This window comes from Allobosea sp. FW305-C-101 (assembly GCF_058783685.1).
The window spans coordinates 671,955-725,385 of record NZ_JBYSYT010000001.1; the positions used below are offsets into that span (position 1 = coordinate 671,955).

Annotated in this window: 63 protein-coding genes (2 of these 63 only partly in view); 22 read left to right on the plus strand and 41 right to left on the minus strand. The window is 66.1% G+C overall.

Annotation, left to right across the window (positions count from 1 at the left end):
• A protein-coding gene (locus AC3WMA_RS03160) for an NAD(P)-dependent oxidoreductase (protein WP_492283946.1) crosses the window boundary here: on the minus strand, positions 1–35 show its beginning. Its footprint begins 832 nt before the window's first position; the window shows 35 of its 867 coding nt (coding positions 1–35); the start codon lies at positions 33–35; the stop codon falls past the left edge of the window.
• Positions 36–168: 133 nt separating this feature from the next.
• Between AC3WMA_RS03160 and map the strand changes: the two genes are divergently transcribed.
• Positions 169–921, plus strand: a complete 753-nt coding sequence (gene map, locus AC3WMA_RS03165) for a type I methionyl aminopeptidase (RefSeq protein ID WP_492283947.1) — start codon at positions 169–171, stop codon at positions 919–921.
• A gap of 7 nt (positions 922–928) precedes the next feature.
• Here the strand turns inward: map and AC3WMA_RS03170 are convergent, their stop codons facing one another.
• The 4 genes from AC3WMA_RS03170 to AC3WMA_RS03185 all read right to left on the minus strand — a co-directional run bounded on the left by AC3WMA_RS03170 (position 929) and on the right by AC3WMA_RS03185 (position 4,605).
• On the minus strand, positions 929–1,645 hold the full coding sequence (locus AC3WMA_RS03170; RefSeq protein ID WP_492283948.1) for an ABC transporter permease: 717 nt from the start codon (positions 1,643–1,645) through the stop codon (positions 929–931).
• The gene (locus AC3WMA_RS03175; protein WP_492283949.1) at positions 1,642–2,352 is read right to left on the minus strand and encodes an ABC transporter permease; all 711 of its coding nucleotides are present in this window, start codon (positions 2,350–2,352) and stop codon (positions 1,642–1,644) included. Before AC3WMA_RS03175 ends, AC3WMA_RS03170 begins: the two co-directional genes overlap by 4 nt.
• Positions 2,353–2,420: 68 nt before the next feature.
• Positions 2,421–3,197: a transporter substrate-binding domain-containing protein gene (locus AC3WMA_RS03180; protein WP_492283950.1), complete on the minus strand. Its 777-nt coding sequence runs from the start codon at positions 3,195–3,197 to the stop codon at positions 2,421–2,423.
• A gap of 205 nt (positions 3,198–3,402) precedes the next feature.
• Positions 3,403–4,605 (minus strand): MFS transporter, encoded by a 1,203-nt coding sequence (locus AC3WMA_RS03185; RefSeq protein ID WP_492283951.1) that lies wholly within the window; start codon positions 4,603–4,605, stop codon positions 3,403–3,405.
• A gap of 178 nt (positions 4,606–4,783) precedes the next feature.
• On the opposite strand from AC3WMA_RS03185, the gene AC3WMA_RS03190 reads away from it, so the two are divergent.
• The gene (locus tag AC3WMA_RS03190) at positions 4,784–5,458 is read left to right on the plus strand and encodes a spermidine synthase (RefSeq protein WP_492283952.1); all 675 of its coding nucleotides are present in this window, start codon (positions 4,784–4,786) and stop codon (positions 5,456–5,458) included.
• A gap of 18 nt (positions 5,459–5,476) precedes the next feature.
• Here AC3WMA_RS03190 and AC3WMA_RS03195 read toward each other — a convergent pair whose 3' ends face one another.
• The 3 genes from AC3WMA_RS03195 to AC3WMA_RS03205 are packed head-to-tail and all read right to left on the minus strand — an operon-like array spanning position 5,477 to position 7,840.
• Positions 5,477–6,256 carry a hypothetical protein gene (locus AC3WMA_RS03195; RefSeq protein ID WP_492283953.1) on the minus strand — a complete coding sequence of 260 codons (780 nt, stop codon included), beginning with the start codon at positions 6,254–6,256 and terminating at the stop codon, positions 5,477–5,479.
• Positions 6,253–7,305: an agmatinase gene (gene speB / locus AC3WMA_RS03200; RefSeq protein ID WP_492283954.1), complete on the minus strand. Its 1,053-nt coding sequence runs from the start codon at positions 7,303–7,305 to the stop codon at positions 6,253–6,255. The genes AC3WMA_RS03195 and speB overlap by 4 nt, the downstream gene beginning before the upstream one ends.
• 22 nt (positions 7,306–7,327) lie before the next feature.
• On the minus strand, positions 7,328–7,840 hold the full coding sequence (locus tag AC3WMA_RS03205; RefSeq protein WP_492283955.1) for a GNAT family N-acetyltransferase: 513 nt from the start codon (positions 7,838–7,840) through the stop codon (positions 7,328–7,330).
• Between the two features lie 188 nt (positions 7,841–8,028).
• Between AC3WMA_RS03205 and AC3WMA_RS03210 the strand changes: the two genes are divergently transcribed.
• The 3 genes from AC3WMA_RS03210 (at position 8,029) to AC3WMA_RS03220 (ending at position 10,985) form a co-directional block, all read left to right on the plus strand.
• The gene (locus tag AC3WMA_RS03210; RefSeq protein WP_492283956.1) at positions 8,029–9,114 is read left to right on the plus strand and encodes a TRAP transporter substrate-binding protein; all 1,086 of its coding nucleotides are present in this window, start codon (positions 8,029–8,031) and stop codon (positions 9,112–9,114) included.
• A 253-nt stretch (positions 9,115–9,367) separates the two neighbouring features.
• Positions 9,368–10,462, plus strand: a complete 1,095-nt coding sequence (locus AC3WMA_RS03215) for a TRAP transporter substrate-binding protein (RefSeq protein ID WP_492283957.1) — start codon at positions 9,368–9,370, stop codon at positions 10,460–10,462.
• A gap of 139 nt (positions 10,463–10,601) precedes the next feature.
• A complete protein-coding gene (locus tag AC3WMA_RS03220; protein WP_492283958.1) occupies positions 10,602–10,985 on the plus strand; it encodes a hypothetical protein in 384 nt (127 codons plus the stop codon).
• 9 nt (positions 10,986–10,994) lie between these two features.
• On the opposite strand, the gene AC3WMA_RS03225 is transcribed toward AC3WMA_RS03220, so the two are convergent.
• The 5 genes from AC3WMA_RS03225 to AC3WMA_RS03245 form a co-directional block, all read right to left on the minus strand.
• Positions 10,995–11,621: a uracil-DNA glycosylase family protein gene (locus AC3WMA_RS03225; RefSeq protein WP_492283959.1), complete on the minus strand. Its 627-nt coding sequence runs from the start codon at positions 11,619–11,621 to the stop codon at positions 10,995–10,997.
• Positions 11,618–12,085, minus strand: coding sequence for a hypothetical protein (locus AC3WMA_RS03230; protein ID WP_492283960.1), 468 nt, complete (start codon positions 12,083–12,085; stop codon positions 11,618–11,620). The genes AC3WMA_RS03225 and AC3WMA_RS03230 overlap by 4 nt, the downstream gene beginning before the upstream one ends.
• Complete coding sequence (locus AC3WMA_RS03235) at positions 12,085–12,552, minus strand: hypothetical protein (RefSeq protein WP_492283961.1); 468 nt, start codon at positions 12,550–12,552, stop codon at positions 12,085–12,087. The genes AC3WMA_RS03230 and AC3WMA_RS03235 overlap by 1 nt, the downstream gene beginning before the upstream one ends.
• Positions 12,552–13,163 (minus strand): glutathione S-transferase family protein, encoded by a 612-nt coding sequence (locus AC3WMA_RS03240; RefSeq protein WP_492283962.1) that lies wholly within the window; start codon positions 13,161–13,163, stop codon positions 12,552–12,554. Before AC3WMA_RS03240 ends, AC3WMA_RS03235 begins: the two co-directional genes overlap by 1 nt.
• A 96-nt stretch (positions 13,164–13,259) precedes the next feature.
• Complete coding sequence (locus tag AC3WMA_RS03245; protein WP_492283963.1) at positions 13,260–13,811, minus strand: thermonuclease family protein; 552 nt, start codon at positions 13,809–13,811, stop codon at positions 13,260–13,262.
• 87 nt (positions 13,812–13,898) lie between these two features.
• Between AC3WMA_RS03245 and AC3WMA_RS03250 the strand changes: the two genes are divergently transcribed.
• Both AC3WMA_RS03250 and AC3WMA_RS03255 read left to right on the plus strand, forming a co-directional pair.
• Positions 13,899–15,422: a sensor histidine kinase gene (locus AC3WMA_RS03250; protein WP_492284734.1), complete on the plus strand. Its 1,524-nt coding sequence runs from the start codon at positions 13,899–13,901 to the stop codon at positions 15,420–15,422.
• A 90-nt stretch (positions 15,423–15,512) separates the two neighbouring features.
• Positions 15,513–16,631 (plus strand): D-alanine--D-alanine ligase family protein, encoded by a 1,119-nt coding sequence (locus AC3WMA_RS03255; protein WP_492283964.1) that lies wholly within the window; start codon positions 15,513–15,515, stop codon positions 16,629–16,631.
• A gap of 20 nt (positions 16,632–16,651) precedes the next feature.
• Here the strand turns inward: AC3WMA_RS03255 and AC3WMA_RS03260 are convergent, their stop codons facing one another.
• On the minus strand, positions 16,652–17,257 hold the full coding sequence (locus tag AC3WMA_RS03260) for an NAD(P)H-dependent oxidoreductase (RefSeq protein WP_492283965.1): 606 nt from the start codon (positions 17,255–17,257) through the stop codon (positions 16,652–16,654).
• A gap of 74 nt (positions 17,258–17,331) precedes the next feature.
• On the opposite strand from AC3WMA_RS03260, the gene AC3WMA_RS03265 reads away from it, so the two are divergent.
• Positions 17,332–17,967 carry a TetR/AcrR family transcriptional regulator gene (locus tag AC3WMA_RS03265; protein ID WP_492283966.1) on the plus strand — a complete coding sequence of 212 codons (636 nt, stop codon included), beginning with the start codon at positions 17,332–17,334 and terminating at the stop codon, positions 17,965–17,967.
• Positions 17,968–17,997: 30 nt separating this feature from the next.
• Here the strand turns inward: AC3WMA_RS03265 and cobT are convergent, their stop codons facing one another.
• Positions 17,998–19,035, minus strand: coding sequence for a nicotinate-nucleotide--dimethylbenzimidazole phosphoribosyltransferase (gene cobT, locus AC3WMA_RS03270; RefSeq protein ID WP_492283967.1), 1,038 nt, complete (start codon positions 19,033–19,035; stop codon positions 17,998–18,000).
• 115 nt (positions 19,036–19,150) lie between these two features.
• On the opposite strand from cobT, the gene AC3WMA_RS03275 reads away from it, so the two are divergent.
• Together AC3WMA_RS03275 and AC3WMA_RS03280 are read left to right on the plus strand one after the other, a co-directional pair.
• The gene (locus tag AC3WMA_RS03275; RefSeq protein WP_492284735.1) at positions 19,151–19,996 is read left to right on the plus strand and encodes an adenosylcobinamide-GDP ribazoletransferase; all 846 of its coding nucleotides are present in this window, start codon (positions 19,151–19,153) and stop codon (positions 19,994–19,996) included.
• On the plus strand, positions 19,993–20,193 hold the full coding sequence (locus tag AC3WMA_RS03280; RefSeq protein WP_492283968.1) for a DUF1289 domain-containing protein: 201 nt from the start codon (positions 19,993–19,995) through the stop codon (positions 20,191–20,193). The genes AC3WMA_RS03275 and AC3WMA_RS03280 overlap by 4 nt, the downstream gene beginning before the upstream one ends.
• Positions 20,194–20,270: 77 nt before the next feature.
• Here AC3WMA_RS03280 and AC3WMA_RS03285 read toward each other — a convergent pair whose 3' ends face one another.
• The 6 genes from AC3WMA_RS03285 to AC3WMA_RS03310 all read right to left on the minus strand — a co-directional run bounded on the left by AC3WMA_RS03285 (position 20,271) and on the right by AC3WMA_RS03310 (position 24,073).
• Positions 20,271–20,744 (minus strand): GNAT family N-acetyltransferase, encoded by a 474-nt coding sequence (locus AC3WMA_RS03285; RefSeq protein ID WP_492283969.1) that lies wholly within the window; start codon positions 20,742–20,744, stop codon positions 20,271–20,273.
• An 11-nt stretch (positions 20,745–20,755) separates the two neighbouring features.
• The gene (locus AC3WMA_RS03290) at positions 20,756–21,589 is read right to left on the minus strand and encodes a sulfite exporter TauE/SafE family protein (RefSeq protein ID WP_492283970.1); all 834 of its coding nucleotides are present in this window, start codon (positions 21,587–21,589) and stop codon (positions 20,756–20,758) included.
• Between the two features lie 101 nt (positions 21,590–21,690).
• Positions 21,691–22,413 (minus strand): DUF1428 domain-containing protein, encoded by a 723-nt coding sequence (locus AC3WMA_RS03295; protein ID WP_492283971.1) that lies wholly within the window; start codon positions 22,411–22,413, stop codon positions 21,691–21,693.
• A 93-nt stretch (positions 22,414–22,506) separates the two neighbouring features.
• The gene (locus AC3WMA_RS03300) at positions 22,507–23,259 is read right to left on the minus strand and encodes a DUF899 domain-containing protein (RefSeq protein ID WP_492283972.1); all 753 of its coding nucleotides are present in this window, start codon (positions 23,257–23,259) and stop codon (positions 22,507–22,509) included.
• 80 nt (positions 23,260–23,339) lie between these two features.
• Entirely contained in the window at positions 23,340–23,774 is a 435-nt protein-coding gene (locus tag AC3WMA_RS03305; protein ID WP_492283973.1) for an SRPBCC family protein, read from the minus strand.
• Positions 23,775–23,797: 23 nt separating this feature from the next.
• Positions 23,798–24,073 carry an ArsR/SmtB family transcription factor gene (locus AC3WMA_RS03310; RefSeq protein ID WP_492283974.1) on the minus strand — a complete coding sequence of 92 codons (276 nt, stop codon included), beginning with the start codon at positions 24,071–24,073 and terminating at the stop codon, positions 23,798–23,800.
• A gap of 1,243 nt (positions 24,074–25,316) precedes the next feature.
• On the opposite strand from AC3WMA_RS03310, the gene AC3WMA_RS03315 reads away from it, so the two are divergent.
• The 5 genes from AC3WMA_RS03315 (at position 25,317) to AC3WMA_RS03335 (ending at position 27,296) form a co-directional block, all read left to right on the plus strand.
• Complete coding sequence (locus tag AC3WMA_RS03315; protein WP_492283975.1) at positions 25,317–26,285, plus strand: beta-1,6-N-acetylglucosaminyltransferase; 969 nt, start codon at positions 25,317–25,319, stop codon at positions 26,283–26,285.
• Positions 26,286–26,322: 37 nt separating this feature from the next.
• Positions 26,323–26,586, plus strand: coding sequence for a DUF1488 family protein (locus AC3WMA_RS03320; protein ID WP_492283976.1), 264 nt, complete (start codon positions 26,323–26,325; stop codon positions 26,584–26,586).
• A 24-nt stretch (positions 26,587–26,610) separates the two neighbouring features.
• Entirely contained in the window at positions 26,611–26,823 is a 213-nt protein-coding gene (locus tag AC3WMA_RS03325; protein ID WP_492283977.1) for a hypothetical protein, read from the plus strand.
• A 10-nt stretch (positions 26,824–26,833) separates the two neighbouring features.
• A complete protein-coding gene (locus tag AC3WMA_RS03330) occupies positions 26,834–27,061 on the plus strand; it encodes a hypothetical protein (RefSeq protein WP_492283978.1) in 228 nt (75 codons plus the stop codon).
• Positions 27,062–27,164: 103 nt separating this feature from the next.
• Entirely contained in the window at positions 27,165–27,296 is a 132-nt protein-coding gene (locus AC3WMA_RS03335) for a hypothetical protein (RefSeq protein WP_492283979.1), read from the plus strand.
• 32 nt (positions 27,297–27,328) lie between these two features.
• Here AC3WMA_RS03335 and AC3WMA_RS03340 read toward each other — a convergent pair whose 3' ends face one another.
• The 12 genes from AC3WMA_RS03340 to rfbF all read right to left on the minus strand — a co-directional run bounded on the left by AC3WMA_RS03340 (position 27,329) and on the right by rfbF (position 39,274).
• Positions 27,329–28,144: a transglutaminase-like domain-containing protein gene (locus AC3WMA_RS03340; RefSeq protein ID WP_492283980.1), complete on the minus strand. Its 816-nt coding sequence runs from the start codon at positions 28,142–28,144 to the stop codon at positions 27,329–27,331.
• Between the two features lie 214 nt (positions 28,145–28,358).
• Complete coding sequence (locus AC3WMA_RS03345; RefSeq protein ID WP_492283981.1) at positions 28,359–29,081, minus strand: cytochrome c3 family protein; 723 nt, start codon at positions 29,079–29,081, stop codon at positions 28,359–28,361.
• A gap of 12 nt (positions 29,082–29,093) precedes the next feature.
• Positions 29,094–29,597, minus strand: coding sequence for a nitrate reductase cytochrome c-type subunit (locus AC3WMA_RS03350; protein WP_492283982.1), 504 nt, complete (start codon positions 29,595–29,597; stop codon positions 29,094–29,096).
• Positions 29,564–32,065: a periplasmic nitrate reductase subunit alpha gene (gene napA / locus AC3WMA_RS03355; protein ID WP_492283983.1), complete on the minus strand. Its 2,502-nt coding sequence runs from the start codon at positions 32,063–32,065 to the stop codon at positions 29,564–29,566. Before napA ends, AC3WMA_RS03350 begins: the two co-directional genes overlap by 34 nt.
• A complete protein-coding gene (locus tag AC3WMA_RS03360; protein ID WP_492283984.1) occupies positions 32,062–32,349 on the minus strand; it encodes a chaperone NapD in 288 nt (95 codons plus the stop codon). The genes napA and AC3WMA_RS03360 overlap by 4 nt, the downstream gene beginning before the upstream one ends.
• Positions 32,342–32,854 (minus strand): ferredoxin-type protein NapF, encoded by a 513-nt coding sequence (gene napF, locus AC3WMA_RS03365; protein ID WP_492283985.1) that lies wholly within the window; start codon positions 32,852–32,854, stop codon positions 32,342–32,344. The genes AC3WMA_RS03360 and napF overlap by 8 nt, the downstream gene beginning before the upstream one ends.
• Positions 32,855–32,864: 10 nt before the next feature.
• Positions 32,865–33,059, minus strand: a complete 195-nt coding sequence (napE, locus tag AC3WMA_RS03370) for a periplasmic nitrate reductase, NapE protein (protein WP_492283986.1) — start codon at positions 33,057–33,059, stop codon at positions 32,865–32,867.
• Positions 33,060–33,321: 262 nt separating this feature from the next.
• Positions 33,322–35,637: a glycosyltransferase family 2 protein gene (locus AC3WMA_RS03375; protein WP_492283987.1), complete on the minus strand. Its 2,316-nt coding sequence runs from the start codon at positions 35,635–35,637 to the stop codon at positions 33,322–33,324.
• Between the two features lie 28 nt (positions 35,638–35,665).
• Entirely contained in the window at positions 35,666–36,196 is a 531-nt protein-coding gene (rfbC, locus tag AC3WMA_RS03380; protein ID WP_492283988.1) for a dTDP-4-dehydrorhamnose 3,5-epimerase, read from the minus strand.
• Positions 36,193–37,428, minus strand: a complete 1,236-nt coding sequence (locus AC3WMA_RS03385; protein WP_492283989.1) for a methyltransferase domain-containing protein — start codon at positions 37,426–37,428, stop codon at positions 36,193–36,195. Before AC3WMA_RS03385 ends, rfbC begins: the two co-directional genes overlap by 4 nt.
• Positions 37,425–38,513 (minus strand): CDP-glucose 4,6-dehydratase, encoded by a 1,089-nt coding sequence (rfbG, locus tag AC3WMA_RS03390; RefSeq protein ID WP_492283990.1) that lies wholly within the window; start codon positions 38,511–38,513, stop codon positions 37,425–37,427. Before rfbG ends, AC3WMA_RS03385 begins: the two co-directional genes overlap by 4 nt.
• A complete protein-coding gene (gene rfbF, locus AC3WMA_RS03395) occupies positions 38,498–39,274 on the minus strand; it encodes a glucose-1-phosphate cytidylyltransferase (RefSeq protein WP_492283991.1) in 777 nt (258 codons plus the stop codon). Before rfbF ends, rfbG begins: the two co-directional genes overlap by 16 nt.
• 169 nt (positions 39,275–39,443) lie before the next feature.
• Here rfbF and AC3WMA_RS03400 point away from each other — a divergent pair, with 169 nt between their 5' ends.
• The 4 genes from AC3WMA_RS03400 to rfbD are packed head-to-tail and all read left to right on the plus strand — an operon-like array spanning position 39,444 to position 42,946.
• Entirely contained in the window at positions 39,444–40,277 is an 834-nt protein-coding gene (locus AC3WMA_RS03400; RefSeq protein WP_492283992.1) for an ABC transporter permease, read from the plus strand.
• A gap of 7 nt (positions 40,278–40,284) precedes the next feature.
• The gene (locus AC3WMA_RS03405; protein ID WP_492283993.1) at positions 40,285–41,049 is read left to right on the plus strand and encodes an ABC transporter ATP-binding protein; all 765 of its coding nucleotides are present in this window, start codon (positions 40,285–40,287) and stop codon (positions 41,047–41,049) included.
• Positions 41,046–42,047 carry a glycosyltransferase family protein gene (locus AC3WMA_RS03410; protein ID WP_492283994.1) on the plus strand — a complete coding sequence of 334 codons (1,002 nt, stop codon included), beginning with the start codon at positions 41,046–41,048 and terminating at the stop codon, positions 42,045–42,047. Before AC3WMA_RS03405 ends, AC3WMA_RS03410 begins: the two co-directional genes overlap by 4 nt.
• The gene (gene rfbD, locus AC3WMA_RS03415) at positions 42,044–42,946 is read left to right on the plus strand and encodes a dTDP-4-dehydrorhamnose reductase (RefSeq protein ID WP_492283995.1); all 903 of its coding nucleotides are present in this window, start codon (positions 42,044–42,046) and stop codon (positions 42,944–42,946) included. The genes AC3WMA_RS03410 and rfbD overlap by 4 nt, the downstream gene beginning before the upstream one ends.
• A 7-nt stretch (positions 42,947–42,953) precedes the next feature.
• Here the strand turns inward: rfbD and AC3WMA_RS03420 are convergent, their stop codons facing one another.
• A complete protein-coding gene (locus AC3WMA_RS03420) occupies positions 42,954–44,141 on the minus strand; it encodes a DUF5666 domain-containing protein (RefSeq protein WP_492283996.1) in 1,188 nt (395 codons plus the stop codon).
• Positions 44,138–44,980: a DUF6502 family protein gene (locus tag AC3WMA_RS03425; protein ID WP_492283997.1), complete on the minus strand. Its 843-nt coding sequence runs from the start codon at positions 44,978–44,980 to the stop codon at positions 44,138–44,140. The genes AC3WMA_RS03420 and AC3WMA_RS03425 overlap by 4 nt, the downstream gene beginning before the upstream one ends.
• Positions 44,981–45,101: 121 nt before the next feature.
• Here AC3WMA_RS03425 and AC3WMA_RS03430 point away from each other — a divergent pair, with 121 nt between their 5' ends.
• Together AC3WMA_RS03430 and AC3WMA_RS03435 are read left to right on the plus strand one after the other, a co-directional pair.
• Positions 45,102–45,257, plus strand: a complete 156-nt coding sequence (locus AC3WMA_RS03430; RefSeq protein ID WP_492283998.1) for a hypothetical protein — start codon at positions 45,102–45,104, stop codon at positions 45,255–45,257.
• Positions 45,254–45,508: a hypothetical protein gene (locus tag AC3WMA_RS03435; protein ID WP_492283999.1), complete on the plus strand. Its 255-nt coding sequence runs from the start codon at positions 45,254–45,256 to the stop codon at positions 45,506–45,508. Before AC3WMA_RS03430 ends, AC3WMA_RS03435 begins: the two co-directional genes overlap by 4 nt.
• 16 nt (positions 45,509–45,524) lie before the next feature.
• Here AC3WMA_RS03435 and AC3WMA_RS03440 read toward each other — a convergent pair whose 3' ends face one another.
• Positions 45,525–46,406: a PhzF family phenazine biosynthesis protein gene (locus tag AC3WMA_RS03440; RefSeq protein WP_492284000.1), complete on the minus strand. Its 882-nt coding sequence runs from the start codon at positions 46,404–46,406 to the stop codon at positions 45,525–45,527.
• Positions 46,407–46,503: 97 nt separating this feature from the next.
• Positions 46,504–47,517 (minus strand): tRNA dihydrouridine(20/20a) synthase DusA, encoded by a 1,014-nt coding sequence (gene dusA / locus AC3WMA_RS03445; protein WP_492284736.1) that lies wholly within the window; start codon positions 47,515–47,517, stop codon positions 46,504–46,506.
• Between the two features lie 286 nt (positions 47,518–47,803).
• Between dusA and AC3WMA_RS03450 the strand changes: the two genes are divergently transcribed.
• Positions 47,804–49,633, plus strand: coding sequence for an ABC transporter ATP-binding protein/permease (locus AC3WMA_RS03450; protein WP_492284001.1), 1,830 nt, complete (start codon positions 47,804–47,806; stop codon positions 49,631–49,633).
• Between the two features lie 33 nt (positions 49,634–49,666).
• Here the strand turns inward: AC3WMA_RS03450 and AC3WMA_RS03455 are convergent, their stop codons facing one another.
• From AC3WMA_RS03455 to AC3WMA_RS03470, 4 genes are all read right to left on the minus strand, one after another.
• Positions 49,667–50,497 carry an ABC transporter permease gene (locus tag AC3WMA_RS03455; RefSeq protein ID WP_492284002.1) on the minus strand — a complete coding sequence of 277 codons (831 nt, stop codon included), beginning with the start codon at positions 50,495–50,497 and terminating at the stop codon, positions 49,667–49,669.
• Positions 50,498–50,501: 4 nt separating this feature from the next.
• Positions 50,502–51,392 carry an ABC transporter permease gene (locus AC3WMA_RS03460; RefSeq protein WP_492284003.1) on the minus strand — a complete coding sequence of 297 codons (891 nt, stop codon included), beginning with the start codon at positions 51,390–51,392 and terminating at the stop codon, positions 50,502–50,504.
• Complete coding sequence (locus AC3WMA_RS03465) at positions 51,389–52,456, minus strand: ABC transporter ATP-binding protein (protein ID WP_492284737.1); 1,068 nt, start codon at positions 52,454–52,456, stop codon at positions 51,389–51,391. The genes AC3WMA_RS03460 and AC3WMA_RS03465 overlap by 4 nt, the downstream gene beginning before the upstream one ends.
• A gap of 91 nt (positions 52,457–52,547) precedes the next feature.
• A protein-coding gene (locus AC3WMA_RS03470; protein ID WP_492284004.1) for an extracellular solute-binding protein crosses the window boundary here: on the minus strand, positions 52,548–53,431 show its 3' portion. It continues 307 nt past the right edge of the window; 884 of the gene's 1,191 nt are visible here — the last part of the coding sequence; its start codon lies beyond the right edge, outside the window; the stop codon is at positions 52,548–52,550.

Sequence of the window (53,431 nt, forward strand, 5' to 3'; positions counted from 1 at the left end):
ATCACGCCGAGACCGATAAATGCGACTTTGGCCATGCCGAACTCCCGCTTTTCTCCGAAGATAGACCCGCTTTAGCGTGCACGCGCCGGACGGGGAAGGCGATTGCGCGCCATTCGCCCATGCGGCTTTTCCCTTGCGGCTTGCAGGGCCTCGGCTTAGCTCCGGCGCATGACCATATCCAACGACGACGAATTGCAGGCGCTGAAGGAGATCGGCGGCATCGTGGCCCGCGCGCTCGCGACCATGGGCAAGGCGATCGAGCCCGGCATGACCACGGCCGAACTCGACGCGATCGGCCGCAACTATCTCGAACGCCATGGCGCACGCCCTGCCCCGGAACTGGCCTATGAGTTCCCTGGCGCGACCTGCATCAGCGTCAACGAGGAGATCGCCCACGGCATTCCCGGCGCGCGGCGCATCCTCGCGGGCGATCTCGTCAATATCGACGTCTCCGCCGAGAAGAACGGCTTCTTCGGCGACACCGGCGCGTCCTTCGCCGTGCCGCCGGTCAGGCCGAAGCTGGACCGGCTCTGCCGTGACGGCCGTCGTGCGCTCTGGGCGGGCATCGGACAGGTCGGTGCCGGCAAGCCGCTGGCCGGGATCGGCAAGGCAGTCGGGCGCTTCGCCGACAAGAACGGCTATACGCTGGTGCGCAATCTCGCGAGCCACGGGGTCGGCCGCTCGCTCCACGAGGAGCCGACGGAGATCGCGACATGGCCGGACCGCAGCGAGCGCCGGACCATGACGAACGGGCTCGTCTTCACTGTCGAGCCCTTCCTATCGCTGGGTGCCGACTGGGCCGAGAATGCCGATGGCGATCGCTGGACGCTCTACAGCGACCCTTGCGCGCCCACCGTTCAGTACGAGCATACCGTCGTGGCGACGCCGCGTGGCGCGGTCGTGCTGACCCTGCCCGGCTGAGACCGGGTCAACGCAACGCCATGTGCCGGCTGAGCCTGATTTCGAGCCTGTCCCAGATGCGGCGGATGATCTCGACCAGCACCAGATAGATCAGCGCCGCATAGAGATAGATCGTGAGGTCGAAGGAGCGGGCGAAGGCGAGCCGTGTCGCGCCCATCAGGTCGAACAGCGTCACCAGCGAGACGATCGCGCTCGACTTGATCATCACGATCAATTCGTTGCCGAGCGGGCGCAGCGCCAGGATCATCGCCTGCGGCAATACGACGAGGCGCAAGGTCGCCCAGCGATGCAGGCCGAGCGAGAGCGCGCCCTCGAACTGCCCGCGCGGAATCGCCTGGATGGCGCCGCGCAGAATCTCGGCCTGATAGGCGGCGGTGTTGATGGTGAAGGTGAAGAGCGCGCAGAAGAACGGCTCGCGGAAGAACCACCACAGGCCGATGCCCTGCCAGAACTCGCGGAACTGACCGAGCCCGTAATAGACGAGGAAGAGCTGGCAGAGCAGCGGCGTGCCGCGCAGGAAGGTGGTGTAGCCGCTCACCGCCATCCGCGCCCAGCGCGGACCGTAGAGCCGGGCCACGGCAAGGCCCAGCGCCAGAAAGAAGCCGATGGCCACCGAAATCGCCACGAGCTCGAAGGTGACCCAGAGGCCGCTCGCCATGCGGCAACCGTAGTTCTGCAGGACCTCGCTGCCGACCGCGTAGCCGGGATACTCGCACCAGTTCATCGCGTGGCTCCGCCGAAGGCGGCCTGGCCGCGATTGGTGCGCTGTTCGAGCTTGTCGATGCCCCAGGCGGAGACCAGCGAGAAGAAGAAATAGAGCAGCATCGCCGTGCCGAAGAACAGGAACGGCTCCTTGGTCACGACATTGGCCCGCGTCGCGATGAACATGATGTCCTGCAGCGTGATCACGGAGATCAGCGAGGTCTCCTTCAGCAGCACCATCCAGTTATTGCCGAGGCCGGGCAGCGCCACGCGGATCAGTTGCGGGAAGACGACGAGGCGGAAGGCCTGCGCTTTCGACAGGCCAAGCGCGGCAGCAGCCTCGCGCTGGCCCTTCTGGATCGAGTTCAGCGCGCCGACCCAGACCTCGCTGGAGAAGGCGGCAAGCACCATGCCGAGCGCGACCATGCCGGCGCCGAAGGGCGGGATCGAGAAGCCCGACCAGACCTGCTGCACCAGGATCTGGATGCCGAAATAGATGATGTAGAGCGTCAGAAGCTCCGGCACGCCGCGGAACACGGTGGTGTAGATCGTCGCCAGCGCGCGCAGCAGGACGTTGTCGGAGCGCTTCAACAGAGCGATGACGAGGCCGAGCCCCAGGCCGAATGGCAGGGTTGCAAGCGCGACCGAGAGCGTCGTGGCGGCGCCCTGAAGCAGCGCCGGCCCCCAGCCGGAAGGGCCGAAGCCGAGCAATGCGAATTTTTCGAGCATGGGGTGCCGTGCAGGAGAGGATGCTCGCCGGCGCGAAGGCGCCGGCGAGAGTCAGGCGTTTGCAGGCGTCACTTGGCGAATTTCAGCCACTTGTCCTGGATCTTCTGGTTCGAGCCGTCGGCGATCGTCTCGGCGATCGCCTTGTCGAACATCGCCTTGAGCGCCGTGTCGGACTTGCGCAGGGCAGCGCCGACGCCGGGGCCGTGGATGGCATCATCGCGCTTCACCTCGGCGACGAACTTGCAGCAATCCTTGCCCTTGCCGGTCAGGAAGTCCGAGAGGGCGAGCCCATCGGCGACGATATAGTCGAGCCGGCCGTTGATCAGGTCGAGATTGGCTTCTTCCTGGGTCGGGTAGAGCCGGGGCGTCGAGTCCTTGTAGTACTTCTCGAGATAGTTGGCGTGGATGGTCGAACCCTGGGCGCCGATCGACTTGCCCTTCAGCGCAGCCGGCGAGATGTCGTCCGACTTGGTGCTCTTCGGGCCGATCATCCAGATCGGGGTCTTGTTGTAGGGCGTGGTGAAATCGACCTGCTTCTTGCGTTCATCGGTCGCGTTCATGCCGGCGATGATGACGTCGTATTTGTTGGCGAGCAGCGCCGGGATGATGCCGTCCCAGTCCTGCACGACCCAGGTGCATTTCACCTTCATCCGCTCGCAGAGCAGGTTGCCGTAATCGATCTCGAAGCCCTCGAGCTCCTTCTTGGCATTCAGGTTGTTGAAGGGCGGATAGGCGCCTTCCGTGCCGATCCGGATCTCCTTCCACTCCTTGGCCTGGGCGAGCGCCCCTGTCGCGCCGACGACCGTCAACGCCGCCGCCGCGATGAAACGAACGAAACTCTTCATGGGACCTCCGCAGTTCAGCCGGCCGGTCTTGCTGTTATCCCGGTCCGGTTCTGTGGCGACAGATTGGGCGCAGTTTCGCTTCGCTCGCAAGAGGGAGCGATGCAGCTTTTCGCAGCTTGCACGCCCAAACCGATGGCGGGCGCCCCAATGCGGCCAAGACCAAAGGCTTAGAGGTTCTATCCGAGGTGGAGGATCGGCGGCCGGCTCAGCGGCGAGCGTCGAGTACCGCGACGATCCAGATCGCGAGGCCGCCGAGCGCCAGCGCAGCGCCGACCCAGCCGGTCGAGGTCCAGCCGTAGCCGGCGGCGATCGCCATGCCGCCGAGCCAGGGACCGAGCGCATTGGCGGTGTTGAAGGCACTGTGGTTCAGCGCGGCAGCCAGCGTCTGCGCGTCGTCGGCGACGTCCATCAGACGGGTCTGGAGCATGGCACCGAGCCCGCCGCCGCTGCCGATCATGAAGATGACCAGCGAGACCGCCCAGATATTCCCGGCCGCGAAGGGAAAGGCCGCCAGCCAGAAAGCGCTACAGAGCAGCATCGCCGCCGTGGCCGGAACGAGCGCGCGATCGGCGGCCCAGCCGGCGACGAGGGTGCCCGCGGTCAGGCCCAGGCCGAAGATCGCGAGCACGACCGGGACGAAGGCGGGCGACACCTGCGTCACCGCCATCAGCGTCGAGGCGACATAGGTATAGACCGCGAAGAGGCCGCCGAAGCCGATCGCGCCCGTCGCCAGCGTCAGCCAGACCTGCCGACGCTTCAGCGCACCGAGCTCCCGCAACGGGCTTGCTCCCGGCTGGACGGTGTCGCGCGGCGCGAACAAGGCGATCAGGACAACGGTCAGCAGGGCGAGACCGGCGACGATGGCGAAGCCCGAGCGCCAGCCCAGCACCTGCCCCATCCAGCTCGCGACAGGTACACCGAGGATCGTCGCGACCGTCAGGCCGAGCATGACGCGCGCCACCGATTGCGCCCGACGATTCGGCGCCGAGAGCGAGGCCGCGACCAGCGCCGCGACGCCGAAATAGGCGCCATGCGGCAAGCCGCTCAGGAAGCGGAAGACCAGCATCCAGTGATAGGTCGGCGCGAGCGCGCTTAAGCCGTTGCCGAGCGCGAAGAGGCCCATCAGCCCGATCAGCAGCGTGCGCCGTGGAATGCGCGCTGCCAGCACGGCGATCAAGGGCGCGCCGACGACGACGCCGAGCGCATAGATGCTGATGACATGGCCCGCGGTCGGCTCGTCGATGCCGAGGCCCGCCGAGAAATAGGGCAGCAGGCTCATCGCCGCGAATTCGGTGGTTCCGATGGCGAAACCACCCATGGCGAGCGCGAACAGCACGAGCCCTGCCGAGACAGGCGCATGGGCGGACGCTGATGCGTCCAAGCTGCGATCATTCGCGGCGAGCGTCATAACAGGCTTTCGCGGAAAGGCAGCGGATTGCTGCGTCGCAACATGAAATAGCCATGCGCCACCGAACGATCAACGATGCTCGTGGCGATATTTCATGCAATCAGCGCATATCGTTTTGGCTTCAAAGCGTTTGCGCCGAATGCGCTATAAGGCAGCTTCCCAGACAGGCGAGAGCGACGTGATACCCTGGACGACCCTCGACACCGCAGCCTTGCCGGATGGCAGCGGCGACCTCCGGCTGAAGCAGCGCGGCAGCGAATTCTCGATCATGCTCGGCAGCAACGAGCTGATGAACAGCCGCCTCAGCGGATCGGAAGAGGCGCTGGCGACCCTGGTCTGCGAGCGCCTGGGGCAGCGCCGGCAGCCGAGCATCCTGATCGGCGGCCTGGGAATGGGATTCACGCTGCGGGCGGCGCTTGCCCATCTGCCTGACGATGCGCAGGTGGAGGTGGCCGAACTGATCCCCGCCGTCGTCGCCTGGGCGCGGGGGCCGATGGCCGCGGTTTTCACCGGCTGCCTCGACGACCCGCGAGCGCGCGTCACCGTAACCGACGTCGCCGCTGCGATTGCTGCCGGAAAGGCGCGTTACGACGCCATCCTGCTCGATGTCGACAACGGCCCGGAAGGGCTGACCGTCGCCGGCAATGACCAACTTTACGGGGCTGTAGGGTTGCAGGCCGCCAAGGCTGCGCTGCGGCCGGGCGGCATTCTGGCGGTCTGGTCCTCGGGACCGGACCACGGTTTCACGCGGCGACTGCGCCAGGCCGGCTTTGCCACGGAGGAAGTGACGGCGCGCGCCCGCCGCACAGGCGGCGGGGCTCGGCATGTGATCTGGCTGGCGACGCGGCCCTGAGCGCGGCGTAAATGCCGCTCAGTTGACCAGGCAGAAGCCCTCGCACGGCGCGGCCGCCACGGCCGTGGCGAAATCCGAGATCGCCTTCTGCGCCTCGGGCTTCAGGGACGGGCGAACCGCCTGGAGCGCCGAGACGAGCGCGTTGCGGTCCGGCGGAGCAAGCGCGGAAGCGATGCCGGCAGCGTTGTCGGCGAAAGCCTGCGCGATCAATTGTCGATTCGCATCGCGCAAACCGGGGCCGCGCAGCGCCAGCGCCGAGCCGACGACGATCTCCTGCAGGCCGAGCCGCATCTGCCGCAAACCCTGCGCCCGCGTCTCGGTCTTGTCGTCGTCCTTCAGCCTGGACGAGAAGTCGTTGATCGCGGACAGGGCGCCGCCCGCCGCCTGGAGCAGGAAGACGCGCGCGCGGGTCAGTTCGTCCTGGAACTCGACCGCATTCGCCGCCTGGTCAGCCTCCTTGCGGCCCGGCTGCGGCGAGAACAGCGCATAGACCTGCAGGATCCCCGCCTGTTTCTGGACGATATCGAGCAGCGTCGGGAGATCGTTGGCGCCATAGGGCGCCTTGCCGAGGATGGCCGGCGCGTTCCAGGCATCGGCCAGCACCTTGCCGTCGACCGGGTCCGACAGACGCGGCAGGGTCGGCTTGCCCTCGTAGAGCTTGAACAGCGATTCGACGGAAGCAAAGGCGGCGTCCAGATAGGCCTTTCCGTTCGCCGGCACCTCGGCGCGAGCCACGGACCCCAGCAGGCAGAGCCCGCTTATCGCGGCAACGCGTGCGATCGATCGAATCCGAATCATGGTCTTCCTTTTCCCGAAGCGCGCGCCTCAGCCAGCAGGCAGAGCTCGGTGAAGAGCACCTGCGCCGCGCACTGCGCCGTATTGCTGGTCGCGTCATATTGCGGCGCGACTTCTACGACATCCGCAGCGACGATGTCGCGTCCCTTGAGCGCCCGCAGGATCGCGAGCGCCTCGCGCGGGCTCAAGCCGCCGACTTCCGGCGTCCCCGTGCCCGGCGCAAAGCCCGGATCGAGCGAATCGACGTCGAAGGAAACATAGGTCGGCCCGTCGCCGATCACGGCCAACGCCTTGGCGATCACGGCATCGAGGCCGAGATCGTCGACCTCGTTGGCGTGGATCACGGTCATTCCGGATTCGTAGGAGAACTCCCAGAGATATTCGGCGCCACCACGGATGCCGATCTGGATCACGCGCTCGGGGTCGAGCACGCCGTCCAGCACCGCCTGTCGGAACGGGCCGCCATGATGGAACTTCGAGCCCTCATAGGGGCCGGAGGTGTCGCAATGGGCGTCGATATGGACCATGCCGACCGGCCGCTTCGCACCGACTGCTTTCAGGATCGAATAGGTGATCGAGTGGTCGCCGCCGACGGCCAGCGGCGAGACGCCGGCCTCGACGATCGTCCTGAAGGTCTCCTCGATATCCTCGTGGCAGCTCTCCAGCGAATAACGCGAGCGGAACGGGACATCGCCGATATCGGCGGCCTTGAGCATGGTGAAGGGCGCAGTCCCCAGCGCATGGTCCATCGGCCCCATGCGCTCGATCGCGCGGACGGCGCGCGGGCCGAGGCGGGCGCCGGCACGGTTGGTCACGCCAAGGTCCATCGGCACGCCGATGATCGCGACATCGAGGCCGCCAAGACCGGGCGTGGTCAGGGCATCCGGACGATATGGAGCGCCGACGAAGGTCGCGACATCGGCGAAGGGCCATTTGCGCTTGTCGCCGGTGAACTGGGCCGCCGCCACCTTGGCGAAATGCGGATCGTGAATATCGCCGCCTCCGGCCCCGGCATAACGTTGCCGCAGCTTCGCGAGCTTGTCCTGATCCATGCCGGCCTCCGCTTCACGCCATTCAGCCGGGGATGCGTTCGAGCATCACCACCGGCCCGTTCTGATACTCGACCTGTCCGAAGCTCTTGTAGCCGAGCTTGTGCGCCACGCGGAAGGAGGCAAGATTTTCGGGCGCGATGATGCAGACGCTGCGGCGCTCGCCATGGGTTGCGGCGAACCAGCGATGGGCGGCGGCCGCCGCCTCCCCCGCATAACCCTTGCCATGCGCCGCGCCCGCCAGAATCCAGCCGGCTTCCGGGGCGTTGTCGAACTCAGGAGACAGGCCCCGGAGGCCGTCGAATAACCCGACTTCGCCGACCAGCGCACCGCTGCTTTTCTCGACGACCGCGAACATGCCGTAGCCGCGCAAGGTCCAGTGACCGACGATGCGGGTCAAACGATGCCAGGCCTCCTCGCGATGGAGCGGACGGCCACCGAGGAAACGGACGACCTCGGGCTCGCTGCGCATCGCGTGGATCGCGTCGAGATCGTCGATGTCCGGGCGGCGCAGCAGCAGGTTTTCAGTCTCGATCATGGCCGCTTTAACCACCCGGGCAGAAGCGCGCCAAGCCGGGAGCGAAAACTAGCCGAAAGTCGCAAGAATCGACGATGAAATCCCTCGCGCTTCGAAAATCCATTCGCTACAACCCGAATCCGAACGCCGGGCGGCAGAACCTGTTTCGAAACGCCCGCATCCCCCAGACATCCGAGGAGAGTGCCTAGATGAAGCGCCGTCAGTTTATCCAGACCGCTGCGGCCGGTGCCGCCGCGACCGCCGTCGCCATGCCGGCCGTCGCCCAGTCGAACCCGGAGATCAAGTGGCGTCTCGCGTCGAGCTTCCCGAAGTCCCTCGACACGATCTATGCCGGCGCCGAGATCATGGCCAAGATGGTCTCCGAGCTGACCGACGGCAAGTTCCAGATCCAGGTCTTCGCGGCCGGCGAAATCGTCCCGGCGCTGCAGGCGGCCGACGCGGTCACCAACAACACCGTCGAGATGGCTCACACCGTCTCCTATTACTATGTCGGCAAGGACCCGACCTTCGCGGTCGCCGCCTCGGTGCCGTTCGGCCTCAATGCCCGCCAGCAGAACGCCTGGCTGTTCCAGAACGGCGGCAACGAGCTGTTCAACGAGTTCTACAAGAAGTTCAACATCTACGGCCTGCCCTGCGGCAATACCGGCGCGCAGATGGGCGGCTGGTTCCGCAAGGAGATCAAGTCGGTCGCCGACATCCAGGGCCTGAAGATGCGCATCGGCGGCATCGCCGGCTCGGTGCTGCAGAAGCTCGGCCTCGTGCCGCAGCAGCTCGGCGGCGGCGACATCTATCCGGCGCTCGAGAAGGGCACGATCGACGGCGCCGAATGGGTCGGCCCCTATGACGACGAGAAGCTCGGCTTCGCCAAGGTCGCGCCGTACTACTACTATCCGGGCTTCTGGGAGGGCGGGCCGACCGTCCATGCCTTCGTCAACCTGGAGAAGTGGAACTCGCTGCCGAAGACGTACCAGGCCGCGCTGACCGCCGCCTGCACCTATGCCAATACCCAGATGGGAGCCCGCTACGACGTGGTGAACCCGCCGGCGCTGAAGCGCCTGGTCGCGGCCGGCACGCAGCTGCGCCCGTTCCCGCAGGACGTGATGGAAGCAAGCCTGAAGGCCTCCAACGAGCTCTATGCCGAAATCTCGGCCAAGAACCCGGACTTCAAGAAGGCGATCGAGACCATGGCCGCCTTCCGCTCCGACCAGTATCTCTGGTGGCAGGTCGCCGAGCTCAGCTTCGACGTCTTCCAGGTCCGCACCCGCGCCCGCTGATCGCGAGAGCATCACGACCGCTGATCGATACAAGGCCCGGCTTTCGCCGGGCCTTGTTGCATTTCAGGGCTAGGCCAAGCCCCTGCTCTCACATGATCGATCTGTGAAAAACGAGCTTCGGCGCGGACTCATGACGAAATTGCATGATTGCCATGCAAATGGCTCTTGCGTCCGCGAACGGACTGCTTTCCTCTCAGACGTTCGCGACGACCGGAAAACCGGCGCGCATTGCCTTTGAGGGAGGGCAGATTTGATGAAGCGTCGTCACTTTTTGAAGGTTGCCGGGGCCGGGGCCGCAGCGGGGACAATAGCAAGCCCGGCAATCGCGCAATCAATGCCCGAAGTGAAGTGGCGCGTCACATCGTCCTTCCCGAAATCGCTCGACACGATCTACGGCGCGTCCGAAGTGCTGGCGAAGGCGGTCTCGGAGGCGACGGACGGCAAGTTCCAGATTCAGGTCTTCGCGGCCGGCGAGATCGTGCCGGCCTTGCAGGCCGCGGACGCGGTGACCAACGGCACGGTCGAGATGTGCCACACCGCCTCCTACTACTATGTCGGCAAGGACCCGACCTTCGCCTTCGGCACCGCCGTGCCCTTCGGGCTCAACGCCCGCCAGCAGAATGCCTGGTTCTACCATGGCGGCGGCAACGAGCTGCTGAACGAGTTCTACAAGAAGGCCAATATCTACGCGCTGCCGGGCGGCAATACCGGCTGCCAGATGGGCGGCTGGTTCCGCAAGGAACTCAAGACGGTCGCCGACCTGCAGGGCGTCAAGATGCGCATCGGCGGCTTCGCCGGGCAGGTGATGAGCAAGCTCGGCGTCGTGCCGCAGCAGATCGGCGGCGGCGACATCTATCCGGCGCTGGAAAAGGGCACGATCGACGCCGCCGAATGGGTCGGCCCGGCCGATGACGAGAAGCTCGGCTTCAACAAGGTCGCGCCCTATTACTACTATCCCGGTTGGTGGGAAGGCGGCGCCTCGCTGCATTTCTTCATCAACACGAAGAAATGGGACGAGCTGCCGAAGAGCTACAAGTCGCTGCTCACAACGGCGGCGGCCCAGGCCAATATCGACATGCAGGCGAAGTACGATGCGCGCAATCCCGCCGCGCTGAAGCGCCTCGTCGCCGGCGGCGCGCAATTGCGCCCGTTCTCGCCGGAAATCCTCGAAGCCTGCCTGAAAGCGTCGAAGGAGGTCTATGCCGAAACCTCCGCCAAGAATCCGGATTTCAAGAAGATCTACGATTCGATGTCCGCCTTCCGCGGCGATGCCTATCTCTGGTTCCAGATCGCCGAATACACCTTCGATAATTTCATGATCCGCTCGCGCATTTCGAATCAGCTCTGATCCAACGGAGCCCGTCGCGCGAGCGATACTCACCCCGGCGCAAGCCGGGGTTTTTCTATTGCAGCGGACACGACGCCGGACTTGCCACAACTGCGCCTTGCTGGCTCAGTAGCAAGGACCGCCGCCACGGAACCCAGTCATGCTCCGCATCGCCCTTGCCCTGCTTCTGACCGGCCTTGCGACGGCAGCGACAGCGCAGTCGATCGGCGAGCCGCTGCCGCGGAAATCCGCACCCTATGAATCCTCCACCAAGCCCGCTCCCAAGCCTGGCACGGCCGCCCGCCCCTGCCCGGAATACGGCGCGGGCTTCGTCCGGATGGAGGGCTCGGCATTCTGCGTGCGGCTCGGCGGCGGCGTCCGCGCCGAGTTCGGCAAGAGTTCACGCAACGGCTATGGCAGCCGGGCCGACGGGATGGTCCATCTGGAAAGCCGCGGCCAGACCACGCTCGGCCCGGTCCGTTCTGTGGTCAGCGTGCGCGGGCAGATGAATCGCGGACTCGATTCCGGCCCGTTCCGCTACTGAGCTTCCGCGTTACCGCAGCAGCCGCGCCACCTCGTCGCGCAGCACCGGCAGCAGTTCGGCCTCGAACCACGGATTGCGCTTGAGCCAGGCATTGTTGCGCCAGGATGGGTGCGGCAGCGGCAGGACGCGCGGGAAGACCGGTCGGGCAAGGATTTCGCGCCAGTTGGCAACCGTCACCGAGAGATTGGCGGCTTCCTTCCCACCGAGATGCCAGCTCTGGGCATAACGCCCGATCGCCAGCACAAGCTCGATGCGTGGCAGCGCCGCGAAGACGCGGGTTCGCCAGACCGGCGCGCATTCGCGCCGCGGCGGCTTGTCGCCGCCCTTCGCATCGAGGCCGGGAAAGCAATGGCCCATCGGCACGATCGCGACCTTCGCCGCGTCATAGAAGGCCGCCTCGTCGATGCCGAGCCAGTTGCGCAGGCGCACGCCCGAGGGATCGGTGAAGGGCCGGCCGCTGGCATGGACCCGCGTTCCCGGCGCCTGGCCGGCGATGCAGAGCCGGGCAGTGGCCGCCGCCTGGATGACCGGCCGGGGCTGGTGCGGCAAGGGCGGCAGGTAGAGCGGCGCGTCGCGGCAGATGCGACAGGCGCGCAACTCCGCCACAACTTCGTCCAGCGTCTCGGCGGCGCTCATCGCCGCGCCAGCTTCGACCGTCCCGGAGCCTGCGAGATCAGACCATCGCAGACCCAGTCGGACTGCTTCGCGGTATAATGATGCGGGTCGCCCTTCTCGACGCGGGCGAGACCGTTGATACGGCCGCTCGGGCGATTGCGGATGACGATGAGGTCGCCGCTGGTCTCGATCGCGAAGCAATAGGTGCGGCGCTTCTCCTGCGGCCCGTAATAGTAGCAGACGGAATCCTGTGTCGTCGTCCAGCAGGCATCGGTGTTCGTCAGATGGCGATTATGCCCGCTCGCCCGGCCGTCCGGGTGATGGTACTCGCTGAACGGCAGATTGCTGCCGGAATAGCGGCCCGAGACGGTGTTGCCCTCGAAAAGCTGCTTGATTTGATCGCCGGTCAACCGCTCGACCGCCGACGCCTGGCTCGCGGCAAGCAGGCCAAGCATGAGCATCGCGGTGCGTGCGAGCCGGATCATCAGCGCCGCGCCAACTTCCGGCTCATCGGGGCCTCGGGTGCCCGCGAGATCAGCCCGTCGCAATACCAGGGCGTGCCGTTGTCGGTATGGTTGCGCGGATTGGCGAGCTCGACCTTGGCCAGCGCGTTGACCATGCCGTTGCCGCTGTTGCGCAGGACGTAGAGATCGCCGCTCATCTCGACCGAGAAGCAATGCACCGTCCGGTCGTTCTGCGGGCCGTAATAGTAGCAGATGCGGTCCGGCTTGGTGATCCAGCAGGCATCGGTATTGGCCTGCCAACCGTTATGGCCAAGCGCCTGGCCGTTGGGGTCGTGATACTCGGTGAAGAAACCGCCATTGGTATAGCGGCCCGAGACCGTGTTGCCCCGGAAGGCACGCTCGATCGCCTCGCCGCTCAGCCGCTCAGCTGCTGGTGCAAGCGTTGGAGCCGCTAGAACGGCGAGCAGGGCCAGGACGAACCGGCGCATCAGACCTTCCAGCTCGGACGGCCGGACAATTCGCCATGCCAACGGCGGATATGGACGAAATCCTCGGGCAGCGGGATGCGCGACGGCTTCATGAAGTCGATGGCGATGCCCGCAGTGATATCGGCCACCGTCATGACCTCGCCGCAGATGAAGGGATTGGCGGCGAGCTGCAGCTCGAGCAGCCAAAGATGGTCGTCCATCTGGTCGCGATTGGCCTCTGCCCATTCCGGCACCTGCTCTTCCAGCTCCGCCATCGAAGGATGGCTGTGGCGGAAGACGGCGGCGACGCTGGCGAAGAGGCCGAGCTCGACGCGGCGGTTCCACATCTCGATGGTCGCCTGCTCCTTCGCGTCGCGGCCGAAGAGCGGGGGCTGCGGATGAAGCGCCTCGACATAGCGGCAGATCGCGATCGTCTCGGCCAGCGCCGTGCCATCGTCGAGTTCGAGGACCGGCAGGCGCTGCGCCGGATTGATCCGGGTGAAGGCCTCGCTCTTGTGCTCCTTCTTGGCGATGTCGACCGGCACGAGTTCCGGCAGGGCTACGCCCTTCTCCGCGAAGAAGATGCGGACCCGCCGTGGATTCGGCGCCCGCCCGCCGTCATAGAGCTTCATCAGATCATCTCCGTCTTCCGCCGTACCCGATCACGGCCCACGCCGGAAGGTCAACCGGATTGCCGGCGCTTCATGACGCGGTCATGGCGGAGAGCCTCAGCGGGCGTGGCTGCGGCGCCAGGCTTCGGGGCGCTCGAACTGCGTCGCCCAGATGCCACGGCCGGCCGCCCGCGCCTCGTCCTCCTCGGCACGATAGGCACCGTAGGAGACCGCATGGCCCTCGCGCACCAGCGCGGCGTTGATATCGGTCTCGCCCTGCCGGCAGCGCGCGAGCCCGCGGCCATAGCGATCGGCCTTGCCGATCTCGCACTGCGTCACGCCGCGCGCCAGCATCGTCTGAAGGGCGCGGCGCGCTTCGCGCCCGCAGGCGATCTGGCGTCCGTCGCGCGCGGTGCAGCTCTGGCGGTATTCGGGCGCGTCGATGCCCTCCAGCCGCAACTCCTCGCCGAGCAGCCGGACTGAATCGCCATCGATCGCCTGGGCCGCGCCCACGAGTTCCCGCGCCGGACCGAGCCGGTATTGCAGGATCGCACCAGCCAACCCGAGAAAGCCGAGCAGGCCGAGCGCCACGACGAAGTCGACCGGCCGGCCGACGCGGCGCCAGCCGAAGGGTCCATAGCGGGAGCGACCGAATCCGAAGGGTGCCATCAGGAAGAGCTTAACGATTTGGTGTCCATGATGGCGAGCCGGCCCCTGCATGTCGCAGCGGCCGAACGAGGATACACGCTCCCGATCATGGCGGAAGTGACGGCCGAACAGGTGCAGCGCGGGCGCGGGCCCGACCCCTCGGCCGTGGCGCGCCGGAAGCTGGTCACGCGCGAGGTCAGGTCGGCGCGCGAACGGCTGACCTCCTCCACCGGGCTGGAGCGTGCCTTCGACAACGAATTGCTGCGCGTCTTCGCGCAATACCGGATCTCCGGCTCAGCCGGCACGCTGGTCCTGGCGCTCGGCATCGCCGCAGCCGCCTGCCTCTGGCTGCCCACGCCGCTGGTCGCGGTCTGGAGCGGCATCGTGCTGCTGACGACGATGATCATCGTCCTGATGGCACGGCGCTTCCTCGCCAAGGCTCCCGATGAGATCCGGCTGAAGCTCTGGCGCCGGCTCTTCGCCTTCGCGGAGGGCATGCACGGCCTGGCATGGTCGCTGCTGCTGCTCCTTTTCGTCCAGGTCGATGCGCCTGGCGCCAAGGTCTTCGTCACCACCGCCTTGCTGGTCGTCAGCGCGCTCACCGTCATGCTCTCGGCCACGATCCCGCTCGCGGTCTATGCCGGGCTGACCCCGATCATCCTCGGGATCATGGTGTTCTTCTGGGACCGGCGCGACATGGACAGCGTCACCATGGCGCTGATGGCGGCCTCGGCCCAGCTCTTCTTCATCTTCCTCGCCAACCGGCTTTATGCGAGTTCGGTCGCCTCGATCGTGTTCAGGGCCGAGAAGGACGCGCTCATCGCGGAACTGGAGACCGCCAACGCCAATTCGGACGAAGCCCGGCGCAAGGCGGAAGAAGCCAATCTCGCCAAGTCGCGTTTCCTGGCAACGATGAGCCATGAATTGCGCACTCCGCTCAACGCCATCCTCGGCTTCTCCGAGGTGATGAAGAACGAGATCTTCGGCGGGCATGCCAATGCCGCCTACAAGGAATACTCGGCCGATATCCACGGCTCGGGCCAGCATCTGCTCAACCTGATCAACGAGATCCTCGACCTCTCGCGCATCGAGGCCGGCAAGTACGAGCTGAACGAGGAAGCGCTCTCCCTCCCCAGCATCGTCGACGAATGCCAGCACATGCTGGCGCTGCGCGCCAAGGCGAAGGGCCAGAGCATCCGCGCGCTGGCGGAGCCCAGCCTGCCACGCGTCTGGGCCGACGAGCGCGCCATCCGGCAGGCCGTGCTCAACGTGCTCTCGAACGCGATCAAGTTCACGCCCCAGGGCGGTGAGATCACGATCAAGGTCGGCTGGACCGCGACCGGCGGACAGTATGTCTCCGTCACCGATACCGGCCCGGGCATCCCCGAGAACGAGATTCCGATCGTGATGCAGAGCTTCGGGCGCGGCTCCCTGGCGATCAAGACGGCCGAGCAGGGCTCGGGGCTGGGCCTGCCGATCGTCAAGGGGCTGATCGACCTGCATGGCGGCGGCTTCCACCTGAAATCCAAGCCGCGCGCGGGCACTGAGGTCACGATCACGCTGCCAGCCGAGCGCGTGATGGACACGCTCGCAGCCTTGCCCGAACCGAAGGCGAAGCCGCGCGCCGCCTGATCCAGCCGCCCGAATCTCGCCTCATCGCTCGGCGACATCCTTTCCCAGCCTCGCTCAGGCATTTCCTCCAGCCTCTCGGACCATCGGACCATGAACCGGAAAACGCGCGTCGCCGTGCTCTATGGCGGAAAGTCGGGCGAGCATGAGGTGTCGTTGAAATCAGCGGCCTCCGTCCTGCGCTATATCGACCGCGAGCGCTTCGAGCCCGTGCCGATCAGCATCGACAAGCAGGGCCGCTGGCAATGCCATGACCTGCGCCGGATCGAAGGGGCCAACACCGAGAGCCTGCCGATTCCGGCGGATTCGCCGATAATCCGGCTGGAGCCGCAGGGCGAGCACACCGCCATCCTGCCGGCCGACAACGCGACACCGGCCATCGCGCCGGTCGATGTCGTGTTCCCGGTGATCCACGGCCCGCTCTGCGAGGACGGGGCGGTGCAGGGCCTGCTGGAGCTGGCCGGGGCGGCCTATGTCGGCTCGGGCGTGCTCGCCTCGGCTGTCGGCATGCACAAGGACATCGCCAAGCGGCTGGCGGCGCTCGCCGGCCTGCCGGTCGCGCCCAATCTCGCCCTGTCGCGGCGCGACTGGCGGCGCGATCCGGAAGGGTCAGCGAAGGCTGCTCAGGCAGCGCTCACCCTCCCCGTCTTCGTGAAGCCCTGCAACATGGGCTCCAGCGTCGGCGTGCATAAGGTGAAGAGCTGGGAGGCGCTTAGTGCCGCGCTCGACGACGCCTTCCAGTACGACACCAAGGTTCTGATCGAGCAGGGCATCGACGCCCGCGAGATCGAAGTCGCGGTGCTCGATGGCGATCCGCCGGTGGCGAGCGTCGCCAGCGAACTCAATGCCGGCCCGCAGCACGAGTTCTACTCCTACGAGGCCAAATATATCGACCAGGACGGCGCCAGCGTCGATCTGCCGGCCAAGCTCGATGCCGAGCAGATGGCGCGTGTGCGGCAGCTCGCGATCGACGCCTTCGTCGCGCTGGAATGCAGCGGTCTCGCGCGCGTCGACTTTTTCCTCGATCGCCAGAGCGGCGCCTTTTACTTCAACGAGATCAACACGCTGCCGGGCTTCACCGCGATCAGCATGTATCCGAAGATGATGGAGGCCTCCGGCCTGCCCTACCCCGCCCTCATCACCCGCCTGATCGAACTGGCGCAGGAGCGCCATGCCGAGCGGGCGGGCCTGAAGACGGATTACGCCTCCTGATCCGGCAGCGGCGGGCGAGTTCACGCCGCCTGTGCGGAAGGCAGCTGCGGGAAGATCGTGCGGCCGATGCGCTCACCCGCTTCGAGCATCTCGGCCGCATCCCGGGTCTCGCCCGGCACCAGCAATTCGGATCGGCGCACCGGCGCGCCGCAATAGCCGAAGATGCCGTGCTCGATCTGCGTCCGCATGGCGCCGAAATAGCCGTGGCGTGCATAGGTGCGCAAATCGGCACCGCCGATCGCGACGAGATGGATCGGCAGGTGACCGAGCTTCCGCACGATCTGGCCGTCCGCCATCTCCTCATAGGCCCAACCATTGATGAAGACGCGGTCGATCCAGCCCTTGAGCAAGGCCGGGAACGACCACCAATAGACCGGATAAACCAGCACCAGCGCATCGGCGCGCCCGATCCGCGCCTGCTCGGCTGCGACCGCGGGATCGACACGCCCCTGTTTCAGGTGCACCGCGACGTCATTGCTGGTGAAGCGCGGGTCGAACCCTTCAGCTGCGAGATCGGCGATCTCGAAGCTATGGCCGGCCTGCGCGAGCCCGGCGCCGACCTGCCGCGCGACCGCGGCCGTCAGCGATTCCGGCAGAGGATGGGAAATCACGATGAGGCTGTGCATGGCTGATGTCCTAATCGGTTGCGCGCCACCTGTCGACGCTATATACTTTTAGTAAGTTACTAATGGTATATTAAATGTCAAGCGAACCTCCCACTGCGGCGCATGAAAGTGCGGACGGCCGGCAGACCCGCCGGCGCCTCACCCGCGACGACCGTCATCGCCAATTGCTGGATACGGCCTGGAGCCTGGTGCGCCGCGAGGGCACGGATTCATTAAGCCTCGGCCGGCTCGCCGAGGAAGCCGGCGTGACCAAGCCCGTCGTCTACGATCATTTCGGGACGCGGGCCGGCCTGCTCGCCGCGCTCTACCGGGAATATGACGCGCGCCAGACGGCCTTGATGGATGAAGCGCTGGCGAAGGCTCCGCAGGAGCTTACGGCACGGGCTGGCGTGATCGCGGCCTGCTATCTCGACTGCGTGCTGACGCAGGGGCGCGAGATTCCCGGCGTCAGTGCGGCGCTTGCGGGTTCACCGGAGCTCGAGCAACTGAAGCGCGGCTACAACGCGGCCTTTATCGCAAAATGCCGCGCCACCTTTCAGCCCTTTGCCGCGACACTCGTTCCGGCAGCGGCGTTCTGGGGCGTGCTGGGCGCGGCAGAAGCCCTGTCCGGCGCAGCGGCAGCCGGCGACCTCACGCGCGAGAACGCTCAGACGGAACTGCTCGACATCATCGTGGCGGCCGTCGAACGGCACGCGGCCGCGGGGCGATAGCCGTTCGCGGCGGCGCGCCGAAGCTGCAGCTCAGTGCCGCGTCGTCTCGTCATCCTTCCGCGCGACCTGCGCCTGCTCGAAGGTCGCCATGCCCGAATGGACCGACGCCGCCGCCTTGACGAGACCAGCGGCAAGCGCCGCACCCGAACCCTCGCCGAGGCGCATGTCGAGCGCCAGCAGCGGCACCTTGCCGAGGCGGGCGAGCACGTCGGCATGGGCGCCTTCGGCCGAGAGATGGCCGGCGATGCAATGGTCGATGGTCGAAGGCTCGATCGCGTGCAGGATCGCAGCGGCGGCCGTCACGACATAGCCGTCCAGGATCACCGGGATGCGCTGCGAGCGAGCGGCGATGATGGCGCCGCAGATCGCCGCGACCTCGCGCCCGCCGAGCCGGCGCAGCACTTCGAGCGGGTCCTTGAGATGAGCGCGGTGCAGACTGAGCCCCGCCTCCACCGCCGCGACTTTGCGCTTCAGACCCTCGTCATCGACCCCGGTGCCGCGGCCGCACCAATGCGCGGCATCGCCGCCATAGAGTGCGGCATAGATCGCAGCCGCCGAGGTGGTGTTGCCGATGCCCATCTCGCCGAGGCAGAGCAGATCGGTGCCGCCGACGAGCGCTTCCATGCCGAAAGCCATGGTGGCGACGCAGGCACGCTCGTCGAGCGCATCGGTTTGCGTGAAATCACCGGTCGGCAGGTCGAGCGCGAGGTCGAAGACCTTGAAGCCGAGATCATATGCCGCGCAGATCTGGTTGATCGCCGCGCCGCCGGCGGCGAAATTCTCCAGCATCTGGCGCGTCACCGTCTGCGGATAAGCGGAGACGCCCTGCGCGACCACGCCGTGATTGCCGGCGAAGACGCAGACCAGCGGACGCCGTACCTCAGGCGGAGCCTTGCCCTGCCAGGCGGCGAGCCATTCGGCGATTTCCTCCAGGCGTCCGAGGCTGCCGGCCGGCTTGGTGAGGTTGGCGTCACGGGCGCGCACCACATTCGCCGCCGCCATGTCGGGGCCGGGCATCTGCGCGATGAGGTCGCGGATATCGTCGAAGGGCAATCCGGAGGCGGCCATGGCTGTTCCGTCTGGCAAGGGGGCTGCGGCCGGCGCGAGAGCGTGGCGGCAAAGTCTGCGCTGCTGCTATAGGGTCGGGAGCGTGAAGACAATCGAGCGAGACGACGCGGCAGGCATGGCAGAGGCGGAAACCACGAGCGAGACGCGCCCGCCGGACTGGCCGGGCTGGGGAATCGCGACCGCGATCTGCCTGCGCTTCTGGTCGCGCCTGCCGGTGCCGCTATTGCCGGGCGAAAGCGACGGCCATGGCATTCCGGATTTCCGGGAAGTGCCGCGCGCCCTGCCCTTCGCCGCGCTGGTCATCGCCGCGCCGGCCGCGCTCGTCGCGCTGGGCGCCGGGTTGGCGGGCCTCAGTGGGTTCGTCGTCGCGGCGCTTGCGCTGACCACGATGGCGCTGACGACCGGTGCCTTCCACGAGGACGGGCTCGCCGACACTGCCGACGGGCTGTTCGGCGGGCATACGGTCGAGCGGCGGCTGGAGATCATGAAGGACAGCCGCATCGGCTCCTATGGCGCGCTGGCGCTGGGGCTGGCGCTGCTGCTGCGGGCGAGCCTGATCGCGATGATCCTCGACCGCTCCGGTGCCTGGGCTGCGGCAGCCGCGGTGCTCGTCGCGGCGCCCTGGTCGCGCGCCGAGGCGCTCTTCATGCTGGCGACCCAGCCAGCCGCTCGCAGCAGTGGGGCTGCGGCGGCTGTCGGCCAGCCGACGGTGCTGACGGCGCGGATCGCGCTGGGCTTGAGCCTTTTCCTGGCAACCGGAATTGGATTGGCGGCGCAACTGCCGATCGCCGGCTTGCTGATCGGCTTCGCGCTGGCACATGGCGCGGCAGCGGTATTGTCGCGGATGGCGCGGCGCCTGATCGGCGGGCAGACCGGCGACATCCTCGGCGCGGCCCAGCAACTCGCCGAGATCGCGATCTATCTCGGCCTCGCGCTGGCACTCGGCTGGGCCGGGCGATGAGCCCCGCCTCGACGCCCTGCATCAAGGTCTGCGTCATCGACCCGGTCAGCAAGCTCTGCGAGGGCTGCGGCCGGACGCTCCCTGAGATCGCGCAATGGGGCCGATTGAGCGAGGCCGAGCGGCTGGAGATCATGGCCGTGCTGCCGAAGCGATTGGCCGGGAAGCCGCCCGAACCGCCACGTCATGCTCGGTCTTGACCCGAGCATCTCGGAAACCAGCGCTTTCTCGTCATGAGATTCTCGAGTCGAAGCTGCGCTTCGCCCGAGAATGACGGCTAGGATTTTGCCAGACCGATCAACGCATCGCCGGTCAGGCGATAGAACACCTTCTTCGGATAGGCCGCGGCACCGAGGCTGTCATAGAAGCGCAGCAGCGCCGCGTCGTCGGCATCGGCCGTCCAGTCGATGCGGCGGTGGCCGCGCTCCAGTGCCAGCTCGGCGAGCGCCGTCATGAGCTTCCGGCCGAGGCCGGCGCCGCGCGCCGCATCGGCGACATAGATTTCCTTGAGGAAAAAGCCCGTCTTCAGGCCTGGCCCCGGATAGAGATTGCAGGCGGAGGCGAAGCCCAACACCGCCTCCGCTTTCACGGCGACGAGGATATCGACGCCGGAAGGCAAGGCCGCGAGCCCGGCGAGGATGTCCTGCACCGGCGGGCACGGCACGCTGTAATGCCCCTGCATCTCGACCATCAGCGCCGCCAGCGACTGATGATCTGCGGTCTGGAGCAGCCGGATCACGGTCTCGCCCATCGCCATCCGCCTCAGTGGATGAGCGACCAGATGAAGCGGCCGGCGACGAAGAGCAGGAAGATGCCGAAGGCGACTTCGAGGCGCCGCTTCGAGAGCTTGTGCGCGAGGCTGGCCCCGATCGGGGCCGTCCAGATCGAGGTCGGGATGAACAGGATCATGCCGATCAGCGAGACATAGCCGAGCGAGAGCGGCGGCAGGATCGCCATCTTCGGCCAGCCGGCATAGATGAAGCCGAGCGCACCGGGGATCGAGATCAGCACGCCAAGCCCCGAGGAGGTTGCGACCGCCTGATGGATCGGCCGGCCGTAGAAGGTCATGAACAGGCTGGAGAGCTGGCCGCCGCCGATACCCATCAGGGCCGAGAGCACGCCGATAACGCCGCCATAGGCGACCATCAATGGCTTGCCGGGCATGTCCTCGCCGAACTTCCAGCGATCGGCGGCGAAGAGCAGGCGGATGGCCGAGATCAGCGCGACGATGACGAAGATGATCTTGAACAGGTCGGCCGGTGCATAGCGGGCGATCCAGCTGCCGAAGATCACGCCGATCACGACGGGCACGGCCCAGACCTTGAGGATCGAGAGATCGACCAGCCCCTTGGCCCGGTGCGCGTTGAAGGAGCGGATCGAGGTCGGGATGATGACGGCGAGCGAGGTGCCCACCGCAAGCGGCATGCGCACCTCGTCGGCGACGCCAATGACGCGGAAGACCTCGTAGAGCACAGGCACGATGACCGCACCGCCGCCGACGCCGAAGACGCCGGCCAGAAGCCCGGTGACGGCACCTGCCAGCACGAGCGAGACGGCGAGAAAGGCGAGATCGCCGAGGGGAATGCCAGCAAACATGACGAGAGATCCGGTGAAGCAACCCGATCTCTCGGCCATTTGGCCGGCGGGGGCAAGATGCCGCCCCCGCATGGCCGTTGCGTGTATGGAAGCCGCCCGCCTCAGCCGCGCGCGGTGTCCAGGATCGGCGCGAAGCCGCCATAGACGACGCGCTTGCCGTCGAAGGGCATTTCGAGCGCCGCCATGCGCGGGTCTTCCATCATCTTGCCCCAGGCGGCAGCGCGCACCTCCCGGGACGGCCATTCGACCCAGCTGAACACCACCGTCTCGCCGGTTTCGGCCTTCACCGCGCCCTTGAAGTCGGTGACCTTGCCGTCAGGCACGTCATCACCCCAGGCATCGACGACCCGGCGGGCGCCGTATTCCTTGAACAAGGCCGCATGGTTGGCCGAGAAATCGCGGTAATCCGCCTTGCGCTCGTCCGGCACGGCGACGAGGACGCCATCGAGATAGCCCATCGCGCCGCCCTCGCCTTCGTCGAGGATCGAGGCGAAGCCGCCATAGATCATGCGCTTGCCGTCGAAGGGCATGGTCTCGCCCCATTGCTTCATGCGCGGGTCGTTCATGATCTTCTGGTTGGCGGCGTCGCGCGTCGCCCGATCCGGATATTCGAACCAGGAGAAGACCACGACCTCGTCCGGCGTCGCCTTCACCGCGCCCTTGAAATCGGTCACCTTGCCGTCCGGGACGTCGTCGCCCCAGGCCTCGACATGGCGCCTGACGCCAAATTCCCGGAACAGCGGCGCCGCATCGGCAGCCATCTTGAGGTACTCTTCCTTGTTCGCGGCGGGCACCGCGACGACGAAACCATCGACATAGGCCATTGTGCTTCTCCCTGTTCGCGGCCGCCAGGCGCAGCCGCTTCGTCAAATGTTGATATCAACGCGATTAGCCCGGAATGGGTTCGTAAAATCGCGTCAATCGCAGCAGGAACTCACCGCGAGCTCGGGCTGGAAACTCGCCGCGCCGAGCGGCTTGCTCGGGTAGCGGTCGTGATGGCGGACCCAATCCATGATCCCGACCTCGTTGCGCCCCTTCGGGGTCATGTCGAGGAAGTTATAGGCGCCGATCAGGAGGTCGCCGCCGCGGGCATAGGTCGAATAGGTGTGGAAGATCCCGCCCGCGTCGTTGCGAAAGAAGACGCTGAAGCCCGGCATCTCGCCGCCCTGCCCGTCATGCATCGCATAATTGTACTCGAAGCGGCCGGCCGCCTGCTCCTCCGGGCTCGGCGAGACGTGGAAGTCGTAGTTGAAGTCGCTGTTGGCCGAGGACACCCAGGGGAAATCCCAGCCCATGCGGTGCCGGAAATGCTGGAACTCCGCGTAAGGCGCCCGCGAGACCACGACGAGGCTGACATCGTGATGCCTGAGGTGCCGGTTGGCGCCGTCGAAATGATCGGCGAGGAAGGAGCAGCTCGGGCAGCCCTCGCGGGCGCCGGGCCCGAACATGAAGTGATAGATGATCAACTGGCTGTTGCCGGCGAAAAGATCGCCCAGCGACAGCGCACCATCCCAACCTTCGAACGTGTAGCCTTTCTCGACCCTGACCCAGGGCAGCGCGCGCCGCTCGGCAGACAAGGCGTCGCGCCGGCGGGTCAGCTCCTTCTCGTTGGCGAGATGGACCTTGCGCGCGGCAAGCCACTCCTCACGGGATACGATCCTGTGTTCCATCGTCTCCTCTCCTCCAATGTCCGCTGGCGCGGAGCCGGCGGCTTCGGCGCGGCGCGGATGATGCCGCGGCGCGCGGTCGCTCAGGCGAAATAAGCCTCGAGCTTGACCATGGTGCCCGTCCAGCCATGGGTGTGGCCGCGGACGGCGGCATCGTCGGCGAGCTTCTCGTGCAGCAGCGTCAGGATCGTGCCCTCGCCATCCGGCTTGAGCGTGACGGTGACGCGCGACACGCGCTCCGGCGTCGTGATCCAGGACCAGCTGAAGACGAGGCGCTCGTTCTCCACCACATCCAGATAGCGGCCGAGAACCTCATGGCGCTCGCCGGTATTCTCGATCATGACGACCCGGTAGGCGCCATCGACACGCGGATCGATCTCCGCCTCCTGTGCCACGACATTCTCCGGGCCGAACCAGCGGACCAGCAATTCCGGGTTGGTCCAGGCCTCGTAGACCTCGGCGGGCGACGCATTGAGGCGGCGCTTCATCGTGAGGCTGGGTGTCACCGGCTGATGCATGTGCCTCTTCCCTATCCCGCCTTCTAGCCTTCGCCCTTGCGCCGCGCCTCGAGCAACGCCTCCAGCGCATCGAGCCGCTCGGTCCAGAACCGCTGATAACGCGCCAGCCAGCCCATCGCCTCCTCCATCGGCTCCGCATTCAGGTGGCAGGACACGGTGCGCCCCGCCTTGGTCCGCGTCAGCAAACCGGCATCCGAGAGGACGTCGAGATGCTTCATGATGGCTGGAAGCGAGACCGGAAAGGGCTTCGCCAGCTCGCTGACCGACAGCCCGTCCTCCCGCTCCAGACGCGCGAGCAAGGCCCTCCGCGTCGGGTCCGCCAGGGCGGAGAAAGTCCGGTCGAGCTGCCCATCTTGAAACTTAACCATTGAGTTAAGTGTAAGCATCGGCGACGACGCCTGTCAAGGCGGAACAATTCCACCCTGACGGCGCCTGTAGGGAAAACCGAAGTTTGCCGCCGTTTATGAAAACGACCGCAATACCTTTGCTGCGCGCCGGCATCTGTCCAACGTGGAACTCCTGTGGATTCACGCCGCGCGGGCGGTGGATTCACTATGGCGCTAGAGCAAGACTGCAGGCACTCCTTTCGTCGAATAATTCGAGCCCTACGATCGTCGTGGCTCATCACGCCCCCTTCCGGAGTGCTCGTTGTCAGTGCGGCATCCTCGGATGCCTGCCTGCTCTCCAGTTGGATGCGTTGCCGCGGATGTACCGGCCGCAACCGACAGGAGGGCAAAGCCAAATTCCCGGCGATGGCCGGATCCGCCTAGTCCTGACAGAAGTCAGAGGTCCGCCGCTTCCCAAGCGACGGACTTAATATTTGATACTTCGGCTCGCCAACGTCACAGCCTCGAAACCCGAAGCTGTGACCTCCATCGTGACCGCTGAAAATTTTGCAGCGTGGGCGGCCCGAAAGTGTGGATCATGGAATGTCTGCGGCATTTCCAATGCCAGCGTCGAGCCCGGCGCTATAGCCCACCTCAATCCGTCCAACAGTGGGTGCCCGGCGCCGTCCCGCAGCAACGGCCGTATCTGAAGCCAATAGCTGGCTCGCTGGAGCGCAGTCGAGATCCCGGCCAAGATCAGATCTCCTGTATTTCCAATGCCATCGCAACCGGGAGATCATCCCATTCATCCTTGATCCGCTTCGGGTCTTATCGGAGCTCAGGCAACTGGCCTCATCGACTTCCTTCGCCAATTCCACGGGCTCAGGTCACGGACGTTGCCTAGGATTGGGCGAGCCAGCCGGAACGAGCCCCCGAGTTCGGAAAAATCCCGCCTGGAAGTACCGTGGCGGGTTTTACATTTATTTTCGTGGCAGACTTACAAATAACGATTTCGTCCCCATGTTGAGAATCTTGATCGCCGAGAATGTACCGCTTAGCGGTTGATCGATTCCGGCTCGGTCGGCTTGAGAAAATTGGCAATTTTCCTGAAAAATTCGCGATTATCCTAAGCGTTGATTTACGAGGCACGCGGCGCATTCAGCGGCTATTTGAGATTCACCGCAATACTGTTCTTGATGTCCCATAATTCGGCATTTTGGTTTCGCTCGCCAATACGAATTTCAAGGATTTCACAAGGATCAGCGCGCTGATTGCTTATTTCATTTTGGTCCACCGCTACCCCGAACAGTTCAAGCGCCTGTTCAAATCGATTTACGATCCTGCCAACCATTACCTCGTCCATGTCGACAAAAGCTCCGGCTCGGAAATCGCTTCCGACATTCGTACGTTCCTCGCTGACTACCCCAATAGCGAGGTGTTGCCGGGCAAGAATGCGGTCTGGGGTGGCTATAGCCTCGTCGATGCGCAACTGCGAGGCATGGCGCAACTGCTGCGGATGGACGGAAACTGGGAGTTCTTCGTCAATCTCAGCGGCCAGGATTATCCGCTGAAGAGCCAGAGCTACATTGCCGATTTCCTGTCCCGTCATCGCGGCAAGGAGTTCATCAAGGTGCTCGACCAACGCAAGGTCCGTCCAGAGACGATGACGCGCATCGGGCGCTACGTCGTCGAACTCCCGAACCGTGTCGTCAGGACATGGCTTTCGCGGCCTTTCCTAGCCGAAGCGTCGCCTTACATTGGCAATCAGTGGATGATCGTCAGCCGAGGCTTCTGCGAGTTCGTCTGCCACGATCCCCAGTCCGAGCGATACAAATCCTTCTACAGGAACACCTTCATCGCCAATGAGGGCTTATTCCAGACCGTGATGATGAACACCGGGGCCCATGGCGAGATCGTCAGCGACGATCTGCGGATGATCGACTGGGTACCCGATGGCGAGATCAAGCTGCGGCCCAGGACATTCACGGCTGAGGACGGTCCCGAACTGCTCGCCAGCGAGTGTCTCTTCGCGCGGAAGTTCGACGCCACGGTCGACGAAAGGATTCTCGACATGATCGACGCGGATATCAGCGGCGACGGCGAGCTTGGGATGACGCCGATAAGTCAGCACATGTCGCGGTGGGAAGTACCCGTCAAAGGACCTGCGGTCGCACTGGCGTCGTGACGTCTGTCCCGGCAAGCGAACAGGAAGGACCCTGACATTGAATCTGAACTTTCCCAATCCTGTTCGCCTCTTCGATGCAAGGCGCTCCTGCGTGAGCTTTTGGGGCTCCGATTCCTCCCTGGAGGTGAGTTTCCAGGTGGAATTCGACGCTTTGCGCAAGCTCGGCGCTGGCTCGGGCGATGTCGAGGCCGAGATGCTGGGCGTGTTCGACGCAAACCGCGAAGCAATTCTGCAAGCTGCTCGAACAGCCTATTCGCGGCATCGGACCAGCTATCACCGCTTGACCGCGGCCGGCTTCTGACATGGGCCGTAGGGAGACAACAACATGAACGCCGCCATCTACAAGGCAGGGGACCTCGTCGACCTGACGCGTGACTTTGCCAATCAGCCCCGGCCTGGCCCGTTTGAAATCTTGCGCGTGATGCCGTCGCGCGACAACGCGGAGGAGCAGTATCGCGTGCGTGGCCCTGACGGGCGCGAACGCGTGATCTCTCATCACGAAGTCGTTGAGGGCGCCGGAAACCGTGCTCGCACCTAGGAGTTCGACAATGCAACATTCGAAGCTGAGGATGGATGCCGACAACGCGTTTCTGAGAACGCAGACGCAATCTTCGGTGCGCAACCGGATCAGCTCCGAGACGGAGGTCCTCAATCAGGCCCGCGACGCGAAGACCGCGAGACTGAAGGCACTGCGGCTCGAAAAGGAGGCGCTGGAGCGGGAAACACTCGCCACCAACCCGCCGGAGAGCTCGCGGCAGCGACCGAAAACACCTTGAACGGATCATCCCGAAGCTCAGAAGGCCGTTCGGCTCTTGAACGCCCCGGGATCGCGCGCGACCGAGGAGAGCAGTCCGCTCTCCTTCATGACAGGAGCCTAAAATGGCCAAAGGCGAACAGCGCGGCAATCGCGAAGCAAAGAAGCCCAAGAAGGAAAAGCCGAAGGTGATCGCAGCGGCGCCATCGACCCTCGCGGCGACGGCGACCAAGGCCGCAGCGCCGAAGAAGAAATGATCTGCCCTTAGACGACCGAGCCTAAGCCATCGTCATCCTGCAGGAGCGACTTCGTCAGTCCAGACCTTGAAGCCCGTCAACGTGTTCGGGCCGAAGGTCGTGGCGATGGCGAGGTCGGCTGCGTCGCGGCCACGCGCGATCAATACGCGGCCGATGCGCGGCACATTGTTGCGAGGGTCGAACATCTGCCAACCGCCTTCGAGGTAAGCCTCGAAGGATGCCGCGAAATCGCCCGGCGGCCAGGGTGGCGACGTGCCGACATCGCCCAGATAGCAGGTGCAGTAGCGCGCCGGGATGTTCAGCGCCCTGCAGAAGGCGATGGCCAGGTGGGCATAGTCGCGGCAGACACCGCGCCCTTCACGATACGCCTCGGTGGCCGTGCGCGTCACGCTGGCATCGTTGTAGTTGAAAGCGATACGCTGGTGCACAAAATCACAGATCGCCTGCACGCGCGGGGCGCCGGGTGGCGTATGCCCGAAAAGCTGCCAGGCCAGATCGAGCAGGCGGTCGCTATCGCAGAAGCGGCTTGCCAAGAGGAAGACGATGCTCTCCTCCGGCAGGCGGTCCACGGGAATCTGACCAGCGTTGAGGTTAGTGGTTTCTGGCAGGCCGCTGTCGGAAATCAGGGCATCGGCGGTGATGCGCATTGCTCCTGCCGGTGCGAGCAACCGGCTACACCAGTTGCCGAAACCGTCGCGGTACGCGCTGATTGGCACCGACGGCTCAATCCGCATGTAGTCCGGCGTCACTAGGTCCGAGAACCGGCTGAAATGCACGTTCAGCATCAAGATTAACGGGGTAGGCTGTGGAAAGTCGTAGTCGAGCTCGTAGCCGATCCGGAGTTTCACGCGATGCTTTCTGCGCGGCAAGCCGCGTCGGTGGTGATGAGTTTCCCCCTCATGCCAGTGAGCACTATGCGCGCAATCGCGGGCATGCGCCATCGACGCGACTAGACGACGTCTGACCCGCACTCGCGCCGGGCTGGTGTGCGCCACACCCAAGACCGGGCCCCATGTGCTGATCCTCGGCAAAGTGGATGATCAGCTGAAATCGCAACGCCGCTTAGTCGTTTCGACGCGTGTTGATTTCGGCCAAGTAAGAGCGCACCGCCTGCTCGGGCCCGTGCCAGGAGGCGCTGCCCTTACCCTGCAATTCGGGCGCATCCTTCCAGCCTGGCTCGATTCCCGTCATGTCCGGCAGCAGATGGGCGATGCCCTTGTGGCAGTCGATGCAGGTCTTCTCGCCCGTGGTCAGGAAGCGGCTGTGGATTTCGGCGGCGCGCCGCGTCTGCTTGGTGAAATCCATCGCGACCGAGGAATGGCAATTCCGGCATTCCAGCGAGTCGTTTGCCTTCAGGCGTGCCCATTCGTGTTTGGCTAGTTCGAGACGCATGTTCAGGAACTTCTCGCGCGTCGAGATCGTGCCGAAGATCTTGCCCCAGACCTCCTTCGACGCCTGCATCTTGCGGGCGATCTTGTCGGTCCAGTTATGCGGGACGTGGCAGTCCGGGCAGGTCGCGCGCACGCCCGAGCGATTGGAGAAGTGGACGGTCGACTGCAGCTCCTGAAAGACGTTGTCGCGCATCTCGTGACAGGAGGTGCAGAACTTCTCGGTGTTGGTGACCTCCAGCGCCGTGTTGAAGCCGCCCCAGAACAGCACGCCGCCGACGAAGCCGCCGAGCGTCAGCACGCCGAGCGGCAGATAGGCGCTCGGCCGGCTGATGATGCGCCAGAAGCGGACGACGACGTCCCAGCACCACAGGACGAGGGATTTGAGCCTGGCCATGATCCCGCCCCGCTATGGCTTCCGCCCGATGTCTTTGGCGTCCTGGAACCGGTTGGGGACCAGGGGCGCGACATCGGTCTGCTGGACATGGCAGGCGGTGCAGAAATAGCGCCGCGGCGTCACGTCCGAGAGCACCTGCCCGTCACGGTCCTGGAAATGGGTCACGCTGATCATCGGCGCGCCCGAGCCTTCCGTGAACTCGCGCTTGTGGCAGTCCATGCAGCGATTGGTGTTGAGGGTGAGCTGATAGCCGTCGATCGCATGCGGAATCACCGGCGGCTGCTCCGGATAGTTCCGCATCCGCCTGACGTCGTCGACGATCGGGCGGCCGAGAGCCGGCACGCGTTCGAGCGCCATCGGATCGACGGTGCCGGTCAGGCGCGGCACGATCTTGACCGGCGCGCCCTCCTGCGAGACGGCGGCGCCGAAAGCGAGGACGAGGCCCGCCGCGAGGGCTGCCCCGAGGAAGGTCCGCGAGCGCATCAGCCCGAGACCGGAACGATCTTGACCGCGCATTTCTTGAAATCCGTCTGCTTGGAGATGGGATCGGTGGCGTCGAGCGTCGTCTTGTTGATGAGCTGGCTGGCATCGAACCAGGGCACGAAGACCACGCCGGGCGGCATGCGGTTGCGCCCGCGCGTCTCGACGCGGGTGCGCATCTCGCCGCGGCGCGAGACCACCGTGATCTCGGCACCCTGGTTGAGCCCGCGCTTGCGGGCATCCTCGGGATGCATGAAGCAGCGCGCGCCGGGGAAAGCCTTGTAGAGCTCGGGCACACGCATGGTCATCGAGCCGGAATGCCAGTGCTCGAGCACGCGGCCGGTGACGAGCCAGAGATCGTACTCGTTGTCGGGCGATTCCGCCGGCGGCTCGTAGGGCACCGCGATGATCCGGGCCTTGCCGTCCTTGTTGCCGTAGAACTCGACGCCCTTGCCCGGCTTCACATAGGGGTCGAGCCCCTCGCGATAGCGCCAGAGCGTCTCCTTGCCGTCGACCACCGGCCAGCGCAGGCCGCGCACCTGATGGTAGAGATCGTATGGCCCGAGATCATGGCCATGGCCGCGGCCGAAGGCGGCATATTCCTCGAACAGCCCCTTCTGCGCGTAGAAGCCGAAATGCTTGGCTTCGACATTGTCATATTCGGGGTCGATCTCGTTCGCGGCGAACTTGTCGACATTGCCATTGCGGTAGAGCACGTCGAAGAGCGTCTTGCCCTTGTAGTTCGGATTGGCGTCGAGGATCTCCGCCGGCCAGACCTCGTCGGTGGTGAAGCGCTTCGAGAACTCCATGAGCTGCCAGAGATCGGAGCGCGCCTCGCCCGGCGCATTGACGAGCTGGTGCCAGACATGGGTGCGCCGCTCGGCATTGCCGTAGGCGCCCTCCTTCTCGACCCACATCGCGGCGGGCAGGATCAGGTCGGCCGCCATCGCCGTCACCGTCGGGTAGGCGTCGGAAACGACGATGAAATTGTCGGGGTTGCGATAGCCGGGATAGGCCTCGTTGGTGTTGTTCGGCGAGGCCTGGAGATTGTTGTTGACCTGGATCCAGTAGAAATTGAGCTTGCCGTCCTTGAGCATCCGGTCCTGCTCGACGGCGTGATAGCCGGGCTTTTCCGGGATAATCCCGTGCGGGATGCGCCAGATCTCCTCGGCATGCTTGCGGTGCTCGGGATTGGTCACCGTCATGTCGGCCGGCAGGCGATGGGCGAAAGTGCCGACCTCGCGCGCCGTGCCGCAGGCCGAGGGCTGGCCGGTGAGCGAGAACGGGCTGTTTCCCGGCTCCGAGATCTTCCCCGTCAGCAGATGCAGGTTGTAGACGAGCTGGTTCGCCCAGACGCCGCGCACATGCTGGTTGAAGCCCATCGTCCAGAACGAGACGACCTTGCGCTTGGGGTCGGCATAGAGCTCGGCGAGCTGCTGCAGGAAGCCGGGCTCGACCCCGGTCAGGGCCGAGACCTTCTCCAGCGTGTAGTCCTTGACGAAGGCGGCATAGGCTTCGAAATCGATCGGCGTGGTCGCGGTGACATCCTCCGCCTTGCGCGCCTTGAGCTCGCGCGGGTCGTCGGGGCGCAGGCCATAGCCGATCTCGGTCGCGCCCTTCACGAAGGTCGTGTGCTTGCCGACGAAATCGGTGTTCACCCGCCCGGTCGTGATGATGTGGTTGGCGATGTAGTTGAGGATCGCGAGGTCCGTGCCCGGCTTGAACACGATCGGGATGTCGGCGAGGTCGGAACTCCGATGCGTATAGGTCGAGAGCACCGCGACCTTCACATGCGGATGGCCGAGCCGGCGGTCCGTCACCCGCGTCCACAGGATCGGGTGCATCTCCGCCATGTTCGAGCCCCAGAGCACGAAGGCGTCGGCATGCTCGAAATCGTCGTAGCAGCCCATCGGCTCGTCCATGCCGAAGGTGCGCATGAAGGCATAGGCCGCAGACGCCATGCAGTGGCGGGCGTTCGGGTCGAGATTGTTGGAGCGGAAGCCCGCCCGCATCAGCTTGGTCGCGGCATAGCCCTCGAAGATCGTCCACTGGCCGGAGCCGAACATGCCGAGCGCGGTCGGACCCTTGGCCTTGAGCGTCGCCTTGGCCTTGGCGGCCATGGTGTCGAAAGCCTCCGCCCAGGAGACCGGCGTGAACTCGCCGTCCTTGGCGTAGACGCCGTTCTTCTTGCGCAGCAGCGGCTGGGTCAGCCGGTCGTTGCCGTACATGATCTTGGAGAGGAAATAGCCCTTGATGCAGTTCAGGCCGCGATTGACGTCGGCCTTCATGTCGCCATGGGTGGCGATGACCTTGCCTTCCTTGACCCCGACCATGACGCCGCAGCCGGTGCCGCAGAAGCGGCACGGCGCCTTCGACCATTTGATCTGCAGGCTGTCGACGCCGCCGGTCACCGGCTGGGCATCGGCCGACACGCTCATATTGGCGGCGAGCGCGGCGACGCCGGCCGCCTGCGCCTTCAGCATCTCGCGACGGGACAGGGTCATGGGATCACTCCGGGGTCGTCGAGGGTTTCGAGGTCTTCGATCTGCTCGAACACCATGTTGGCCGAGAGCACGCCGTCGATCAGGCTGATGGCCGCGAGCCGGTCGCCGATCACGCCCGTGCTGGAGCCTTCCAGCACGATTACGATCTTGCCGTTCTCGACCCGGTGGATTTCGGTCTCGGGAAGCTCTGCGATGCGGGCGAGCACAGCCTCGACCCGCGCCGGCAGAGCCGAGACGACGGCGCTCGAAATATGATGGAAGCGCGGGCGGGGACGCTCAGCCATGGGCGGCCTCCGACGGGCGGGCACCAACGGCGACGGCTTGCGTCGGGCAGGCCGCGATGCAGGCCCCGCAGCCATTGCAGCGATCGCTCGCGATCTCCGGCAGGGCCGGACCACCGAGCCGGGCCCGGAAGCGGATCGCGCTCTCCGGACAGGCATCGCCGCAGCTCTGGCAGACGATGCCACGCTTGGCGAAGCAGTCGGCACCGACCGCAGCGACATGATCGAAGGCCGGCAAGAGCCGATCGAAGACCGGTTCGGGACAAGCCTCGGCACAGGCGCCGCAGAAGCTGCATTCGCTTGCCGCGAAGCTCAGGATCGGCCGGCTGACCGCATCGAGCGCGATGATCTGCTGCGGACAGGCCGGCACGCAGACGCCGCAGCCCGTGCAGGCCGCCGCGATCGAGGCGCTGCGCGACCATGGCGGCCGCACGCCCTCCGGATCCGGCTGCGCCGAACGTCCGGTCAGAAAACGGCGCCGTCCGAGGTCGATGGCTTGCTCGCCCATGCCTGCCTCCTCAATGCGGAGGCCCGGGTGGGCCGAAGACGAGCTGGGACATCCAGACGAGGAAGCCGTAGCCGCCGACGATGCCCACCGACAGGACCGGCCAGATCAGCACGGCCAGGATAAGGAAGGCGAAGAGCTCGGCTCGTTTTGTCGGCTTGTCGGGCGCAGCTCCCGGGCCGCCCGTCTTCGCGGTCTCGGTCGTCATCTCCGGTCCTTTCGCGTGCGGTCGTTCACAAAACGCGCCGTCACCAGATTAGAGATCGAGGAAAGAAAACCGATGTCGCAGAGCGTGTCTACTCAAATGCGAATTCTTGCGAACGTCGCGCCGCGACAATTGATCTAGCTCAAATCTGCACCGTCGACGGCCGCGGATTCTGCGCGATCAGCGAACTTCGCCTTCCCCAAGGGCGCCCACATGTGCGGACTGCATGAGTGGCAATGAAGCGCATGTTACCTGGCTGGCGGCCTCACAGCCCATAAGTCTCGGCGATGGACCGTGGATCGCTGGTCAGCGCGAAACGCGCCGAGGTCTGGGACAGGTTGGGATTGTAGAACGGATCGCGCCCGACCGCGCTCGCCCACTGGCGGTTGAACCTGTCGAGTTCGCCGGCTTCGGGCTCGGGCCGGCTGACGGATTCGTGGTGCTCAAGGCAGGCATGGGGCGTGAACACGAAATGCCTGCCGGTATGGGCGTTGAGGCGCATGCAGAAGTCGATATCGTTGTAGTTGATCCGATAAGCCGGGTCGAAACCGCCGACCGCCAGGAAATCCGCGCGCCTGACCATCATGCAGGCGCCGGTCACGGCGCTGTAGTCACGCGGGACGACGGCCGAGCAGACCTGCCCGATCTCCGAGGCAGGGTGCAGGTAATAGGGATGCGACGGCCCCTGGCCGAGCAGCAGCACGCCTGCATGCTGGATCCGCCCATCGGGGAAGAACAGCTTCGCGCCGACGCCGGAGATGCCGTCCTGCTGGCACCACATCAGCATCTCCTCGATCCAGCCGCGCGAGATGATGCGCATGTCGTCGTTGAGCAGGAGCAGAACATCGCCCCGGGTCGCCTCGACCAGCCGGTTGATCTTGTCCGAGAGGTTGAAGACCGCGCTTTCGTAGCGGACCAGCCGCGCGCCGAGATCGCGAAGCGCCTGTTCCTGCTCCGGAGCGAGATCGCCATTCTCAGCCACGACGATCTCGATATGCGCGTATGTCGTCAGCGCGCGGATCGATCTGATGAGGTCGAGCACGTACCAGCTTCTACCATCGTCACTGCGATAGCCCGCCGTGGGGATCGCGATCGAGACCAGCGGCTCGCCGGCGATGTCGAAGCGGACGCGATGTGTGCCGGGGAGAGGACCAGGCACGACGGAACCACGATGGCGGCTGCGGTTGACGAAATCCTGCACCGCTCGCCGGGCCGCCAATTCGGCCTGCGGCTTGGCCTCGCCACCCGAGGCCGTCGACTGCGGCAGCGTGCGCCAGTGATAGAGAATGTCCGGGATATGGACGATCTGTCGCGTCGCCGCGGCAAAGCGCAGCGCGAGGTCGTAATCCTGCGCGAAATCGTAATCCGGGCGGAAACCGCCGAGCTTTCGCGCCAGGCTCGTCCGATAGACGCCGAGATGGCATGAATACATGCAGGACAGGAAATAGGCCGGCGACCAGTCCGGCTTGAAGAAGGGAGCGGAGCGGCGGCCGGCCTCGTCGATCTTGTCCTCGTCCGAATAGAGCCAGTCCGCCTGCGGATGCCGGTTGATCGCGTCAGCGAAGGCGTGGAGCGCGTGCGGCGCCAGCATGTCGTCATGGTCGAGCAAGGCGATGTAGTCCCCGCTCGCCTGCGCGAGGGCGGCATTGCTGGCCCGCGCGATGCCGCCATTCACGGGCAGGAAGGTCGGCCGGATGCGCGGATCGCGGGCGGCGAATTCCCTGAGGATGCGATGTGTCCCTGGATCGGTCGAGCCATCGTCGATCGCAAGCAGCTCCCAGTCCGGATAGGTCTGCGCCAGCACGGATTCGATCGCCTTTTCGAGGAAGGCAGGCGGCGAATTGAAGGTGGGCATGATGATCGAGAAGCGTGGCCTGATCGGAAACTCAACGGCTTTCGCGACGAAGCGCTGGCGCAGCTCCTCCGTCACCGTTCGCTTGCGCTGCCAGTGGCCATAGGCGGCAACTTCTCCTGCCGCGCCTGAGGCGAGCCGCTGGCGCAGCGCCTGCCACTCGCCGCGCAGCAGCATGCCGCCGGCCCGCATCAGCTTGCGCGCAAGCACGCCGCGCCGATGCAGATCCCGCAATTGCCCAAGCAGAGCAAATCGAGAGGGTCTTTGAACGGCGAGCGGGGACAGTGCCAGATCGTGCAGTGCGAAGCGGCAAGGCATCTCGTTGGGGTCGATGCGGAAGGCGCGGGCCGGCGCCGGCAGATCGATGATCGTGGCGATCTCGATCCTGCCGCCGCCCGTCGGGATGGCCACGCTGTCCTCGCGACGGAAACCTTCGCCGATATCGAAATAAAGGCGCCAGCAATCCCGGCGCTGCTCGTCCGCGTCGGGGAGCGTCGCGGCGAAGCGGATGGAGAGAAGGCCGGCAGGCGCGCGTTGCGGCACATAGAAGTAGCAATCGAAGCCGTCACTGCGCCAATGGCCCGCCGTTGCATCGGGGCGCAAGCTGCCTGCCGGGTGGAAAGGTAGGCCGGCCTGCCGCTTCAGGAATGCGCGCAGCGAATGGAACGGGCCATATGCGCTGGTCTCGGCGCCGTCCTGGCCGGCCGCCGTGGTCTCGATATCCGTCATGTCTTGATCCGTGTTCCGGAAAGGGAGGTCAGGCGCTGTGGTCGGGCCAGGCCGCGTCGCGTGCATTCAGGCGTGGCGTCTGGTCCGGCCAGTCGATGCCGAAGACCGGATCGTTCCAGCGCAGGCCGCGCGCCAGGTCGGCGCGATAGGGCGCGCCCATCATGTAGAAGACCTCGCTGTCCGGCTTGAGCGTCTGGAAGCCATGGGCGCAGCCTTCCGGCACGAACAGCGCCCGCCCGCTTGCCGCATCGAGTTCGACACCGACCCATTCGCCTTGGGTCGGCGAAGCGTCACGCAGATCGACCGCGACATCGAAGATCGCGCCGCGGGTGCAGCGCACGAGCTTGGCATCCGGCTCCGGCATCGCCTGGTAGTGCAGGCCGCGCAGCGTGCCCCTATGCGGGTTGAAGGACAGGTTGCACTGGGCTGGCGCGAAGCGGATGCCGTTCCCGGCGAAGACATCGGCGCAGTAGCAGCGGGCGAAATGTCCGCGCTCATCCGCGAGCGACGCGATATCGACGATGAAGACCCCGGCGATGCGGGTTTCGGTGAGGATCACGCGAACACCTCGACTTCGGGGATCGGGACGACGAAGCGCCCGCCCCAATCGCGCAGCGACGCCATCTGCTGCATGATCTCGCCCTTGAGGTTCCAGGGCAGGATCAGCAGGAAGTCCGGCTTTTCCGCCAGGATCGCATCCGGGGACTTCACCGGGATGCGCGTCCCCGGCAGGAGCCTGCCCTGCTTGTGCGGGCTGCGGTCGACGGTGAAGGCGACCAGCTCCGGCCCGACGCCGCAATAATTGAGCAGCGTGTTGCCCTTCGCCGGGGCGCCATAGGCCGCGACCCGCTTGCCCGCCCGCCTGGCATCGATCAGGAAATTCAGCAGGGCGCATTTGGCCCGCGCGATCCGCTCGGCGAAACCCGTGTAGGCGTCGATCCTGTCGAGGCTGAACGCCTCCTCCTCCCGCCGCAGTGCCAGCACCGCCTCGGAGGGCTCTCGCCCTTCGGCGCCGGCATGGCCGGCATAGACGCGCAGCGAACCGCCATGTGTCGGCAGGCGCTCGACATCGAACACGGCGAGCCCATGCGCCGCCAGCACGCGCTCGATCACGAGGAAGGAAAAATACGAGAAGTGCTCGTGATAGATCGTGTCGAACTGGTTATCGACCAGCATCCGCAGCAGATGCGGGAATTCGAGCGTCAGCACGCCCTCCGGCTTCAGCAGCAATTCGAATCCGGCGACGAAATCGTTGAGATCAGGCACATGAGCGATGACGTTGTTCGCCGCGATCAGGTCGGCCTGATGGCCCTGCGCCGCCAGATCGCGCGCCGTCTTGCGGCCAAAGAAACGCACCTGTGTCGGGATGCCTCGCCGCTGCGCGATGGCTGCGACATTGGCCGCCGGCTCGATGCCGAGGACCGGCAGGCCCGCCCGCTGGAAATACTGGAGCAGATAGCCGTCATTGCTGGCGACCTCGACGACCTTGCTGGCCTGCGAGAGGCCGAAACGCTCGATCATCGTCGCCGCATAACGCTCGCTATGGTCGAGCCAGCTCTGCGAGAAGCCGGAGAAATAGGCGTAGTCGCTGAAGATCGCGCCGGGCGTCTCGACATCGCGCGCCTGCACCAGCTTGCAGGCATCGCAGACGAAGACCTGCAGCGGAAAGAAGATTTCCGGTTCGGACGCATCGTCGGGAGCGACGAAAGCATTGGCCAGCGGGCTCATGCCGAGATCGGCGAAGATCGTGGTCAGCGGCGCGCTGCAGAAGCGGCATTTACAGGAGTTCATGAGCGAAGGGCTCCGCTTTCATAGGATTCGATATCGGCGGCGATGAGGTCTGCTGCGGAGGTGCCCAGGCGATGGCGCCGGTACCACCGGGCGGTCAGCGTGATGGCCGCCTCGAAATCGAGGCGCGGTCGCCAGCCGAGATGCTGGCGCGCCTTGCCGGAATCGAGCGCGAGCCGGCTCGCTTCATGCGGGCCGAATGCCCCTTCGCTCGTCCATGAGGCGCCATCGCCCCAAAGCCGGGCCAGCGTTTCGAGCACCGCCGCGACGGATCGTTCGGCGCCGCTGTCGGGTCCGAAATTCCAGGCATCCGCGAAACGGCCGTCCCCCGTGTGGAGCCGCTCTGTCAGGAGCAGATAGCCGCAGAGCGCATCGAGGACGTGCTGCCAGGGCCGGGTCGCCTGCGGATTGCGCAGGGCGAGCGACTGGCCGCAGGCGAAGGCCCGGACGGCATCCGGCACGAGCCGGTCCTGCGCCCAGTCGCCGCCGCCGATGACATTGCCGGCGCGCACGGTCGCGATCGCGATCGGGCGATCCAGCGAGGCCGCGAAGGAATTTCGCCAGGAGGCCGCGAGGATTTCGGTGCAGGCCTTGCTGGCGCTGTAGGGATCGTGCCCGCCGAGCGGATCGCTCTCGCGATAGGCCCAGGGCCATTCGCGGTTCTCGTAGCACTTGTCCGTGGTCGCGATGACGACGCTGCGCACGCTCGGCTGGAGGCGAACCGCCTCCAGCAGGTTCAGCGTGCCCATGACATTGGTCTCGAAGGTCAGGTGCGGATCGCGATAGGAGCGGCGGACCAGTGGCTGGGCCGCGAGATGCAGCACGATCTCGGGCGCGCTACGCTTCAGCGCCGCCTGCACCGCCTGCCCGTCGCGGATGTCGCAGGCGACGCCCGGCATGATACCGTCCAGAAAGCCGAGCCGCTCGCTTTCCGCCTCGTCCTGTGCCGGCAGCGACAAACCGAGCGGCACCGCGCCCAGCCGCGCCAACCAGAGGCCGAGCCAGCTGCCCTTGAAGCCGCTATGGCCGGTGACCAGCACGCGCCGCCCGCGCCAGAAGCCGGGATCGGGATTCACCAGACCCGCCATGGTGCCTCGCCGGTCTCCCAGAGCTCCTCGAGGCGGCGCTTGTCGCGCAGCGTGTCCATCGGCTGCCAGAAGCCGTCATGCGGATAGGCCATCAGCTCGCCATCGCGGGCGAGGCCCTCCATCGGACCGCTTTCCCAGACGATGTCGTCGCCGGCGATCCGATCGAGAGCGTGCGGCTCCAGCACGAAGAAACCGCCATTGATGAAGCCTGAATCGCTCGCCGCCTTCTCACGGAAGCCGCTGACGCCGTTGCCGTCGAGATCGAGCACGCCGAAGCGGCCGGGCGGACGCACCGCCGTCACCGTCGCGGCCCGGCCATGGCTTTCGTGGAAGGCCACCAGCCGGTCGATCGGAACGTCCGAGACGCCGTCGCCATAGGTCAGGCAGAAGCTTTCACCCTCCAGATAGGGCTTCACGCGAGCGAGGCGGCCGCCCGTCATCGTCTCCTGGCCGGTATCGACCAGCGTGACCTTCCAGGGTTCGGCCCGGCCGGCATGGACGGTCATGCCGCCCTGCGTGAAGTCGAAGGTCACGTCCGAGGAGTGGAGCAGATAGTTCCCGAAATACTCCTTCAGGAAATAGCCCTTGTAGCCCAGGCACACGACGAACTCGTTGATGCCGTAGCGTGAGTACAGCTTCATGATGTGCCAGATGATCGGCCGCCCGCCGATCTCGATCATCGGCTTCGGGCGAGAGACCGATTCTTCCATGATCCGCGTGCCGCGCCCGCCGGCCAGGATCACTGCCTTCCTGATCTTCATTGCTCGCTTCCGTGCTCCCGCCCGGGAAGGGCGCGTCCTCAATTCGTGAGAAATTTTCCCACGCGCTGTTGACGTGGGAATTATTCCCACTTATCCAGCCTGTCAACCCGCTGCCGTTGGTTTCTTGCGGCTCACGGCAGGCGGGAGGTGCGTTCGAGGAGATCGGCTGGTGTCAGCCCCTGCGATGCTTGTTCACGATGCGCGGTCGCGCGGCCGCCATCCCTGGCGCGGCGCGATTGCCGATGCCGCTGATGCCCTGAGCCTTGTCGAGCTCTGGCTCACCATGGGCTGGTACGATGTCCGCCAGCGCTATAGCCGCTCGGTCTTCGGCCCGTTCTGGGTGACGATCAGCCTGGCCGTCTTCGTCGCGGGGCTGGGCATCACCTATGCCGCGCTCTTCCGCGTGCCCGTCGTCGCCTACCTGCCCTATGTCACCGTCGGCATGGTGCTGTGGTCGCTGATCACCGCCCTGCTCAACGAGGGCGCGGCGACCTTCACGGCCGCGACCGCCGCGATCAAGCAGATGCCGGCGCCGATCGGCATCCATGTCCTGCGCGTCGTCTGGCGCAACCTGATCATCCTCGCCCATAACGCGGTGATCGTCCTCGTCGTCCTCGCCGTCTGCGGCGTCAGGCCGGGCTGGGCCGGGCTCGCTGCCCTGCCGGGCCTCGCGCTTCTCCTGCTCAACGGCATCGGCTGGAGCGTGACGCTCGGCCTCGTCGGCGCACGCTTTCGCGACATGATGCCCCTCGTCGCCAACGCGACGCAGATGCTGCTCTTCGTGACGCCGGTGCTCTGGCGCGCCGACGACCTCGGCACGCGGCGCCTCCTCGCGGAGCTCAACCCGCTGTTCCACCTGATCGAGATCGTGCGCGCGCCCCTGCTCGGGGCCGGCGTCCCGATGGAGAGCTTCGTCGTCGCTAGCGGCGTCACCCTGCTCAATCTCGGTCTCGCCTTCGTCCTCTATGCGAGACTGCGCTGGCGCGTGGCCTATTGGCTGTGAGGCGACGATGAGCTCGATCCGCCTCGACCGCGTCAGCGTGCAGTTCCCACTTTATGGCGGCAGCGCCCGCTCCCTGCGCAACCGTATCGTCAGCAGCGCCACCGGCGGCCGTATCGGCTCCGACTCCAGGGCGCGGACTTGTGTCGAAGCCCTCAGCTGCATCGATTTCGGTATCGCCCATGGCGAGCGCGTCGCGCTGGTCGGCCATAACGGCGCCGGCAAGACCACGCTGCTGCGCGTGCTCGCCGGCATCTATGTCCCGCAAAGAGGGCGCGTCGCCGTCCATGGCAAGATCGCGCCGCTCTTCGACATCGGGCTCGGCATGGATGGCGAGGCGAGCGGCTACGACAATATCCGCCTGCGCGGGCTCTATCTCGGCCTGAGCCGCCGCCAGATCGAAAGCCGGATCGACGAGATCGCCGCTTTCACCGAGCTCGGCGGCTTCCTGGACATGCCGATCCGCACCTATTCGGCGGGCATGCAGACGCGCCTGTCCTTCGCGATCTGCACCAGCGTCGATCCCGAAGTGCTGCTGCTCGACGAGGGCATCCTCGCAGGCGACGCCGCCTTCATGGCCAAGGCGCAAATGCGGCTGGAGGTTTTCGTCGCCCGCGCCGGCATCCTCGTCCTCGCCTCGCATAGCGACAGCCTGCTCGCCAGTCTTTGCACGCGGGCGCTGCGGCTGGAACACGGCCGGCTCGTCGCCGACGGGCCGCTGCAGGACGTGCTGTCCCCTTCCCTCTCGCCATCCCCCAGGAGAATTCCGGCATGATCGACATTGCCGAAAGCCGGACGCGCTGCGTCGCCGGCATCGTGATCTATCGCCCGCAATTCGAGGCGCTGCACCGCCTCGTCGCCTCCCTCGCCGACGATGTCCCGACCATCGCCATCTACGCCAATTCCCCCGTCAGCGGCGCGGAGCAGCAAGCGCTCGAGGCCGCCGCCGGCCGGGCCGAGCTCGTCGTGCTACGCCCCGGGCTGAACCGGGGGCTCGGCGCCGCCTACAATGCCCTGCGCCAGCTCGCGGAGGCGTGCGGCAGCGATTTCCTGTTTCTTCTCGACCAGGATAGCCAACCGCGATCGGGGATCGTCAGCGCTCTCGCCGCGACCCATCGCGACCTCGCGGCGCAAGGCGAGCGCGTGGCGGTCGTCGGGCCGCAACCTGTCGATGTCGCAGGCAAGGCCATGCGGCTTTCGACGGCGGAGGCGCGGCCGCACGAGAAGATTGCCCCGGTCCGCACGCGTTTCGTGATTTCGTCAGGTTCGCTGATCCGCCTCGACGCGCTCGCCGCGATCGGCGATTTCCGCAGCGACTACTTCATCGATGCCATCGATATCGAATGGTGCCTGCGCGCCGGGGCAGCAGGCTACTCGATCTGGGTCGATCCGGCGGTTTCAATGCCGCACCAGCTCGGCCACGGGATCATCCGCCTGCCGCTCGGATTGCTCCTCACCGACCAGCCGGCACGCCGCCTCTACACCTATGTCCGCAACCAGCTCGCCATGCTGCGCCTCCCGCATGTTCCGCTGTCGCACAAGGCCAAGTTCGTGGTTTCGCTGCCCGTCAGGCTCGCGGTCCACCTCGCCCATCACCGCTTCTCCCGCGATTGCGCATTTGCCCTGCTCAACGGGCTGGCCGATGGCGCACGCAACCGGCTGGGTCCGCCAGATCGCGCCCTGATCCCGTTGTGGCGTCACCACTCGCGCATTCCTCTGGCGACGCCTGCTGCAGGTTCCGCTCCTGCCGCAGGCGGGCGGCACGCGGCATGAGCCAGCCAACCATTCTGGTGCTGGGGCGCTCCGGCCAATTGGCCACAGCGCTTGCCGAACGTGGCGGCAACGACGTGGTTACCGCGGGGCGACCGGACTTCGATCTGGCGGAGCCGGATGCCGCCGAACGCCTTCTCGATCGGTACCGTCCGGCCATCGTCATCAATGCGGCCGCCTATACGGCGGTCGACAAGGCGGAAAGCGAGCCGCTTGCGGCCTTCGCCCTGAACCGGGATGGTCCGGCCGCGCTGGCCAAAGCCTGCGCCCGATCCAAGCTGCCGCTGATCCATGTCTCGACCGACAGCGTTTTCGACGGGGGGCTGGATCGCGCCTATCGCGAAAGCGACACGCCCCGGCCGACCAGTGTCTACGGCGCCTCCAAATATGCAGGCGAATGCGCCGTGCTGGATGCGCTGCCGTCCGCGCTCGTGGTGAGGACATCGTGGATTTTCGGAGGTCACGGCGCGAGCTTCGTCAGCCGCTTGTTGAGCTGGGCCGAAGGCCGCGACCGGCTGACGATCGTCGGCGACCAACATGGCAGGCCGACCTATGCCCCGGCGCTCGCCAAGGCCCTGCTGACGCTGTCATGGCGGCTGCGCGACGGGGTGATGAGCGGCGGGTTGATGCATCTCGCTGGAGAAAGCGTCCTGAGCCGGGCGGAGCAGGCCCGGATCATCCTGGAGTCAGCCGCCCAACGCGGGCGCGGCATGACCGAGATCATCGCGATTCCGTCAAGCGCTCACCCCACGCCAGCCAAACGCCCGCTCAATGCGGTCCTCGACTGCGATTTCGCCAAGCGGCAGAGTTTAACGCTCAGACCGTTCGAGCCTGATCTCGACGAGACGCTGGACAGATTGCTTGGACCGCCCCCCGGGGCGAGCCGCCTCCTGACCGCGTAAAGCGTCGTCAGCGGCCCGGTCCTCCCCCGCCGGGGCCGCCACCTCCTGGCCCGCCGGCGCCGCCGGGTCCGCCTGGACCGCCTGGACCGCCAGGGCCTGCGCCTCCAGGGCCCATTCCAGCGGGACCTCCGAAGCCACCCGGACCGCCTCCTCCTGGACCTCCAGGACCAACCGGCCCACCGCCGATCATGCCGGGGCCAAAGCCGTTCGGGCCAAGGGATTGCGGGCCGAGGGACTGCGGGCCCGCCGGGCCGCCACTGTTGCCCCCGCCTTCGCCATTCGTCCGGGCCAGGCGCAGGTTGTCGATGCTTAGGATGCCATCGGGGCCGATACGGCCATCCAGAACCGCGCGCACATCCTGCCAGGGCGAGAACGCGTAACCGAAAGCCTCGCTGCGAACGGCCAGGCCCGAGCCGAGCAGAAGCTGGCCATCGCCGCCGCGCACATAGCTTTCGACCGAGAACGCGCTGCCTGCCGGAAGCGGCGAGGCCTGCGCGATATCGCTCGGGCGGAAACCGCCTTTCGCGATCCGCCCCGAGACGGCCATGCGACGGCTGATGAGAGCCGGATCGGTCTCAAGCAGCTTGAGGCCGCCGATCCAGAGCCCGTCATCGTCCTGCTCGACGACGCCGATGACGCGCATGGCTTCCTTGCCGGAACGTTCGATCAGGCTGGCGACGATCGTTCCGTCCAGCCGGCGCAGGCCGCTGACGGCGACATGCTCGCCCTTCCGCCAGCCCTTCGACGGCTCGCCGGGCCGCATCTGGACGGCCTGTCCGAGCACATCGATACCGTCGCGGTAGACGGCCGTGACCGGCCCGACCACCTCCCGCTCGACGGCTATGGTGTTCGTGACGAGCCCGCCGGCATCGGGCCGCGCGACGACGCGCACGACATGGCCGATGCGCAGATCACGGGCGCTGCGGACGAGGCCGTCGATGGTGACCGGCACATCCTGCGGATAGGCGATGCGGCTGTCATTGACGATGATGCTGCCGAAGCGCTGGATCGTGCCGACGAAGCCGGTGCCGCCGATACCCCGGTCGGAGCCCGAACTCCCCTCCGGCGCGAAGCCGGTGCCGCCGATCCCGACATCGCGGGGCCGCTCCGGCGCCGCGACGGCCGGACGCCAGGCCACCGCGCAGCCGAGAGAGGCCAGCAGCGCCCGGCGCGTCAATGCGAGGCGGCCGCTCATCCCTGGCTGCCCCCGGCCGGAGCTTCGCCGGGGACTTCCTCACGGAAGACATAGACGCCGCAGTTCCAGCGGTGACCGCCGCCCGCATCGCTCTCGCAGGCGGCGTTCGCCTCGCGGTTGAGCTGCTGCAGCATCTCAAGGGCAAGCTCGCGCGAACGCGCCTCCAGGCGTGCGGCCAGCTCGGCCGAGAGCCCGTCATAATGCACGGAGCGCTCGACGAAAGGCGGCTTGCTGGCCAGGACGTTGGCGACCGAGGCGGCGAGATGGTCGTGCAGGTTCCGGCCGAAATAGTACAACTTGTCGTCGTCGCCATGCTGGGGAATGAAGGCCGCCTCGGCCAAGGCGATCCGGTCTTCGGCATCGATTGTGACGATTCGGCGGTCGATCCATTCGTCGAGCACGGCGCGCGGGCGCAGATCGCGCGTCACGGACGCCACGAGTTCCTCGAAGGAGGGCTGCCCGGCATCCGCCGTGCGCGGCAAGGGGGCGGGTGTCCCCGCCGCGTCGCAGTAGCGCGGCGAGGCCAGCCAGCGCGCGATGATCGCGCCCGTGCGCGAAACAGAAGCCGGCACCGCATTGACCGGCGCGCCGGCACCGCGCAGGCGGCTGACCTCCTTGCGATGGATCCCGGTCAGCAGGCTGACGCGGCTGTCGGTCTGCTCCTTGCCCGGCAGCGCGAAATCATATTCCGCCACATTGACGTAGAGCTCCCGGAGCAGCTGGCACAGCGCCGGAAAGGTCATTCCGGCGCGGATGCATAGCCGCACAAGCGGGCGCAGCAGCCGCGCCAGCGGCGGATAGAGCTTCTCGGCAGTGGGGTCCTGGGCTGCGTCCGACATGTGGCGATATTTAGGCTTTTCCAATGTGGGATACAATCCCACAAATTTTCTCCTGCCCCTTGAGGGCAAGAGCAAGGCGATATATGTGGGAACAATTCCCACTAAACGAAACATCTCTCACATGACGTTCATCTCCGCCCCTTCCCGGCGATCCCGCTTCATCACGTCCTTGCGGCGTTCCGAACTCGTTGTCGCGACGAGCCGGGCCCTCTGCTGCGTGCTGGCGATGTCCGTGCCCTATGCCCTGTTCGTGATCGAGACCGTGCTGCACCCATGAGCATCGCGGCGGCCTCCACCAACGCTTCGGAGACGCACGATTCCCGCGAGGCCAGGACGCCCGGCGAGCGTATCATCGCGTCCGTTCCGCGCCTTGTCGGCTATGCGCTGCTGATCGCGATGGGATTGGTGATCGCCTGGCTGCTGGTCGCAGCGGAAGCGACGCGCGAGCGGGAGGCGGGCTGCCAGCACAGCAGCTACCGCAACCCGGTAACAGGACAACGGGCAATGCGCCCCTGCCGGGCTGCGTGAAGATCGCCGCGATGCTTCAGGCCGCGTGATCGTCCGCCGGCATGACCTCGCCGCCAAGCAGGCAGCCGACGGGCCGGCCGTCGGCGAAGCCGATCCTGACCCGGATTTCCGAGAGCGCGTTCATCGCCCGGCCCTGCAGGATGGTGATACGGCCGCTGTCGCGGGGAACGAGATCATTCTTGAGCAGGCCGAAGGCCAGCGCCGCCGCGGCGATGCCGGTCGCCGCATCTTCCGGATAGCCGGAGGATTTCGGGAATTGCCGGGCTTCGAAACGCCGCTCGGCCTGGTCCGCGACGGCGTAAGGGTAGAGACCGGTCGAGGCGATGCGCTCGCAGCACTTTTCGGTCAGCGCCATATCGGTCGTTAGTGCCTGAAGATGTGCGACGCTCTTCATCGGAATCAGCGTCTTGACGCGCGAGGTCACGGCATTCTGGATCGGCAGGTCGAGCAGGTCGCTGCGTGAAATCCGGAGCGTCGCGAGCACATCCTCTTCCTGCGCACGCTTGAGGTCGACGACCTTGCCGACCGGCTGGCTGATCTCGACGGACGGATTCTCGGACGCAAAGTCATCGACATAGCCGGTGACGGGGCCGCTGCGCGTTTCGATCCGCATCTGCCCGGCATCAAGGCGGCCGGCCGTCGCCAGGCACCAGAGGGCGCCGATCGTAGCATGTCCGCACATCTCCATCTCGTGGCGCGGCACCCAAAAGCGGAAGGTGAAATCGGAATCGGCGCCGGAGGGCGGCCGGACGAAGCCGGATTCATGGCCGTAGCGGGCCGCGATTGCCCGCATGTCCTCATCCTGCAAAGCCGCCGCGTCGATCACGATCGGACAGGGATTGCCGCCCTGCCGCTGATGCGTGAACACATTGACCAGCCTGATCCCGTCCTGCGCCATCGCCCTGCCATCCCGTCGAAGCTGGAATCGCCGCCCACTCCAAGAGGCCAGCCACGGCTTCGCAGCAAATCGCGTTTCCCGCAACGAACCGGCGTGATCAGGCGGCGGCTGCGGCCTCGTGGCGCGATACATGGGCGATGGCGGCGCGCAGGTCTTCCAGCGTGGCATCGGCTCCGACACAGCGCTCGGCGAGATGGCGGCGGAACAGGCGAGCGCCCGGACGGCCGGGGAACAATCCGACGAGATGGCGGGTGAAGGCATGCAGCCGCCCGCCCCGCTCCAGATGCGCGGCGAGATGCGGCTCCAGCGCCTCCAGCATGGCGAAGGCGTCTGCTACCGGCGCCGCCTTGCCGAAGAGCAGCGGATCGACCTGGAGCAGGATTTCGGGGTTCTGATAGGCCTCGCGGCCGATCATCACGCCATCAAGCCTCTCCAGATGCGCAGACCATTCGGAGGGCGCCTTGATGCCGCCGTTGATCGCGGTCGGCAGGTCGAGGTTGGCCGCCTTCAGGCGATAGGCGCGTTCATAGTCGAGCGGCGGGATCTCGCGGTTCTCCTTCGGCGATAGCCCCTGCAGCCAGGCCTTGCGGGCATGGACGATCAGGGCATCGACGCCGGCCGCGCGCACCGAAGCGGTCAGCGCATCCAGCGCGGCTTCCGGGTCCTGGTCATCGACGCCGATCCGGCATTTCACCGTGACGGGGACCCCGACCACGGCCTTCATCGCCGCGACGCAATCGCCGACCAGCGCGGGCTCGCGCATAAGGCAGGCGCCGAAGGCCCCGCCCTGCACACGGTCCGAGGGGCAACCGCAGTTCAGGTTGATCTCGTCATAGCCGAAATCGGCGCCGATCTTCGCGGCTTCTGCCAGGAGCTTCGGGTCATTGCCGCCGAGCTGAAGCGCGAGCGGATGCTCGACGGTGTCGAAACCGATCAATCGCTCGCGATCGCCGCGGATCACGGCCTGCGCCGTCACCATCTCGGTATAGAGCAGCGCATGGCGCGACATCAGGCGGTGGATCACCCGGCAATACCGGTCCGTCCAGTCCATCATCGGCGCCACGGAAAAGCGCCAGAAGCTCGCTGCGCGACCAGCTTCGGTTGTCGGGATTTCTGCGTTCAACTCTCGGCCTGCCGGTGCCTGATTGCGGTGGTGCGTCGTCGCCAGATAGCCGCTCCCGGCGTCAAACGACGCCCACGCGGCGAAACTGCGGCGTATATGGCGCAAATCGCCTCGACGCGCGAGGGGCACGGCGAAAAATCCGGTTTCCGCCCCGTTCGAACCGCCGCCACAAGCCCATGGAACCGTGCCGCCGGGCTGCCGGTTGGAAGGGATGGAGGCTGCCTGTCGCAAGCCTTTTCCGAATGGCGGCGGCACCTGAAAGGCGGAGTAGCACATGGCCGAGGCTCCGCGTGTTTCGCGCCGCTCCCGCATGCGGCAGTTCTTCCGCATCGCTTTGCGCTACTGGCGCGGCAGGGCGCGCTGGCAGGCCTGGGGGCTGACAGCCGCCGTCCTGATCTTCATCGCGGCGCAGACGGCCAGTGCCGTCGGCATCAACCGCTGGAACCGCTGGTTCTTCGACGCGCTCGAAAAGCGCGACGTCGAGGCGGTCTGGGCGACGACCGGTTGGCTGCCCTTTCTCCTGGCGGCTTCCGCTCTCTCGGTTTCGGGCCTCGTCGTCAGCCGCATGCTGCTGCAGGTGCGCTGGCGCGAGAACCTGACGCGCCGCCTCGCCGGCTGGTGGATCGCCGATCAGCGCTACTATCGCCTGGGCTTCCTCTCCAAGAAGATGACCGCGCCGGAATACCGGATCGCCGAGGACGCCCGGCTCTCGATCGAGCCGCTCGTTGAGCTTGCAATCGGCCTGATCAGCGCCTTCGTCACGGCCGCGACCTTCGCCGCGATCCTCTGGCAGGTCGCCGGCTCGGCCGAATTCACGCTGGGTGGAACCACGATCGTGATCCCCAGCTATATGGCGGTGGCGGCGGTGGTCTATGCCACGATCGCCTCGCTTGCGGCCTATCTCGCCGGCCGCCCGCTCGTCGCCCGCGTCGCGCACAAGAACGAGATGGAAGCGCAGTTCCGGGCCGAGATGACGCGATTGCGCGAGAATGCCGAGAGCATCGCGCTGATCAAGGGCGATGCCGACGAACGCAGCTCCGCCGGGGAAGGCTATGGGCGCGTGGTGGCGGCCTGGTTCAGGATCGTGCGGCAGCAGGGCATCATCGCCTTGGTGCTCAATACCAATGGCGCGCTGTTCCCGATCGTGCCGCTCCTGCTGATCGCGCCGAAATTCCTGGCCGGCGCGATCACGCTCGGCGCGGTCGTGCAGGTCGTCGCGGCTTTCAGCGCCGTCCAGGCCGCCTTGATCTGGTTCGTCGACAATTTCGTGCGGCTGGCGGAGTGGTTCGCCTCGGTCACCCGCGTCGACGAGCTGGTGGAAGAGCTGGAGGCGCTGGATATCGGCACGATCATGGAGAAGGACGAGCGGATCGTCCTCGGCGAAAGCGAAGACGACGCGATCCATCTCGAGAACCTGTCCATCGCCCATAGCAACGGCCGCATCGTGGTGGCCGATGCCACCGTCACCATCGCACAAGGCGCGAAGACGCTGATCGCGGGCGAGAGCGGCTCCGGCAAGAGCACGCTGATCCGGGCGCTCGCCGGCATCTGGCCCTGGGGCTCCGGCTCGATCCGCGTGCCGTCCGGCCAGACCATCGCCTTCGTGCCGCAGAAGCCCTATCTGCCGAAGGGTACCCTGCGCGCGATCCTGCTCTATCCGGATTCGGACCGCGCGGTGGCGGACGAGGCGATCCTCGCGGCCTTGCAGCGCTGCGGATTGGGCTATCTCGCCAAGAAGCTCGACGCAGAGGAGGACGATTGGGATCGCGCCCTGTCCGGCGGCGAGCGCCAGCGCGTCGCCTTCGTCCGCCTCCTGCTGCAAAAGCCCGACATCATCGTGATGGACGAGGCGACCTCGGCGCTCGACGAGGGAAGCCAGGCTTCATTGCTGGGCCTGTTCGACGATGAGCTCGCCGCGGCGACGCTGATCAGCGTCGGCCATCGTCCGGGCCTCGAGGATTATCACGACCAGAAGATCACGCTGGAGCGCCGGCCGGCAGGCGCTCACATGACGTCGAAACGCATGCGCAAATCGCTGTGGCGGCTGTTCAGGAACCGCAGCGCCGCCAACGAGGACGAGCGGCCGGAGACCGATGGAAAATGACGGCGGCGCTCGTGAGGAACGCCGCCGCCGTTGTCACTTCTTGGCGCGCGCGACGATCTGCGTCGGGTTGACGAAGCGCAGCGCGATCACGAGCCAGATCAGGGTGGTGACCATGTAGATCACCGCCATGGCGTCGATCGACTGCACCGCACGCACGCCCGCGGCGAAGACCGCGTAGTAGAGCGCGACGACAAGCGTCTGGCTGGTCGGGCCGGCCGTGAGGAACGTCAGCTCGAACATGGCGAGCGTCCTGACCAGCACCAGAAGCAGCGCCGCGAGGATGCCCGGCATGAGCAGCGGCAGCAGCACATGCACGAAGAGCTTGAAGGTGTTGGCGCCGAAGACGCGCGCCGCCGCCTCGATCTTGGTGTCGATCTGCTCGATGAACGGGATCATCACCAAGATGACGAAGGGCACGGTCGGCACGAGATTCGCCAGCACCACACCGGACATCTGGCCGGCGAAGCCGGTCTGGTAGAGCACCGTCGCCAGCGGGATGCCGAAAGTGATCGGCGGCACGAGCAGCGGCAGCAGGAAGAGCAGCATCACCAGCTTCTTGCCCGGGAAGTCCCGCCGCGCCAGCGCATAGGCCGCAGGCACGCCGATCAGGCCGGAGAGCGCCACCACCAGGAAGACGATCTGGAAGGTGACGAAGAGCACGTCATAGAGCTGGAATTCCGACCAGGCGGCCGCATACCAGCGCGTCGTCCAGCCGGCCGGCAGCCAGGTGCCAAGCCAGCGCGTAGAGAAGGACGAGACGACGACCGTGCCGATCATCGCGAAGAGATTGACGATGAAGAAGCCGATCAGCGCCCAATTGGCGGCCGCCCAGAGCTTCGTCGAGAGACGGGTATCCTTCACCATTGGATCAACCCTTTCCGCCGCCGGCAGGGCCGCGATACAGCATGCCGCGCGCGGCCAGGACAACGACGACGATGGTGAGCTGAACCACGCCCATGATCATCGCGACGGCCGAAGCCATTGAGTAGTCGTATTCCTCGAAGGCCGCCTGATAGGCCGCGATCGAGATCACGCGGGTCGGCCCCGAGGGCGCGCCGAGCAGCACCGCCGATGGGAAGACCGAGAAGGCCTGCACAAAGCTCAGGCAGAAGGTGATCGCGAGCCCCGGTAGCAGGAGCGGGAACAGGATGTGCTTGAAGCGCTCCCACGGCCCTGCCCCCAGCGTCGCGCCCGCCTGCTCCAGCGCCGGATCGATGCCGGAGAGATATGACAGCGTTAGCAGGAAGGTGAAGGGGAAGCCGGTGATGACCAGCGAGAGCATCACGCCCCAGTAGTTGTGCAGCAGCTTCACTGGCGAGGAGATGATGCCGAAGGTCATCAGCACGCGGTTGAACCAGCCCTGCGGCCCAAGATAGTTCAGCAGGCCCTCTGCGACGAGCACCGTGCCGAGCGTGATCGGGATCACCAGGATCGTGGTCAGCAGGCGCTGGTTGCGCATCAGGCGGACGCGGAAGGCGATCGGTATCGCCAGCAGCAGCGTCGCGATGGTCACGGGAAGCGCGAGCCAGAGCGTCGTCGCGATCGTCCCATAGAGGAAGCGATCCGAGAAGAAGCGCTGGTAGTTGGCGAAGATGCCGCCCTGCTTCGGCTCGAAGGACAGGAAGAGCCCGTAGAAGAACGGGTAGATGAACAGCGCCAGCAGGAACAGGACCGCCGGCAGGACGAGCAGCGTCAGCCCGTCGAGCCCGCGTGCCGCCAGCCGCTGCTTCAGCGGAATGGAGGAGGTGTCGGTGCTCACGCCGCCGCTCCATAGACGAGGACGCGGTCGGGATCGGCGGCGAGCGTCACGGCCTCGCCCGGCGACAGCTTGTCATGGGCGAGGAAGGACAGGTCCGTGCCATCCGCCATGCGGGCGAAGCCGACGAACTCGCGGCCGCGGAACTCGGTCGAGACAACCTGCGCCTTGAGACCGGGCTGACCGGCCGCGACCGGATGCAGATCCTCGGGGCGGATCGCCAGATAGCCGTCGGCACCGGCGGACACCGCATCGCGAGCACGGCCCGAGAGCTGCGCGTCGCCCACCGTGATCGTCGCCTTGCCGTCCCCGGCGGAGGCGACCTTGCCCTTCACCTTGTTGCGGAAGCCCATGAACTCGGCGACGTCGAGATGGTCCGGCCGCATGAACAGGTCTTCCGGCGTGCCGACCTGGCGAACCTGGCCGTCGCGCAGCACGACGATGCGGTCGGCGAGCGAGAGCGCCTCCTCCTGGTCGTGGGTGACGTAGATCGTGGTGGCGCCGAGCGTGTTGTGGATGCGGCGGATCTCGGCGCGCATCTCCAGACGCAGCTTGGCGTCGAGATTCGAGAGCGGCTCATCCATCAGCACGAGCGGCGGCTCGACGACGATGGCGCGGGCAATGGCGACGCGCTGCTGCTGGCCGCCGGAGAGCTGGCCGGGCAGCTTCTCGGTCTGGCCCTGCAGGCGCACCAGCGCCGCGGCCTCGGCGACACGCTTGTCGATCTCGGCGCGCGGCAGGCCGCGCATCTTCAGGCCGAAGCCGATATTCTTGTTCACGTTCATATGCGGGAAGAGCGCATAGCTCTGGAAGACCATGCCGAAGCCGCGTTCTTCCGGGCGCAGCGGATCGATGCGCTTGTCGTCGAGCCAGATGCCGCCACCGGTCGCCGGCAGCAGGCCCGCGATCAGGTTCAGCGTCGTCGACTTGCCGCAGCCGGACGGACCGAGCAGCGCGATGAACTCGCCCTTGCCGATCGTCAGCGAGACGTCCTTGAGCGCGTTATGGGTGCCGAAGTCACGGCTCAGACGGTCGAGCCGAAGCTCGCGGAACGAGGCTGCGTTGATGGTCATGGCTTCCGGATGGATCTGAGAAACGGGATCGGAACAGCAGGCGGCGGGCCCCGGACCAAGCCGGGGCCCGCCGCTGCAATCGCAATTACTTCTTCTTGGCGCCGCCGACCTGCTCGTCCCAGATGCGGAAGGCGATCACCATCTTGTCGGGGTTGAGCGGGGTTTCCATCGGGTTGTCGGCGATGAGCTTCTCGTATTCGGGGCGGCCGAACTCGGCGATGGCCTTCTGGCTGGAAGCCGGGGCCATCGAAAGCGGCACGTCCTTCACCGCCGGGCCCGGATAGAAATAGCCTTCGTCATAGGTGAAGGCCTGCTGCGCCGGCGTCAGCATGTGGCGGATCAGGTCGAGCAGCACGTTGAGCTTCTCGTCCGAGACGCCCTTCGGGATCATCATGTACTGGGCGTCGGTGACCCAGTGGAAACCCTTCAGCGCCTGGATCTTGGCTTCCTTCGGCACGATGCCGAGCACGCGCGGGTTGATGTCCCAGCCCGTCGTCGAGACGATGATGTCGCGCGAGCCATCGCCGAGCTCCTTCATCGTCTGGCCGGTACCGCCCGGATAGTACTCGATGTTCTCGCCGAGCTCCTTGAGATAGGCCCAGGTCTTGTCCCAGCCCTTCTCGGGATCCTTCGGGTCCTTATCACCGAGGAGATAAGGCAGGCCCATGATCCAGGTGCGGCCGGGGCCGGAATTGGCCGGGCGGCCGTAGAAGAAGCGGTTCTTGTTCTGCTTTGTCCAGGCCAGCAGCTCTTCCGCCGTGGTCGGCACCTGCTTGACGCGATCCGGCATGTATTCGAGCAGCGGACCGGAGGGGTAATAGACCATCGCCATGGCCTGACCCTGCCCGAGATTATGCATGGCGAGCGCCGGCTTGAGGTAGATATCCTCCGGCTTCGGCAATTCGGCCTGCAGGCGCGGGAGCAGATCGACCCAGAGCTTCTGGTCGATGCCGGCTGAAAGGACGTCCA

Bases quoted from the DNA above. Each gene is read 5' to 3' on its own strand.
- AC3WMA_RS03230 (WP_492283960.1), bottom strand. From the start codon at position 12,085: ATGATCCGGCTCGCACGCACCGCGATGCTCATGCTTGGCCTGCTTGCC.
- AC3WMA_RS03430 (WP_492283998.1), top strand. From the start codon at position 45,102: ATGACGTTCATCTCCGCCCCTTCCCGGCGATCCCGCTTCATCACGTCC.
- AC3WMA_RS03240 (WP_492283962.1), bottom strand. From the start codon at position 13,163: ATGAAGCTCTATGACGGCGGGCGGGCGCCGAATCCACGGCGGGTCCGC.
- AC3WMA_RS03265 (WP_492283966.1), top strand. From the start codon at position 17,332: ATGTCAAGCGAACCTCCCACTGCGGCGCATGAAAGTGCGGACGGCCGG.
- AC3WMA_RS03295 (WP_492283971.1), bottom strand. From the start codon at position 22,413: ATGGCCTATGTCGATGGTTTCGTCGTCGCGGTGCCCGCCGCGAACAAG.
- AC3WMA_RS03300 (WP_492283972.1), bottom strand. From the start codon at position 23,259: ATGGAACACAGGATCGTATCCCGTGAGGAGTGGCTTGCCGCGCGCAAG.
- AC3WMA_RS03455 (WP_492284002.1), bottom strand. From the start codon at position 50,497: ATGGTGAAGGATACCCGTCTCTCGACGAAGCTCTGGGCGGCCGCCAAT.
- AC3WMA_RS03435 (WP_492283999.1), top strand. From the start codon at position 45,254: ATGAGCATCGCGGCGGCCTCCACCAACGCTTCGGAGACGCACGATTCC.
- AC3WMA_RS03325 (WP_492283977.1), top strand. From the start codon at position 26,611: ATGAACGCCGCCATCTACAAGGCAGGGGACCTCGTCGACCTGACGCGT.
- AC3WMA_RS03275 (WP_492284735.1), top strand. From the start codon at position 19,151: ATGGCAGAGGCGGAAACCACGAGCGAGACGCGCCCGCCGGACTGGCCG.
- AC3WMA_RS03235 (WP_492283961.1), bottom strand. From the start codon at position 12,552: ATGCGCCGGTTCGTCCTGGCCCTGCTCGCCGTTCTAGCGGCTCCAACG.
- AC3WMA_RS03305 (WP_492283973.1), bottom strand. From the start codon at position 23,774: ATGCATCAGCCGGTGACACCCAGCCTCACGATGAAGCGCCGCCTCAAT.
- rfbG (WP_492283990.1), bottom strand. From the start codon at position 38,513: ATGGCGGGTCTGGTGAATCCCGATCCCGGCTTCTGGCGCGGGCGGCGC.
- cobT (WP_492283967.1), bottom strand. From the start codon at position 19,035: ATGGCCGCCTCCGGATTGCCCTTCGACGATATCCGCGACCTCATCGCG.
- AC3WMA_RS03260 (WP_492283965.1), bottom strand. From the start codon at position 17,257: ATGCACAGCCTCATCGTGATTTCCCATCCTCTGCCGGAATCGCTGACG.
- AC3WMA_RS03205 (WP_492283955.1), bottom strand. From the start codon at position 7,840: ATGATCGAGACTGAAAACCTGCTGCTGCGCCGCCCGGACATCGACGAT.
- AC3WMA_RS03375 (WP_492283987.1), bottom strand. From the start codon at position 35,637: ATGACGGATATCGAGACCACGGCGGCCGGCCAGGACGGCGCCGAGACC.
- AC3WMA_RS03420 (WP_492283996.1), bottom strand. From the start codon at position 44,141: ATGAGCGGCCGCCTCGCATTGACGCGCCGGGCGCTGCTGGCCTCTCTC.
- AC3WMA_RS03425 (WP_492283997.1), bottom strand. From the start codon at position 44,980: ATGTCGGACGCAGCCCAGGACCCCACTGCCGAGAAGCTCTATCCGCCG.
- AC3WMA_RS03280 (WP_492283968.1), top strand. From the start codon at position 19,993: ATGAGCCCCGCCTCGACGCCCTGCATCAAGGTCTGCGTCATCGACCCG.
- AC3WMA_RS03350 (WP_492283982.1), bottom strand. From the start codon at position 29,597: ATGCGCGGTCAAGATCGTTCCGGTCTCGGGCTGATGCGCTCGCGGACC.
- AC3WMA_RS03360 (WP_492283984.1), bottom strand. From the start codon at position 32,349: ATGGCTGAGCGTCCCCGCCCGCGCTTCCATCATATTTCGAGCGCCGTC.
- AC3WMA_RS03195 (WP_492283953.1), bottom strand. From the start codon at position 6,256: ATGATTCGGATTCGATCGATCGCACGCGTTGCCGCGATAAGCGGGCTC.
- AC3WMA_RS03410 (WP_492283994.1), top strand. From the start codon at position 41,046: ATGATCGACATTGCCGAAAGCCGGACGCGCTGCGTCGCCGGCATCGTG.
- AC3WMA_RS03255 (WP_492283964.1), top strand. From the start codon at position 15,513: ATGAACCGGAAAACGCGCGTCGCCGTGCTCTATGGCGGAAAGTCGGGC.
- napE (WP_492283986.1), bottom strand. From the start codon at position 33,059: ATGACGACCGAGACCGCGAAGACGGGCGGCCCGGGAGCTGCGCCCGAC.
- rfbD (WP_492283995.1), top strand. From the start codon at position 42,044: ATGAGCCAGCCAACCATTCTGGTGCTGGGGCGCTCCGGCCAATTGGCC.
- AC3WMA_RS03220 (WP_492283958.1), top strand. From the start codon at position 10,602: ATGCTCCGCATCGCCCTTGCCCTGCTTCTGACCGGCCTTGCGACGGCA.
- AC3WMA_RS03290 (WP_492283970.1), bottom strand. From the start codon at position 21,589: ATGTTTGCTGGCATTCCCCTCGGCGATCTCGCCTTTCTCGCCGTCTCG.
- AC3WMA_RS03450 (WP_492284001.1), top strand. From the start codon at position 47,804: ATGGCCGAGGCTCCGCGTGTTTCGCGCCGCTCCCGCATGCGGCAGTTC.
- napF (WP_492283985.1), bottom strand. From the start codon at position 32,854: ATGGGCGAGCAAGCCATCGACCTCGGACGGCGCCGTTTTCTGACCGGA.
- napA (WP_492283983.1), bottom strand. From the start codon at position 32,065: ATGACCCTGTCCCGTCGCGAGATGCTGAAGGCGCAGGCGGCCGGCGTC.
- AC3WMA_RS03330 (WP_492283978.1), top strand. From the start codon at position 26,834: ATGCAACATTCGAAGCTGAGGATGGATGCCGACAACGCGTTTCTGAGA.
- AC3WMA_RS03250 (WP_492284734.1), top strand. From the start codon at position 13,899: ATGGCGGAAGTGACGGCCGAACAGGTGCAGCGCGGGCGCGGGCCCGAC.
- AC3WMA_RS03405 (WP_492283993.1), top strand. From the start codon at position 40,285: ATGAGCTCGATCCGCCTCGACCGCGTCAGCGTGCAGTTCCCACTTTAT.
- AC3WMA_RS03345 (WP_492283981.1), bottom strand. From the start codon at position 29,081: ATGGCCAGGCTCAAATCCCTCGTCCTGTGGTGCTGGGACGTCGTCGTC.
- AC3WMA_RS03225 (WP_492283959.1), bottom strand. From the start codon at position 11,621: ATGAGCGCCGCCGAGACGCTGGACGAAGTTGTGGCGGAGTTGCGCGCC.
- rfbF (WP_492283991.1), bottom strand. From the start codon at position 39,274: ATGAAGATCAGGAAGGCAGTGATCCTGGCCGGCGGGCGCGGCACGCGG.
- AC3WMA_RS03285 (WP_492283969.1), bottom strand. From the start codon at position 20,744: ATGGGCGAGACCGTGATCCGGCTGCTCCAGACCGCAGATCATCAGTCG.
- AC3WMA_RS03185 (WP_492283951.1), bottom strand. From the start codon at position 4,605: ATGACGCTCGCCGCGAATGATCGCAGCTTGGACGCATCAGCGTCCGCC.
- map (WP_492283947.1), top strand. From the start codon at position 169: ATGACCATATCCAACGACGACGAATTGCAGGCGCTGAAGGAGATCGGC.
- AC3WMA_RS03210 (WP_492283956.1), top strand. From the start codon at position 8,029: ATGAAGCGCCGTCAGTTTATCCAGACCGCTGCGGCCGGTGCCGCCGCG.
- AC3WMA_RS03170 (WP_492283948.1), bottom strand. From the start codon at position 1,645: ATGAACTGGTGCGAGTATCCCGGCTACGCGGTCGGCAGCGAGGTCCTG.
- AC3WMA_RS03175 (WP_492283949.1), bottom strand. From the start codon at position 2,352: ATGCTCGAAAAATTCGCATTGCTCGGCTTCGGCCCTTCCGGCTGGGGG.
- AC3WMA_RS03245 (WP_492283963.1), bottom strand. From the start codon at position 13,811: ATGGCACCCTTCGGATTCGGTCGCTCCCGCTATGGACCCTTCGGCTGG.
- AC3WMA_RS03385 (WP_492283989.1), bottom strand. From the start codon at position 37,428: ATGAACTCCTGTAAATGCCGCTTCTGCAGCGCGCCGCTGACCACGATC.
- AC3WMA_RS03180 (WP_492283950.1), bottom strand. From the start codon at position 3,197: ATGAAGAGTTTCGTTCGTTTCATCGCGGCGGCGGCGTTGACGGTCGTC.
- speB (WP_492283954.1), bottom strand. From the start codon at position 7,305: ATGGATCAGGACAAGCTCGCGAAGCTGCGGCAACGTTATGCCGGGGCC.
- AC3WMA_RS03440 (WP_492284000.1), bottom strand. From the start codon at position 46,406: ATGGCGCAGGACGGGATCAGGCTGGTCAATGTGTTCACGCATCAGCGG.
- AC3WMA_RS03215 (WP_492283957.1), top strand. From the start codon at position 9,368: ATGAAGCGTCGTCACTTTTTGAAGGTTGCCGGGGCCGGGGCCGCAGCG.
- AC3WMA_RS03335 (WP_492283979.1), top strand. From the start codon at position 27,165: ATGGCCAAAGGCGAACAGCGCGGCAATCGCGAAGCAAAGAAGCCCAAG.